The sequence below is a fragment of the Winogradskyella helgolandensis genome (assembly GCF_013404085.1).
GTDB lineage: Bacteria > Bacteroidota > Bacteroidia > Flavobacteriales > Flavobacteriaceae > Winogradskyella > Winogradskyella helgolandensis.
This window is the reverse complement of record NZ_JABFHO010000002.1, coordinates 1-57,409: the sequence shown is the minus strand read 5'-3', so window position 1 is coordinate 57,409 and position 57,409 is coordinate 1. Positions and strand designations below refer to the sequence as shown.

Sequence of the window (57,409 nt, the reverse complement as noted above, 5' to 3'; positions counted from 1 at the left end):
AGAAGACAGATATGAGTATAAAATGGCAATTTGCAGAACATACAGAACTTAATGATATTGTTGGTTTTAAAGACAATGACATTGAGAAATTTGGTATAAATCCAGCTAAATCTATCGTAAGAGAAGCTATTCAAAATTCTTGTGATGCTTTAGATATAGACAATGAACAAACTCAAGTGGAAGTCGTTATTAAAACTGGTTCTATTAAAAAGTCTGGGTTGCCAAATTTTAGTGCAATAGAAGATCATATAAAAGCTTGTGTAAATTTTGAGAATGACGAAGCAGAAAATGAGGAAATACAGCGTCATATAGAAGCTTTTTCTAAAGATTCATATTCCTATTTAGAAATTTCCGATTACAATACAACAGGTATGGGGTCAAAACCCTTTCAAAGTTTAACACAAGGTATATTTAAATCTACAAAAGCTACATCAGGTTCTCAAGGTAGTAAAGGCGTAGGTAAAGCAGCTTATTATGCAAGTTCTTATTTACGCACTATGTTGGTTTCTACAAAAAATGAAGAAGGCAACAGATATCGTGGTGCAGCAAAACTTTCAAATCACGTTAGTCCTTTTGATGTTGGCACGCAATATAATTACAAAGGGTTTTATGGAGATCTTTCTGTAAAACAAAACTCAGAAATTCCATCACTATTTCAACGCGATAAAAAAGGAACTTCAGTTTTTGTCATAGGGTTTTGGGATATTGCAGATTTTAGAGGAGAAGTAATTCGTGAGGTTTTACGAAATTATTGGTTTGCTATTGCAGAAGAACAATTAATTGTAAGAGTAGAGGATGAAACTATAAATGCAGAGAGGATTGAAGGTTATATTAATTTTTATTTTCGAGATTATAGAGATTATAAATCAGGTAATAAACAAAACCCAAGATCATTTTTTGAAGTTTATAAAAATGGAACAACTTATACAAAACACATTGCAAATATTGGTAATTGTAAATTGTGGTTACATAAAAATGAAGCGTACAATTTAGGAGCAGTTGCAAGATTTAGGCAAACAAAAATGTTGATTTTTAAAGAAAATGATCTAGATGCTGGTTTTGCAGGTATTTTTTTATGTGATAATACAGAGGGAAATGCATTTTTAAAAAACATAGAAAATGATGCACACGATACATGGAACCCTAACTTAAATCACAGCGTTACAGAACAAGCAAAAATAACTTTAGGTGAGATTAAAGAGTTCATTAGAGAAAAATATATACTGTATTCTGGTTTAGGGAATCAAAGCTCTTTTAATATCGATGCGCTAGATAATCTTTTTAGTTTTTCTGGAGGAAATATAGTTAGTAAGCAAAAGAAGGATGGTGATAGAATAAAGCCAGAACCTTCAGAAGATACAAAAGATCGTTTAATTGGAAAGCATTCTTTTAAGGCAATTTATAGTAATGGTAAATATGTTTATCGGCTTAAATTCAATTCAAAAAAAGCAGCAAATAATCAAAGATTTAAAATTAGTATTGGAACTGATTCAAGTAAGGATGTTATTAATATTATCAATGCTTCCAATGGTAGTATTGAAGGTAATACTTTAGAATTAGATGTAAAGAAAGGAGAAAACATTGTGAATACTATTGAGTTAGATTGCCCTTACTTAGTCGCTCCTTCAATTACAACTTTAAACAAATAAGCTTATGAAGCAAACTACAAATTTCCCATATGATGTAGATGTAACTACGATTAACCTTGTGGATTTACCTCATGAGATAGATTACTTTAAGTACGAAGTGAATTTGCCAGATTACTATATTATGGATGATAAATTTACTGATGTAAATGATAATATTGATATTATTGCTGAAATCAACTGTTCAGCAACAATGTATAGAAAAGTATTTGCAACAAGTGACGATTTAAAACTCATTATTACTATCCCAAGAGATAAAGTAAGCTTAAATTTTACAGTTGATGTGTTATTAGTTTCTAACAAAGAATTTGAATGGGATTCACAAATTTTGCAAAAAGGGATGCCAATTGCACATTTTGGCTCTTTTAAAAAAGACATTGATAATAGGAGTACAGGATTGATTTCATTTGAAACTTCAGAGAGTAATGAATTATTTATATCAACTTCAGATCACACAATAAAAATAAAAATTCCGAAGAAGCAATATGAGTTTTTGTTAAAGAAACAAAACTCATTATTAATTAAAAAGGTGCTTACCTCTCAATTTGCACAAATTGCTTTGCTAGAAGCTTGCAAGGAGTTAAAGGGAAACTCAAAAAGAGATAATTTAATATGGTACAAGGAGTTGTTGAATCGATGGAGAAAATTCTCAGGTAGTGATGAGGATTACCCTCAGGAAACGGATCATTTACGATTTGTACAAGATTTGTTAGAAAAGCCAAGTATTAAGTTAATAGATTATTTAATAGCTGAAGAAAAACAAAACCAAGATGAGTAAGATATTTACAACAGAAAGTCTTTCATTATTAAGAGATGAATTTAAGAACTACGAAGCGCTAGATGACTTTTTAGCTAAATATAAAAACGAGACCTTCGATTTTCGTTTAGTAGACTTAGAGGATGATTCTAGTTATCCTGTTTTAAATGAGGAAGCAGTAGATCAATTTTATAGGTCATATAAAAACAATCCTAAAGATGAATTTTCGTTAGCAAAAATTTTATATGAAGCACTTCCCATAAATTCAAACCAAGCATCTAATAATTTGTATTGGTTATACCTTAATCTCGATTCTTTTTTTAGCTACATAAAAGAGCGTTGGATTCAGAAATTGGATGATGATGAGACTGAAGATGATCAGGGTTTGAAAAATGATATAGAAAGGTTTTTCTTGTCCCTTGAGCCATCTCAGAATAGCTTAATGAAGTCGCCAATTGCAGGTTTATGGTGGGCAATTCAATTAACAGTAGATGAAACCCTTGCTGATAAATATTACTACAGCAAAATTTTTCTTTCAGAAAGAAACTTAAGGGATAAAAACATTGGGTCATATCAGTTGATCAGAGATAGAAAAGTACTACAAGCGGCTTTAGATTTTTACCATAAATATAAAGATGCAGAACTAGATGGTAGAAGAATTGGTTCAGAAGCAATTGCACAGCAAATGATAAAAACTTTAAACCAAATAGGCGGTTTAACAGTATTGAGTTATTTAGAAAAGGATGAAGTGTTTGAAAAATTGGAAGCATATAAAGACACTGTTTTTCAAAGAGCAAGAAAAGTTCAATTAGGTAAAAAAGTATCAAGAAAACGTATAGAAGAAATAAAAAAGAAACAAGAAGGTTTCTTTGCAGGCGAAGAGAGTATTCCAAAAGATCCACAAAAAGAGCCTAAAAACCGAATTAAGGGTAGGGCTGAAAATAAAAAACAGACAAAAGAAAAAGCTTTAAAATATTTTAATTTAAGAACTAATGGAGAATATAATTTAACAGGCAATGCTGTTAAAGGTTTTGATTATCAAATGGGAATCGGTAAAAGTTGTAAAAACGGTTACTTACTTATTTGTTATAATGAATCAGGCTATATCAATAGAATAAAGGTTTCAGAATTATTTAAAAAGAAACGTAAACTTTACCAAAATGGCATTTATGGAGGTAATACTATAAATCGAATTTTATTAACTGAGGAGAAAGCTATAATTGGTATTATTTACCATAGTAATGGTTCTAAATACTTCAAGGCATTTCTTACAGATCAATTAAAAAGTAATAATGGTAATGTTGGGCTTCAAGGGTATAAAACAATGAGTGATGAATATGACACTTTAGAATACTTAATGTTACCTATAGAATTAGAAACTAAACTTACTAGACTTATTTTTAAGTCATTTAATGCTACGGGTAAGTCTTTTGATAATTCTACTTACAAAAAAGAGTTTGCAATAATTAATGATTATAGTGACAATGTTGAGTATAATCTTTTTTAATAGTGAATTAGTATGTCGGAGGAAAGAGAATTTATAGTTGGTGGCACTTATAATTGGTATGATCAAAATGTTGCGGCTGGTATTGATTTAATAGAAGCTTTTATAGAGCAGTGTGAAATATCAAATAGCTTTGCTATTACTGAATATCACAAATATAAACAGGTAGAAATAGAAGAATATGAACACGGTGCGAGTATTTCTACTCATTTTAGACTAATTGATGGTGATACGTTTAATGCAGAAGAAATTATGACTAATGTTTTTCCTAATATGAATAGGCACTCAACTTTGGTATTAATTATGAGCATGTTTGAAAAAACACTAAAAAATCTATGTGATAGAGTAAATACCTTATTTGAATTAAACAAACCATTTAAAAAAGTAAAACCAAGTTTACTATTAAGCATTAAATATTATTTAACTAATGAAGCAAATCTAGAATCAAATGAAATTTTAGAAAAGCAGTGGAGCGACTTAATGTGTTTGCAATCTATAAGAAATAATATTACTCATAATTTCGGATACCTTGAAGAAGGTAATAAATATGTAACGCGATACATTGATAATAATAAGAACTTAAGTTTGGCAGAGGACAATGAATTTCTTTTGAATCATGAGTTTTTAAAGGATTTAATTCCAAATTTTAGATCGTTTTGTTTGGAATTACAACAAGTGATAAGAGACAAGTCTAAGCGTAATTAATACCAAAACTATGGAAACACATTTTGAAATACTTATTGATGCTTCTGGTAGTATGGGTTTTATGAAAGGAAGCAAAGAACATGAAGATGAATATTTATTGCCAGATCAAAAAAGCACACGTACAGATTTAGTAAAAAAAATATTAATTGAATCGCTTCTCAATAATTTGTCTTTTGTTGAAATATTAGAAATTTCTTCATTCCGAAATAGCTATAATTTCGACGCAAAGGGAAATAGAAAAAAAAGTTATAAATGGGAAGTAAATAAAGAAGGTGTTAAAGAATATGTATGGTATTATCCTATGCCACACAAGTTACACCCAGTTTACAAAGATGGTTACAATAAAGAATCAATTATTACTGCAGTTAATTCAATTAAAAACCCTGAAATTGGAGGTACACCACTATGGTGGGCTTTATCTGTAACTATACATAAACCAGTTAATAAACTGAATATTTTGATTTTAAGTGATGGTGATGCTAATGATAAAGAAAATTTTGACGAAGAAATTTTAAGCCTAATAAAAGAGAAAAAGAAGGACTGTACAATTCATTTTATCGGTATAGCTCAAGACGATGTGGCTTTAAAGAAATCTAAAAATTTAGCAGAAAAAACAGGTGGTATTTATACCAATTTAAAGGCTTTAAATTATGATAAGGATGCATTAAATGTGCTGTTGTCTAAATTAAATACCACAATAGTAGCTAAGGCTTTAGATGATAATATAAAAGAAACCCAATCTATTGCAGCAATCAGCATAATTGAAAAACCTAAAATAGAAGGGAGAGAAAAAATTGTTGAAGACAAAAAGGTACTAGCAGAAGAAAAAGCAGCAGCCGCAGAAACTGACTCAACTGTTTTAGAAAAGCAAGTGCATAAAAACACAACATCTTTAGAATATATATCTAGTCAATTAAACAATATTTTGAGCCTTTTACACTCTAATGATCAAATTGAGGATGATGTTGTAGTAGTAGAAAACAAAATACATAATGAACGCATTGGTCGTTCAGCTGAAGAGTATTTATATGAAAAATTGCAAGAGCTTTTTAAGCGTGATTCTATTAAAGTGACTTGGTTAAACGAAAATGGAGAGCAAGGTAAGCCTTATGATTTTTTAGTGGAAAATGATAAAGACACATTTTATTATGAGTGCAAAGGATCAGCTTCTGATTTAAATGAATTTCAATTGACCAAAAATGAGTGGGATTTCTATTTAGAGAACAAAGGAAAATATAGGTTGTGTTATGTGAAAAATGTAGATTCTATTCCGCAATATGGGCGTTTTATGGATTTACTGAAAGATATGGAATCTCGTCAACTAATTCCATGTGCCAAACAAAACAAAGCTTATAAAGCTAATAGAGTTGTGTTTACAATTAATAATTCAAAGATAGCATGGATTTAATTTTAGGTAATTACCACGATAACATTAAATGCGAAAGTTTTTTAGACCCAGAAACAGGTCGTATTAGAGTAAGACCATTATCAAATCAAGGATTACCTACTAATATTGTAATCGAGTGCAGTAGTAAAGAACGCAAAGCACATCCAATCGGTACAAAGTTTAGAACAGAAAATGTGAAAGTATGTAAAAAGCCAACAGGTAGAACATACTTATATGCTAAAGATAAAATGATATATAAATTATAGAAGATGCCATTAGATTGCGTGTTTAATAATATTTTAAGATTTTAATAATAGTATGAGATTAGCAGCAGTTTTTATTGAAGATCAGGATTCAGATAATGGTGATTTAACTATTAATTTAGGGGGTTTTAATTATTATGATATTAAAGTTGGAAATGGTAGATGTAGAATTAATGCAGCAAAGAATGAAATCTTTGTAGATAATCTGTTTGATTTAAGTAATACAGTAACTAATATTTCTGCTATTGTTGGCAATAATGGAAGTGGAAAAACTTCATTAATATATAAAGTAATTGATCTATTAAATGGAAATTATACCACAGGTTTTACAATTTGGGAGGATAGAGATAGAAATGTATATATCAATAATTATAGATGGACAATTCCTATTTCTCACATCGGTTTTACACCTAAACCTCTTAAAAAAGAAATAGGGACTATATATTATTCACCATACTTAGATCATAAAATAAGAGCTTCGGGAATAGATATTAGTGCAGATCGTTACCTGCGTGAAGATTTAGTAAACATAGACTCAACTTATGATGCTAATACTAAAGTTGTAATCTCTGAAAGATTAAAGCGTGCAGATTATAAAAGATTTATAAAGTTTCAGAAATCTAAATTTGCAAAGAAAGTAATTGCTCAATATGGATTATTAAATGACAATTTATATAAGGTTGTATTTATTAGACATAAAATAAAGACTTCAGAAAGAGGTATAGACTTTGACGAGACACCTGATGATTTTAGAGACTTTTTATTTCGTTTGTTTAGTCAGATTCAGTCTGAATATGATTCAATCAATAGATCCGTTGCTACAGATGTTGAACGCTATGAACTTCATAAAAATTTATTCAAGAATATAATTTTGATGGATCTTTTTTGTTTGTTGATAAGACTGATGGAGAAAAGTAATTTCTATTTACAAGAAGGACATTTTGATAATCGGGAAGAGGCAAAAGAAATTATCAACTCTAATTTGTCAGCAACTGTAAAGTTTGAGTATTGGTTAAGAAATTACCATTATTCAAAAGGAGGAAAGCATCCTCTGCCAGATAAAGAGGTTTTAGCTATTTTATACTATTTAAACAATTATATTGACAATTTAGAATATGGCGAAGATGTAATACTACATTTAAATTGGGGTAAAAATTTCATTTTATTTGAGGAAAGCAACTTGAATGAATTATTAGACTTAAACGAGAGTCTATTAGCTGCTTTGCCAAAATATTATTTGGCAACTGAAAATGGTGATAAAAATATTTTTGATTCCGTAAGTGAATTACAGCATTTTGTTAGTCCAGAGTTTGCAGAACGCAGATTAAGCTCAGGGGAAACAGCTATGTTGAACTTGTATAGTAGACTCTACGATTTTTTTTCAAGGCATATACTAGATATTCAAACCATAAAAAAAGAAGATTATTATTTGTTATTTTTAGATGAGGCTGATTTAGGGTACCATCCGTCATGGAAGAGGTCGTTTGTTAATACAGTTATTGAGTTTTCTATAGATTTCTTTAAGGAATTAGGTGCTAAAGTGCAAATAGTATTTACGACACATGATCCTCTTTCATTAAGTGATATTCCTAATACCAATGTGATTTACTTGCATTCAGAAGTAAATAATAGAATATTAGGACTAGATAACCAATTAAGGCCAAGTGCTACATTTGCTGCAAACGTTAATGATCTATTAGGACACTCTTTTTTCCTTGACAATCTTCTCATTGGCGATTTTGCAAATTCTAAAATTAAATGGGTGATAAAATGGATTAATAGTAACAGAGACAAGAATGGTGATTATAATATAGACGAATTTACAGATGTAAAAAAAATTATTAAATTAATCGAAGAGCCTGTGTTAAGAAATAAATTGGTTGAAATGCTAAGTGATATTGAAGTGGATGAAGTATTTATAAATGATATGATCGAAAAACAAACAAATTATTTAAGAGATATCTTGAGAAGAAATCATAAAAAATGATATTTCTAGATCCATATAATCCTAAAATAGTTTCAGCAAAGAATAGCCATGCTGATAAGATATTGCCAATTGTATTAGAAAGGGTTGATGACTTGCCTAATGGTGAGTTGAAAGACTTTTTAAATGAATTTAGAATTAGAAGAATTTTAACCGATTTGCCAGATAGATTAGATGGACATCATCAGGATTGGTTAAGGACTATTAGCACTTTAAATATTGCTGAATGGGAGGATTATTTAAGAATTAAAAAAAAATGGGCTAGAAACAGGTTAAATCCTGAAAAACGGTTGCTCGCAAAGTATATTACTGTAGTAAATGAAATAAACTCTATTTTTAAGTATACTGGTGCATTCGCTAATAAAAAAACCTTGTATTCAACATATGATTTGGCTGAAAATTTAAATGTTAATACATGCGTTTATTGCAATAGGGTTTATACTAAGACAGTAATAAAACCTAAAAAAGTAACCAGACCAGAATTTGATCATTGGTTTCCAAAGGAAACTTATCCATTATTAGCATTATCATTTTATAATCTCATACCAAGTTGCCATATATGCAATAGTAGTACAAAGACAACCACGATAATGAATACAAGGGATTATCTTCATCCATATTTACCAGAGAATACAGATATTAGTTTTAGTTATTGGATAGAGAGTATAAACAAATACTGTTTCCATATTAAGAGGCCTTTTCCTTCTAAAGAGCATAATACAATAATCGCATTTAAACTAGAAGAGATTTATGAAACTCATACTGATGAAATTCATGACTTGGTGCGCCTCAGAAAACTCTACTCTGTCGATTACTTGCTAAAACTTAAAGGTTTACTATCAACAGTCGATAATAATGTCTCAATGGAAGAATTATATAGACTTGCATTCGGCACTCATGTTGAAGAAAAAAACTTTATTAAAAGACCTCTAAGTAAAATGAAGCGAGATATTTTGAAGGAACTAGGTATAATAAGTTAAATTTTGGTGTAAAATTTATACTAATTGGATTGTTTGATTTTTCTTAAATTTAAAAGATGGAAGAAGAGCCTAAGAATTATGCTAATCACGTAATTGTGATATTAATTATTCTTGCAATGATTTCATTTCTTCAGTTAGTTTTTAAAATGACTTAGTGTATTGTTTTACATGAATACTATATTTTGTTTAAAATTTATTTAAATAGTACATTATGATTGTGATTTTAGGATTATTAGTGTTTGCAGGTATTGTTGCATTGGTAATGAAGTTAAATTCAAATGAATCTCGAGGTTTAGGAAGAGAAAAAAAAACATCGATAGATAATAGATATTATGAAAGAGTTCATAATGAATCCCAAAGGAATGAAAAAACACACAATTCTGTTGTTTTAAGAGCTTCAAAAAACAGTTTAAATATTCAAAATTATAAAAGCAATAATGATAAGTATAAGTTTGATAATTGGAAGGGAGAAACCTTAAATTATCTGGAAAGAAGTTTATCAGTATCAGATTTATTAATTAAAAAAGAACCAAATAATATCAATTATGGTGATTTGCTTTTGTCTTTTGAATGGCGATATAAAAGACTTAGAATATTATTAAGAGACTGTTATAAATGTAGAGATTGTGGGTGTCGAGGTAGTTATAATCATGTGCATCACAACTATTACGTTAAAGATAAACTTCCATGGAATCTCAATGATGAAGCACTTGTAACCTTGTGCGCTGAATGTCATTCAAAAAGACATTTAAATAAAACTATACCAGTCTATGGAGATGAGTATAATAAAAATGAAGTGTCGAGTGCAAATCCAATCTGCAATAGATGTGGTGGTATGGGGTATATCCCTCAATATTGGTATTATGATAATGGAATTTGTTTTAAGTGTAATGGAAATTTAATTTCAGAAACTGTTTTCCAAAAAGTTTTAGAGTCAAGATATAAAACGTTGGATAAATATGATAAAAATAACAACTTAGTCAGAGACAGAGCAAGGTCTTTCATTATGAAATTGACTGATGATGAGTTAAAGTATAAGTTGCCAAATGTTCAAAAATATATTATGCAACCACCAACACAAACTTTTATAGATAATGATTTACCGTTTTAATAATTTTGGTGGAAATAACATCAAAATAAATTGTCTTATTAACACGTGTAAGATGTATTGCTAATAAAACGAGTGAGTTAAATTCTGTTGGTGAGATTTATATATAATATTATTTTTAGTCGATCTAAATTTTGTTGACAACTAAAATTTTGAGGTAAATTATATGTTTTAAGAAGACGTAAACATATCTGGCTTAACGAACAATTCTACCAATTATATACATTTTTAATTTAAAGACATTTATAATAATTGTAGCTCTGTATGAACTGAAGAGTTCTTTTTTGAAACATTATCTAATAATGATAATTTAAAAGTATTTAGACTTTATCCAAACCCAAGTAATGGAAGAATAAATATTGTTGCAATAAACTATGAAGGCTCTTTAAAAATTTATAATAATCTATTTCAATTAATAATGTCTTATGAGGATATACCAAGTGAGGTTGACATTAATCATTTAGAAGGCGGTTTATATCTGTTTGAGATTTAAAGTGAAGAAAAAATTTTTCAAAGGAATGTTATTATGAATTAGTTGTTATATTTGAAAATTAACTATTAATCAGAGTACACAATACAGTACACGATTTTATAGCGGAAAGGTTAAAAAAGGTTGCTTTTTGGTAAAAATATCAAACTCATAACCCGAAGGTCACTGGTTCGAGTCCAGTTCCCGCTACTAAGTGTAAATCACTCTAAAATCAACGGTTTAGTTCACTCTAAACCGTTTTTTTATGCAAAGTATTTATGAATTGGTTACCTTAGACTGTCAAAATGAACACGATTTGGAACACAAAACAAAATTTTCTACACCAAAAATCTTTGATGCTAAAGGTGACCTGAGTAAGCGTTGGTACATTTACTTCTCTTATCGCAATCCTCGAACGGGTAAGCTCAAGAGAATGAAAAATATTTACGGAAAAGCTCACCGCTTTAAAACTAAAGAGTCACGTTATTCCGTTTTGAACCTTTACAAAAGGAGATTGCTCAAACTTTTAAAAGAGGGATATAATCCATTTGAAGATAATACAAAGTTTCATAGTGAGAAACTTAAGGTGATTTCTCAAAAAGCAACCATTCTGCAACCAAAACAGAATATGAATCAAACAGTTTTAGATTCTCAGCAACCGAAATTTGATGCGGTTGATATTTACCAACCAAATTCTCAACCAAAAACGGTTTTGGTTGAAGGTTTAAAAAAGAAAACTGTAGTAGACGAATTGGCAACAGCTAAAGGACATACAATAGATGAAGCCCTTGATAGAGCTCTACTGTTGAAGATAAATATTGTTAGTAAAACCACTTTAAATGATTATAAAAGTAGAATCAACCAATTAAAGAAATGGTTGAAGGCTAACAATAAAGATATAATTTATTGCAACCAAATAAGTAAGAAAATGGTTGTTGAATTTTTAAATTATATACAATTAAAAACATCAGCAAGAAATCGTAATAATTATAGAACAGTTTTTAGTAGCATATTTCAAATTCTTGAGGATAATGAAATCATTGAGAAGAATTTTATCTCTCAAATTAAATCTATTAAAACGCAACCGAAACGAAATAAAACCTATTCTATTAAAGAACAGGAAGCAATATTTGAATATTTAGAGGTTAATGATCAATTATTGCTACTTTATATAAAATTTGTTTCTTATAATCTTTTGAGACCAATAGAGGTATGTCGATTAAGAGTAAAGGATATAAATTTAGAAGAAAAAAAACTTCAAGTTCAAGCCAAAAACAAGATTTTAAAGACAAAAATTATTCCTGATAAACTATTTAAAGAATTACCAGATTTATCAAAAATGGATGGTGAATTATTACTGTTTACACCAGATAAATTATGTGGTCATTGGGATACAGAACTGATTAATCGAAGGAATTACTTTAGTAATCGTTTTAAAACGATTGTTAAAGACCATTTTGGATATAATGAAAATTATGGACTGTATAGTTTTAGGCATACATTTATCACTAAACTATACAGAGGCATGGTGAAGAATTCATCACCATATAATGCAAAGAGCGAGCTTATGGAGATAACAGGACATACAACCATGACTGCGTTAGAAAAGTATCTAAGAGATATCGATGCGCAATTGCCTGAGGATTATTCTAATTTATTATAAATATGGCGCTACATAAAGATATGCAGAAACTCATTTTGACGATTAGGGAACCAATAATTTTCTTTCTCCCAAGAAATATTTTAGAAGAAGTTATGAATAAGGATTTTGGTGAATTAGAAGCCTTAGGTTTGCTTAATACATTATTTATAACTAATGCAGCTGGTGAGACAAAACCTTTCTTTAATAACACAGAACTTCTTCAAATTTTGAATAAAGAGAAACTTCTTAAATCTAATATTTTTGAACTATTAGATCTAAGAACTAAATTAGATAAGTCTGCTTTTAATTACTTAATAGATGATTATTTTAAAGAGTTGAGTACTTGGATAAATACGACGGAAATTGTTGAAAGAGAAGCTAAAATTCATGTGATTAATTATAATGCTGAAGTACAAGTTTATCTAAAACTCCAGAATCAAGTATTATTAAATCATCAAGCAGAGTTAAAAAGTCATTTTGGTGATGGGAAATCATGGTTTGAGGTTGAACGTGTATTTAAGAATAGTCTTTATGATATCAATAAAGATGATAATAAAGAAGAAATATCAGAACTTAAACCATCTATTGTTCGAAAAGGTAAAGCAGATATTCTTAAAACCAAAAAAAAGAAATCAAGATTATTAGTCATTAAGGAAGCCGAAGTAGATCAATATCTTTTAGAAACAGTTTTCAATGTGAATTTAGCGAAAATTAAAAACTCAAAATAGAGTATATGATGTGATTTAGCGTTAAACAAACGTTTGTTTGACGCATAATAACAAAAAAAGCACTTTGTATATGAAGATTATTATAAAGAATAAATGCTATAAATTACTGGAACATGGCGTAATATTAAAATTTTTATCTTATTGAAGATAGAATTAAAAAAATATGTAAAAATACTAACTGCACTACTGCTATCGTGTTTTTCCGTGCTTAGTTAGGTGTTTCAATATCTAACATTTATAAAACATAAAACAGCAATTTTTTTATACGATGTTGTGCGCTGGATTTTTTCTATTTAATTGCGTTTCTACTATTTTTTCCAATTCTAATTTTTTAAAATCGAACCAATCTTGCCTAAAACCCGAGGTATCAATTGAATTTTTAAAGTTCTTAAATGGATTTTTATTTTCTAAAATCGTTTTCAATTTCGTTTTAAATACAACGTCATCAATTTGCTCTATAAATTGTTCCATTATTTTAAAAGACTCAAAACTTTCTAAAACCTCAATTTTTATTAAATGCGTTTTGTTTTTCTGAACTGCTTTTAAGTCCGCTTTAAAACATTCTCGAAATTCATCTTCATCCGGGAAGTTTGAAAAATTAGGAATAGCTATTATTTCGTCAGTTTTAGAGTTGTAGTAACAATTATTTCCGCAATCTAATTCTTGTGCAATTTCTTTAATTATTTTCGACTTGGAATTTTCCATTTCAAATTAGAGGGTTTTCCGTTAGAGTTAAAATTAGTATTTATTTTTAATTGAATTATTTTATGTCCGTATTTGAATATTTATTGATGTGTTTTTGGGCTTGCGCACAGCAGTTAAGTTATTGTTATGTAGCGAATAACAGTTCTATTTTTCATGGTTGATAGACTAAAGATAGTAAAAGGTCAGGAATTTCCCAGCAAAAAATCTAACGTAAAGAACTATATGTGATACTCGCTCGATTTTTTTGCATTTAAGATTTTGATATTCAGCCTGATGTAAACATTTATTTTTATATGTTCAGTTTTTCTGATTTATCTGTCTTAAAAATCAAAAAAAAAATCTCCAAAAAATAAACTAGGAGAAAATGCACGAATGAATTGCGGCTAACGTGTTTGTGTATGGTTAGTTGCGTGGTTAAGCAACTAAGTTAGTAAACATTTACGTACCCGTGAAAATTCCGCAGGAATTTTCGCAAGTAGGCTAGGACATAGCAATTAATTATACACGGTGTTGCCAGTAGTTTTTATTCCACTATAAATTCTCTTTCAAACCAAGATTCTACTTCTCCATATCTTCCGTAGAATTTTAAAAGACCATCTATTTTATATGTTCCACTTTGTAATGAATCAAATTCAATATCAGCAAAAGAATAGTTGTCTTTTAATTTGAAATAAACCTTTTTTTCCTGTCCATTGAACTTAATACTGTTTATTACAACGTGTCTATTTTCAGTTATTGATTGTCCAAACTTCGAGGTCAAAGTAAGTTTAATTCCGTTTTCAGTTTTACTTGTAATAATGCTATCAACTGCTCTTTCAAATTTAGGTTCTGTAGAAGTAAAACCATTTGCATATTCAAAAGCATTAATCGTTGCAATTACAAGTCTGTTCTTTAAATAATTTAGAACCAACTCATTTGAATTTGTTTTTGGTTGTTCAAATTCTTGAAATGAATAATCTTCTATATGTTTTACGATTTTTTTAAGTTCACGCAAGATGTGGTTTGATTCTGCGATTGTCTTTTCCAAATCAAATTCTTTATTTAAAATCGCATTGTCTATTTTGAAAATCAATTTATCAAGTTGTGAATCCAACTGATTTAGTTCCTCAATCTTTAGCGAAGGTTTTTCTTGAATTAAGGTATAATAATCTGCTCTGTTCGAGTCTAAAATTCTATTGCTGAATTCATAATTCGTTTTTAAAAATGAGTTCATTTCATTCAATTCTTCTTGTTGATTATTACAAGAGAAAAGAGTGGAAATGGCAATAAAATAAACTAAAAAGTGGTTTTTCATTTAATCAATAAATATCAATGTTTTCGGTTTGGTCAAATTACTGGCAACGGTCGTGTATATGGCTCGTAGCGTGTAAAATAGTGATAACTATTCGGTTGAGCACAAGCCAGATTTTTAAATTTTACTATTTATCTTTTTTATTGGAAATCGTCAAATTTAAAAATTTGGCGACTTTCCAAATACGCCTTAATTTCGATTAAGCAACTTATTAGCTATGAGCTATATACGTTGTTGCCCACAGTATTTTTTCAGTATATTGGTGCGTCAAATTTCACAATTATTGTATCATTCTCAATCTCAAAATCTACCCAATGGTCAAGTGAACCTCCATTTGTATAATATCCGCCACCACTAATTTCCTTTTTTCCATTCGCACGATTAAAAGTAAGTGAATATGCTCCATCAGCCTTATTCTTCTTCATTGATAAAAATTCAGTCGCACTTTTATTTGGTTCTATTCGGTCAATTTTTATTATTTCAATTCTTTCAGTCGTTGTGAATTCAACATTCGTTATCGGTTCGTTTGTGTTGTTTTTTATTTTTACTTCAATTCCGTCATCTTTAAACATAAAGCACGAACTTAAAGTTAAGCATAATATTAAATATAAAATCCTTTTCACGTTTTCTTAATCTGTTTTTATAAATTCCAAAACTTCATCCATTGTATCGCTCTTTGCGTGAACTTTTACTCGATTTCCATTCGTTTCCACAATTTCGCAATAAATTTTCTTTCCAATTACGCTACTCACGTCTTTTGGATGATTTAAAATCTCTTTGTAAGTCATTGTATATTCACAATCCGAAGTCCATTCAATTGCGGTTTTCACTACAATTTTGTCATTTGGATTTGTCTCGATTTGCATATTTTCAGTCCGCACAATTTTCTCAGGCATTCCTTCTTTAGCATAGCGAAATTCGCCAGTTTTAAATTCGGCACAATTATTTTCTTGTGCGCAACTGCTCAATGTTAAGAGTAGAATTATTAATGTGAAAATGGTTTTTTTCATATTGTGGGCAACGTGATTGTGTATGGTTAGTTGCGTGGTTTAGCGACTAAGTTAGCAAACTTTTACGAACCCGTGAAAATTCCGCAGGAATTTTCGCAAGTAGGGAAGAACCCAGCAATTAATTATACACGGTGTTGTGTGTAGGCTTTTTTTTATTCCACTCAATTATTTTCAGTTTCAGCTATCAGTTTTGTTATTTTCGGTTGTAAAATCCAAACTCCAATTATTAAAAATAAAGTTAATATTAAATTCACTAAATAGTCAGAAAACTTCACTGCTCTTTTCAGTTCAATTATTGCAAGTGTTTTGCAAGAAAAAACTATTGTTTGAAAGAATGCAAAAAACATATAGAGTGTAATCGGCATTAGTAAAATCGTTTGAGTATTAAATTCCGGTTGAGTATTTTCAACAGTTTGTTCAGGCGAAAGTAAAAATGAGACGATTAATAAAATCGGAAATAAAATTATGTTAATTTTAAATAGTTTCGTGTCCAAAGTCGGAAGTTTTAGATATTCCAATTTTTCTTGTCCATAAATTCCAATAGCATAAGTCCAAATAAGAAAAGTAATTAGACCTATAAATCTGATAATTTCCTGCAAAGGACTTGGTGATGACCAAGCAGCAGTCAGAACTATCAGAATAAATAGTTGCCAATGTTTAAATTTCAAGATTTTTTTCATTCGTTAGTTCTGATTTTTAGCTTACACACAACGTTTTTGTGTATGGTTAGTTGCGTGGTTAAGCAACTAAATTAGTGAACTTTTACGAACCCGTGAATATTCCGCAGGAATATTCGCAAGTAGGGAAGAACAAAGCAATTAATTATACACGGTGTTGTACACAGGTTTTTATTCAGTTACTTTTCTGAAGTAGGTTTTATATTTTTTTCTAGTCCAAAACTGTTTTAGTCTTCTTAAGTCTAGATTTCCGTTACTTTTTACGCGATAAAGTTTTTCTTTTTTCCAGAATAATTTTTTCGGTGGTTTTGTTCTATTTTGTCCGCCACTTGTTATTTGCGAAAGTATATGTTCATTAAATTCAATCCGGTTTGATTTTTGGTCAGATGATAAAACTAATGAGTCTTTGATTATTTTATTAGCAGAATTTCTAATTTGCAAAGTGTCCATTATAAGTTTAGGGTTCAGGTATATTGTGTCATTTCTAAATCTCCATTTTCCTATTGTCCAACTTGATGAAAGGTCAAAACTGTACTTATGTATAAAGGTTGAATCAGCTTTTAATTCGATTCTGTCAGTAAATCGGTCACGATAAATCCCAACAATTTCATTCTGTTCAGACTTTATAATACTTTTATTGCTAGAACAAGAAAGAGCAAGTATTAAAACAAATAAAGCAATCAGTTTTTTTTCAGAAGATTTCATATTCCGTATTTGGTTTTAACGAAACTAAATTTAATTCCGAAAGAATAAAAGTCAGATTTAGTAAATGAGCTATTTCATTGAGTGAAGTACTGTTTTTCTTGATTTGGTCAACTTGTGTACAACGTGTTTGTGTATGGTTAGTTGCGTGGTTAAGCAACTAATTTAGCAAATAAATCACAGATAGAATATTCCGCAGGAATGTTCGTAAGTCGGCAGTGACCTAGCAATTAATTATACACGGTGTTGTAACCAGTTTTTTTATTTTAATTCAGCCAATTTTTTTATTGATGTCTTGTTTGCATAATAAATCTCATTGTTTATTACCCAAGGTCCAGCAGTTTTAATATTCCTAAAGTACTTTTTTTTATCATTTGGTAAGGAATAAATTACTAAAGATGAGTTATTGGATGCAATTAGTTTATCGTCATTAATGAAAAGTAACTCAAAATAATTATCTGGTAATGTATATCTTTCTTTTATTACTAAACTTTTAGTATCCAATTCGAAAACTTGGTTCTTGAAATTAAAGAAAACAATATTCTCTTTATTAGGAACAATTCTGGAAGAGTGGTCAATGTTTTGTTCCAATTGCCAATTTAGTTTCAAATCATCTTTACTTATAGAGAAAATTTCTCGTTCCATAATTGATTGACCAGCTCCAAAGATTAAATTATTTTGAACAAGCACTAAATTTGTTACCACAGTTTTCGGTAAATCTATTTCACTTATTCTTGATTTGTTATTTAAGTTGAAAGAAAATAAAGTGGTTTTAATATCTGGTTTGAAATTCCCTGCAACAAAAAGCGTATCATTATTTATTAAAATTTTTGGATTACCTAAAATTGTTGATGAGGAAGGTAATAAAGACCATAATATTTGCCCTGTAGATTTAGAAAAAGAATAAGAACCATACAAAGAAGATGCTATTATTTCGTTATTGTGTGAAAGCAAATCATAGGTTCTACCTGTGAAATTTTCTTTTATTATAAAATTGACTTCTCCATTTATTTTGTCAATGGAAACTACTGTATTTGGTGTTGTATAATATATACTATTTCCTGAATCTAGAACTTTAATCGACAGATTGTAAAGTTTTTTATGTTCCCAAATTTTTTCTTTAGTAATGGAATTTTCTTTTATGATATAACCATCGTAATTTTCGTAGAATTGAAATGAATTTTCTATAGATATTAATTCAGAAATACTACTACTAAAAACGCCAGAACCTTTATTTTTACAAGCGTAGACTAAACAAAAAAGTATTAAAAGTACCTTATAATGTGATTTAATCATCCGTTAATGAGATTACTGGTTTTTAGCTTTCTAGTTTTTTGTTTTTATAATGCTTTTCTTTATTTCTAATCGTTCAGGATAATCTCCATTGAAATATGAAACAAACTTTTCAGTTAAGATTGCTTTGTTTCCAGCTTTAGGAATTGAGTCTAAATATTTGAAATAAATTGTGTCATTTTTTAATTCCACATTTCCAGCGTAAATATCTCCAACACGTTCAAGTCCACGAGATTCAAATTCAAACGTTTTGTCCTTATAAATTCTTAAATAAACCCAGCCCAAAGGTGCTTCTCGGTCAGCTAATAGAATTGTTTCTCTTTCTTTTTCTTTTTCCTGATTGCAAGAAGTCAGAGTTAATAGAATTGTTAATATTATAATTAGGTATTTCATTCCCAAATTGGTTACAACGTGTTTGTGTATGATTAGTTGCGTGGTTAAGCAACTAATTTAGCAAACTTTTACGAACCAGTGAATATTCCGAAGGAATATTCGCAAGTAGGCTCAATGAAGCAATTAATTATACACGGTGTTGTACCTAGTTTTTTTATAATTCCAAATGAATGTGGCACTTATAATTGTATTTTTTTTTCGATTGAATTCAAATTGATTTTAATAGTAGAATATTCGCCTTCAAAATCCGAATTACATTTTCTATAATATTCAATTGTTTTTATTAAGGTACTGATATTCAGTTCGTGATTTTTTTCTTTAGCCTTAGATATGTTTTCTGGCTTTATAATCTGCTGAAAATTTTTACGAAACCAATTGTCAATCTGCTTTGGTGAAGAGAGAACTTGTTTATATTCCACAAGGATTTTAGTCATATTTTCAATCCGAATGTATTCGTAATATTGCTCTTTTTTAGTAATAATTACTTTATTCCAATTTCCAGAAAAACAACCTCCAGTTTTGTAATCAATCCAGAGAGTATCATTTACGGACAAATTCTTTAATTCATTCAATTCATATTGTTGAGAATTTGCGGAATTGAAAAACCCAATAAAAATTGCAATAATTGTTAATATTCTCATTTTCTCAAATTAGGTACAACGTGTTCGTGTATGGTTAGTTGCGTGGTTAAACATCTAATTTAGCAAATAAATCACAGATAGAACGTTCCGAAGGAATGTTCGTAAGTCGGCAGTGACCAAGCAATTAATTATACACGGTGTTGTACACAGTTTTTATTTATTCTTTTAATGGAATTCCATATGCTCCGCTTTTCGAAATTCCTCTAGAATAGGACATTTTAGTTTCCAAATCCATTTTTAAATATTCAGTTCCTTTCATAAAAATTCGGACAATGTTGTCTTTCCAGTCAATTTTTATATCGCTTTCAACAAGGTCATTTATAATAGAATACTCATTTTTATATTCACTTAATAATGGTGGTGCATAACCTTGATCGTGATTTATATAAGCCTCAATTTCATTACTATCATCAATTAAAGTTCCACGAGAACATATAAATCCGTCAAATTCTATTTCATCTCTATTGTCAGTTATATCAATTACATATGCCCAAACTGAATGTATATCTCCTTGCACTAGAATACATTTATTCATTTCATAATCATACTTGGATTCTAATAATACTTCCATGTGGGTTTTAATTCAAGAGTTTTATGGGATTATTATTTCAAGAACTTTTGCTTCACCAACTTTCCTAGGTCCGTTGTGAATCCACCAAATTCTTCCCTTGGTAAGTATTTCTTCTAATTTTTGGTGTCTAATGAATGTCACTTTTACGACTTCGGTTTCTCCAGGATTTATTCGGTCTTTTTCAAAGTCAATTTGTCCAATATAAAATGTATCAATGTCATTTGAATTAGGTAAATATTCTATTACGTGATTCGGTCTATAACCTGTTCCGACTCCATGCTCTTTTCCGCCATTTTCGGTTGAGTATAAATGCAATTCTGCTAGTATTTCTATATTTATAAATTCTCTGTTCAAATTGTTTTCTCAAATTGTGTACAACGGACTTGTGTATGAAACGTAGCGTATAAAAAGACGCTTACTTTTCGGATTAATACAGAGCCGAATTTTTATGTTTTGTTTTTAATTTTTCTATTCTAAAAGCCAAATTTAAAAATTTGGCGGACATTATAAATATACACTAACCTTCCGGTTTAGGACTTACTAGCTATGTTTTATACACCGTGTTATCTACCGGTTTTTTATTCCGATTTATTATTAGACCATCATCAAGTGCTTCTGGTAATTCCACTAAATAATCATTCAGCCTTAATATTTCAATCACCTTTTTCATATTATTTGATTCATTGTTTAAAACAGTACTCATTTCTTTTAAAGATTCTGTTGTTTGAATAAACTTCATTAAATAATATGTGTCTAATTCTCCATATTCAAGACCATTGATAATTTGCACATCTAAGAATTGATCAGTAATTGAATTAGTAAATGAGCATCCTTTTCCGTGAAAATGATATTTCCACTCATCATTTATATTTCCTCTTTGTTTATCACTTCTATTTCTCTTTAAATCGTGTAATTCACTTGAATTGTTTAGATTAATGTTAAAAGTATCAGCCATAAGGTTCATAAGGTAATGAGCTGTCTTGTCAAATAGTTCAATGCACTTATAAAACCCATTTAAATTTTCCATTACTATTTTAGAAGAAATGCTGGGAACTATATAAAGTTTATTCATCCACTTAATTTCACTGACAAGATAATCAGGTAATTCTTTTTGAAGATTAACAACATAATCTCTACTAAATTCCTGTTCAGTTAAGGCAAATAATAAAGTCTCATTTTCATCTAAAAGACTCTTCACTTTTTTGGTTTCCAGAGGTTCTTTAATGTCTATAGTCATTTTTTTGCGCTTGTAGATAACGTTGTTGTATATGGTTTGTTGCGTGTTTTAAGCAACTAATTTAGTAAATAATTACCGACCAAGAAAGTCCGCGAGGACTTTCGTAAGTAGGCGAGAAGCCAGCAATAAATTATATACGGTGTTGGCAGTAGTATTTTTAAAATTCAATTAAATTAAGCTCTTCAAGTCTAATTGCCATTGCCATTGTCGAAACATTAAACAATTTTGCAATTGAAATAAAACTTTGGTTGTCAAAACGTTCAGATGATGCTAGTTTTATTGCTAGACCACGTAAATTTCTACATTCAGTTCTCAATTTACTCGGTGAGTCCTTTATAAGATTAAAGGATGATTGTTCATCGATAATAAATTTTTCAGTTGAGAACATTTCATAAAATTCCTTTTTCACTAGTTTTGATGGCATTAAAAAATAAGTTGCGAATTTATCTGCTTGCCGTTCAGTAAAATTGCGCTTAACGTTTTTCGATATTCCATTTATTGGTCTGTCTCTGTGTAGGACTGTTTGTTTGTGAAGAAGAGCGTGCCCTAGCTCGTGAGCTGCAGTAAAATTTTGTGTATTCTTGTCAAAATTATTTGATATTAGTACAAATTTTTCGTTTTGATTGATAACACCAGCTGTTTCAAAACTCCCATTGTCGTCGTCAATAATCTCTAATTTTTCAACAGAAACATAATTATAAGCTAAGGCTTTTTTTAACGCTAAATTTGGCTTAAGAACTTTTACAGGGTGATTTGGGATATTGTTTGACCAAATAACACCTTTATGCGTCCATAATAGATTTTGTAGTTTTGATGCGGCACTTTCAATATCTTCATCGGTTAATTTTGTTCTTGATTTCAGATTGTTTAATAATTGGTCAACCTCTCTATAAAGATTAGATATAGCAAATACTTCATCTTCTAGCAACTCTATTTTAGAACTAGCAATCTCATTTAATTTATTGAATTTTGATTTTAAATCTTTAGTCTCAATAAGAATCTTAGATGTCCAAGGATATTCATCGCTACCAAACGATAATAGGTTTAATTGTATTATAGATAAACATCCAGCAATACCTGCAACAGCTCCACTAAGAGCTACTTGTGAATCTCCTCTAGCTCCTTGAAAAGCATTATCGAAGACATAGTCAGATATTTCCGCAAGTTCAATACAAAGTTTTGTAATCTCAATAGGAATTTCAATTGATAATTTAAGTTCAGCTAATGCTTTTATTCCTAAAGTATTACTCTTAATTATATCTTCTTCTTCATCTCTTTCAGTTCTTGCAATAATTGCCTTATCGAATTGAATTGCATCTTCTTGAAATAATCGCGTTAACTCAGGAAATATATTCTTTTGGATTTTAGCATCCATTTCCAATAGAGTTGGAAGAACTTTTTTATACCTCTCTTGACGTTTCGGAACATTAGTAAGACTAATAACTGTGGTTAAAAGTTTTGAGGAAATCATTCCTTGTAAAGCTGCCGCACTCCCAGAACCTGGTTTATGCTTCCCTGCTCCAAACTTTTCTAAAAGCTCATCTGTTGTTATTTCAAGTAAATTTATATTCATTAAGCATTGATATTATTTCATTTTCAAAAATACAGAATTAATTAGTATTAGGAACATAGTTAGCTGGTTTGCAGTGTTTTTTATATTACTGCCAACGGTTTTGTGTATGGTTAGTTGCGTGTTTCAGCAACTAATTTAGTAAACAAAAACGAACGCGAGAAAATTCCGAAGGAATTTTCCAAATAGGCAACGACCAAAGCAATTAATTATACACGTTGTTGTGCAACGTTTTTTATTCCGTTGGGTTGAAGTTTTTTGTTTCTCTAATTTCTTTAGAATCTATATTGTAAATTCCGTATTCAAGTTTATTCGGTTCCTCTGGATTATCAATAGTCAAAAGCAATTCTTTGTTGTTATTTATCCATTGATAATTTTTTACTTTTTTATCTATGACCTTATTAAGGTTCTGTCCATTTAAGTCCGATAAATAAACATAATGTTGGTCGAATCGGTCAATTATTCCGTCGTCATTTGTATCCGAATTAGCTATGAAATAAGATATATGAGTTATTCCTTTTAGTATTTTAGAATCTTCAGTTTTTCGGTTAGGAATGAACATACTTTTTATAGATGCATTTTCGGGCAAGAGTTTTCCCGAGTTCTGGAAATTTTCATCCAAAAAGATAATATTCATAGTATTCATTCTTACCATATTTTCTGAATCTTCGATGTTTATATCAAGATATCCATAATCGTCTTCAAATTCCTTTTCAATTGCGATGTAATAAAAATCAGAATTGGGTAATTTGATTGGTGAGGAATATTTAATTTCGAAAGGTATTTCACTTGGTTTTTCTGACTCAAAGAACGAATCGTCAATTATTTGATTTTGACGTTGCTCATACTTTTCAATCACTAATAATCCGAAAATGTAAAGAATGAATATCGGTATTAAAATTCCGTTTATGATAATTAAAATTCGAATAAATTTATTTTTCATAGGCTTTGTTCAAATGTTGCACAACGGTTTTGTATATGGTTTGTTGCGTGTTTAAACACCTAATTTAGCAAATAAAAACCGAATAGAAAATCCGCGAGGATTTTCGTAAGTAGGCTAGAACTAGCAATAAATTATATACGGTGTTGTGCTTTCGTTATTTTTCTTGTTTTAAATAAGCATCAATAGCCGTAATTGTCTTTAGTCCCTCTTTATGTAGTAACAGTCGAACTCTATGATTTAGTAAAATGTTAGCTTTCGTCAAGCCAAAATTATCGGAAATTATTTTTTTTTGGTCTTCATCTAGGTTTATCACGGAATTATAAAATTTATAAAATGATTTTTCATTCGAGTTTTCTTTCCACCTTTCCGGCATCCCAATGTCTGATCCAGAACCTGTTTCGAAAAAAGGATAAATATTATCATTATATTTTAAGATTGAATTATTGTGTACACTCTCTTCTTTTATGACTTCATCAAATAATCTGTAGTAATATTGAATACTATTTCTTAAAGAATCTGAAGTAATGAGTCCTGTTTTGCCAGACGATTTCATGTCATCAAAAACTATATTTTTACCTTCAAACCAATGGATTCCAAAAGCATTACCTGACTTTGTGACTAATACAATAGGGTCTGTGGCTATTGAATCTGACTGCAAATAACGTCCCAAAAAAGTATAAGCATCTAATTGAATAGTATCCCCTTGAAAAAGCCTTTCTAATTCTGCTAAGTCCTGTTTAATATCTAATTGTATTCTAGCAAGGTATTTCTTTTCATCACCTTTGTCTTTTTTTATATCATTAAGATTATTTAATTGCAAGGCAATAAGAATACCAATTACAACAAGAATAACTTCTCCAATAGCATAAATAAAATAATTACTGAGTTTATTTTCAGTTAATAGTTTTTGTCTAATTTTTCTAAAGAATTTTATCATTGGTTAGCGGTTTCTGATAATGAAGCACAACGTTGTTGTGTATGGTTAGTTGCGTGGTTAAGCAACTAATTTAGTAAACAAATACGAACCCGAAAAAATTCCGAAGGAATTTTCCAAATAAGTACTTGCCAAAGCAATTAATTATACACGGTGTTAGCCACAGTATTTATTCTTTTTTGATTAAAATTATTGTATCTCTTTCAGGCAAATTTCTTTCTAAAAATTGATATCCTTCAAATTTAATTCTCAATTCCGTTTTTCCGTTTATTGTATATATTGAATTATCATTAAATTCGATTTCATTGTTTAAATCTATTTCTTTAATTTTCCTTTCAAGTATTAAAAATTGCTTTTCCGTAATCTCATAAGGACAACACATTCCCAAAAAACCTTGATTTTCTTGATAAATCACAAAATCATTTTTCTCAATTTCGATATCATTCGGTTGAATGGGATAAAGAACTATTGAGGCTATAATTCCGAAAAATATTCCACCAAACAACCAGAATAAAAAAATCAGAATAGGCGTAATTACATAAAAACTAAAGTAAAACCCAACTTTCTTAAATGGCTTGAAATTCCAGAAAAAGAGAATAATTCCACTTGCATAAACTAATAAGGTTATAAAATAAGCAAGTCTATAATTCAGACTTATTTCAATCGTGCTTTTCAGAGTGAAATTCAGTAAAGCAAAACCCAAAAGGTAGAAATGAATCTTTGTAATTATATCTCTGATTTGGGTTTTCGTCATATTGTGGCTAACGTGTTTGTGTATGGTTAGTTGCGTGGTTAAGCAACTAATTTAGCAAACTTTTACGAACCTGTGAATATTCCGCAGGAATATTCGCAAGTAAGCTCAATGAAGCAATTAATTATACACGGTGTTGTGTACAGTTTTTTTATTTTCATTCTGTTTTAATATGTAAATCAGATAAGTAATTACAAAAATCAAAAGGGGAATTTGAAAAGCTAAATAATTAAATTTCTCGATTGGTATTTCAGTAATTCGTCTTGCGATTGGTGTAAGCATAAGAACAAAACTTAATATTTTTACAAGTCTGGACTTACTATGTTTGGTAAAATTCAGAATTACTCCTATTAGTCCAAAAATGGCAAATATTTGGTCACTATTCCCAAACTCAAAACTTGTAAATATCAGCCAAAAAATAAATGGAAGTCCAATCATTTGTCCCATAAGAAATATGAGAGAATATGATGTCAGAGAAATTATTTTCAGAGTTTTCCCCATTTAGTGTTTTTATTGTAATTCTTCGTAAACAATGTCAAAGTCCAAATCATTCGGAATATTCAGCTCTTTTCTTTTATTCTCAAATTGTTCCAAAGTCAAATTCGGACTTTGTTCAGGACTTTTTTTGTCCACTTCTATAATATAATAATAGGTCACGCTTTTATCAATTCCGCTTTCAAGATTTTTCGGGTGACTTTTTGCAATAATAAAATCTCCATTTTCTCCTAATGCAAAAACTGTTTCAGGAACAATTAGTCGATTAGAATATTTTTCAGCGTTAAACCAAATACTCATTTCGTCAAGTGTATTATTTGCGAATAACCAATAGTCGTCCGTAATTTCTTTTTCTACTAATCCAGCTCCGAAATAGCAAGATTGTAAAATCAGTAAAAATGCTATTCCTAATATTTTTTTCAAATTATTCAATGTATTTTCGGCTGTTTCTTAAATTGTACACAACGTTGTTGTATATGGTTTGTTGCGTGTTTCAAGCAACTAATTTAGTAAATAATTACCGACAAAGAAAGTCCGAGAGGACTTTCGTAAGTAAGCTAGAAGCCAGCAATAAATTATATACGGTGTTACCAATAGTTTTTTATTTTAATTTAGAAAATATAAGTGAATTCGTTTTATTTAAAAAAAATATATTGCAAAAACGTTATATATTGCAAAAATGTTATATATTTGCATTAACAAAAAATGATTGATATATGAAGTATGGATAGTAAATCTTTGATAAAGATGCTAAAAAAAGATGGTTGGGAATTGAATAGAACAAGAGGTTCTCACCACGTTTTTACACATCTAACAAAAAATGGAATAGTAGTTGTTCCTCATCCTAAAAAGGATATTCCGAAAGGAACAATAAGTTCAATTTTAAAACAAGCAGGGCTGAAGTAAAGTAAGCCCTACTTGTATCAAAGAATTTTAAATATTCATAATTTCAGGTTTTCCAAAAGAAAATCAAAATGTGTGTTCTTATACACACAAACCGTACACAAACACGTTGACAGTAATTAAAAAAGAAGAAATGGGAATCAAGGTCAAAGTAGAAAGAACTACTGATGGGATTTATTGGGGTACAACTCAAAATATTCCAGGTGTAGTAACTGCTGATGGTAAAGATTTAATCACATTGAAAGAAAATTTACAAGAGGCATTAGAATTATATCTTGAAACAGCTCAAGATATTGATGATAAAAAAATCTTGAAATTGATGTCTGAAGGTATCAATTTAGAATATCAACTTGAATTGTCAGAATTATTCAATAAACTTAAAGTTATTAATAAATCTGCATTTGCTAATAGAATTGGAATCAGTCCAAGTTTGCTAAGACAATATTCTACAAAAAAGGATATTTATATTTCAGAAGAAAGAGCAAAAAAGATTGAAAAAGAATTACATTCATTAGGTCAAGAACTACAATCAATTAGGTTGTAAACTTTATATATCATTCATTTTTGTAAAGGTTATCTTAAATAGGTAACCTTTTTTTATGTTCGTAGCTCAAATTATTGGTAACGGTTTTGTGTATGGTTAGTTGCGTGGTTGAGCAACTAATTTAGCAAACTTTTACGGACCAGAGAAAATTCCGCAGGAATTTTCGTGAGTAAGCCTAAAAAAGCAATTAATTATACACGGTGTTGTAAGCAGTTTTTATTCTTCAAATCGGTACATTATGTCAGTTCGTAAAATATATTTTTCTCCCAAAGTCAGTTTAGTTCCTTCGTGTTCTAAATCGTGAAAGAAAACGAGACAACTCCCTTTTTTCGGTTGTATTTTTAAATTCCCAAAAGTCGTTTCTCCGCCAACAAAATTGTCATTCAGATAAATCATAAACGTGTAGTAACTCGATTCAAATTCATTCCGTATGTAACTTTGGTCACGATGCTTTTTAAATTCCTGATTAGGTTCGTATTTATAAAATCGGAACATTTCATTTAGTCCAATTGCAGTACTTTTCCCCAGTTTTGGATTCACGAACTCTTTTATGTCATTCCAGATATTTTCCGCAAGTTCAAAGTCAGTAAATAGTATTCGTTGATTGTTCCTTACGCTTTCAACTACTTTTTGTCCGCTTTCGGTCTGAACCATTGCTGGTTCATATCCAATACTTTCGCTTTTTGAAATGAATTTATCACACTTCTTTGGTGTCCAAAAATTTTCAATTTCTGTTATATGTTCTGTGTGGTTAATTATGTTCATTTCTCAAATTGCTTACAACGTTGTTGTATATGGTTTGTTGCGTGTTTCAAGCAACTAATTTAGTAAATAATTACCGACCAAGAAAGTCCGCGAGGACTTTCACAAGTAGGCAATAAGCCAGCAATAAATTATATACGGTGTTACCTGTAGGCTTATTTCAACTTTCTACTTGTTATTTTTTCAATTATATATTTTGATATTTTTGCTAAAATTAAAACGAATGCTGAAAATCCTAAAAACCAAGCAGTATTATAAATTCCATATTTAAAATCCTTGATTGGAATAAGTCCAGAAAAATGATAACCAAAAATGATAATTACTAAAAAAATTCGAATGAGTCTTTTATTTAAACTCGGTTTTGTCAGCATTTCAAAGATTCCGATTGATAAAACAAACAGAAAAAGTGTGTCATAATGAATAACTAAATTTATGAGTCCATCAAGTTCAGGATTAGCTTTTCTCCATTCTTGAAGTCCATAATAATCTTTTAATGATAAAATCAATTGAATGAAAATAATAATTATTGAAAAAACAGGTTTGTAAATTTTCATATTATTCCTTTTTGCTCATTTTCGTTATTAAAGCTCAATTTGATTCCAATAATAACCATTTGAATAATTCCGATTATCCAATAGGTTGGAAACCTTAAAAAAGTATAAACAACTTCAAAACTGTCCATCCATTCTCCGACAATTTGAAGTTCAATTATCATAGAAATAAATGGAAGGAAAAAACCAAATAAAAGTCCTCCTAAAAGACAACCTTTATTTATCTTAAAATTCGTTTTCCAATATTTGATGTTTAGGTAAATTAAAACTCCAATAATTAAATAGTCAAAATATCCAATTAGCATTTTGTATTCTGATTTTTGTAAATATTCATAATTTTAATTCCTAAATTTTGAAGTTAGCAAAATGTTCGTTTTAGCTTACAGGTAACGTGTTTGTGTATGGTTAGTTGCGTGGTTTAGCAACTAAGTTAGCAAACTTTTACGAACCCGTGAAAATTCCGCAGGAATTTTCGCAAGTAGGCTAGAATGAAGCAATTAATTATACACGGTGTTGGGCATAGTTATTTTTTTACACTTCTCAATTCTTTCATTGTTTTTAGCCCTTTTTCAGTTAGATTCCAAAATAATCCATTTCCACCACTAATTTTTTTGCTATATTTTACATTAATAAGATTTAATGAGCTCAAATGAACTTTCATAGTGTTATAATCATCTTCTTTTATTGTGGCATAAACAGTTGATTTTTCAAATTTTTCTAAAATTCTTATTGCAAGATATTTTTTTACATTTGAATCAATAGGATGTTCCATTAGATAAGGTGAAATGATATAAAAAATTTCGCCCCAAGTCATTTTAAATTCTTGACTTGCAGAACCTGAACCTGCTTTAAATGAAAACGTATCTTCTAAGCCTGCTAATTCTTCTTCTGAAATAGAAATATGGTTGTTGTCAGTTTTTTCCGCTTGTTCGATATCCTCTTTTAGTTTATTATTTTCTTTTCTCAATTCATTAATCTCAGATAAGATTTCGTTGTTTCCAACTGTGTTAGACCTTACCCAGCCAATCGCAGGATATGTTTTAATTGTTTTTGATAAGCTTAAAGCAACTAAACCAGGTAAGTCTTCTGCTTTATTCCAAAATTTCACAAGCCTACCTGTGGAAGCTTTTTCTCTAAAGTCTTCGAGTTTTTGTCTTAATTCAGGTTTAATATCAGATTTCTCTACAGGTATTTGTTCTGGATTTTGATGTAATAGTGCAATAATTTTAATGTTTTTTTCTAGTGCATAATCAAATTCTTTTTCAGTATAACTCAAACCATCGTCTGAAAGCGAACCATATCTGCCACCAATGATTAGAATATAATAATCACAATCATCAATTACCCTCTTTATAAAGTTAAACTGTTCTTCATCTAATGCAGGGAAAATTTCCATACCAGCAGGAATACAGTCCATTTCCATTACTGTTTGAATTACTTTTGAACGTTCATCTTTTAAATCGGTATAAGTTGAACTTATAAAGACTTGATATCTTTTATCCATATTTCTAATGTTCTTGAGTGTTCTTTAATTGTGCCCAACGGTCTTGTGTATGGTTAGTTGCGTGGTTTGGTAGCTAATTTAGCAAACTTTTACGGACCCGTGAATATTCCGCAGGAATATTCGCAAGTAGAGAAGAACCTAGCAATTAATTATACACGGTGTTACCTACAGTTATTTATTTCCAAATTTTACTAATTCAGGTTTTATTATTATTAATTCACTTTTTCTTGGAAATTTTCCGTGTTCAAAAGTCAGTTCGACACTATTCTCTTTCTTTTCGAGCATTTTTATGTCAACTTCATAAAAGTCCGAAATCACGAACGTTTTATTTTCATAACCCAATTCAGTCGGTTGGATTAAAATATGAATATCTGTTTTAGAATTTTCGGTTTCCAGAGGCAAACTTTGTCCATTATAAAATGTCATTACTCGCACAAAAAAGTCATTTCCATATTCCGATTTGACTTGGTCAAAATCACGCAAGATTGATTCAAATTCCGATTCAGACGTTTGAGTGATTTCAGATGTGTGTTTATAAACGAAAAAATTGTCTGATATATCTAAAGTGTCTTTAAAATCCTTTTTGTCAATTGATTTCCGTTCTCCGCTTTTTAATTTTTCCGAAACATTTATTTCAGAGTTAGAAGTTTCCACGAAGCGATAATAATCCGAAGTTTGTTTGTTTTCAGTCGGCTTATTAACTTTTTCTAAATTCTCAATTTGACTTTGTAATTCCGAAATCCGATTTTCTTTTTCGGTTAGCTTTTTTGTTAATTTTTCCAATTCCGATGAAGTTTGTTTTGAATCGCAACTTGCAATTAAAATCAATGTTAAAATCAGTAACGGAATGTTTTTCATAATTGTAGGTAACGTGTTTGTATATGGTTTGTTGCGTGGTTTAAGCAACTAATTTAGTAAATAATTACGGACAAAGAAAGTCCGCGAGGACTTTCGTAAGTAGGCGAGAAGCCAGCAATAAATTATATACGGTGTTGCCAGCAGTATTTTATTTTCTTTCAATTTTCACTAGTCCTTGTCTAGTTGCTAAATATAAATTCCCACTATTATCAAAAGTCATTGTCGAAATGTAAGAAGTAGGAATGTCTGAATTTTCATTATGGTAATTCTCCCAACCTCCTTTTAAGTCATATCTCACTAATCCAGCTCTGTCAGTTGAAATCCAAAGTATCTTTTCATTTTTGTCGTAAAGAATACAATTCGTATGGTTAAAAGGCATTCCAGAATTTTCAGTTGTAAATTGTTTGAAATTTCCATTTGAATCACGTATTGCAATTCCTTCGTCATTATTAACTTGCTTTTTATTTTTTCTGTCAAATTCGTAAAGTGTAAAATATAGGTTTCCGTTTTCGTCTTCGTCCATTGATGTAATGCACTTTCCTTTCAGAACTGTAGAGGACTTTTCAAAATTAGTAACCTGATTGTTTTCATCAATCATTGCTGTTCCGTCATACGTGCCAATCCAAAGTCTATTTTTAGAATCTCTTTTAGCAAACGAAACTCTATCGCCTGGTAAATCTTTAAATAAGTTTTTATCAATTTTAGTCCACTTACCATCTTTGAGTATTGTTATTCCATTTTTTGAGCAGAAAAAAAGTTCTCCAGTTTTTGTGTTGTTAACTATATCGTATGCTGAATTTATTCCAATTTCTGTTGAATCATATTTTACCCATTTATCGTTGTCAAAACTATAAATGTTATTTTTTGCATAAATCCATTTAACATTATTGTTATCTGTAGCCAATTCGTAATAAGCAAAGTATTTTCCTTTATCAGAAATATTTTGTTCAGTATTTTTAAATTTTATTCCGTCAAAAGTTACTAAACCTTGGCTGACAGTTAGCCAAATTAAACCATTTTTGTCAATTGAAATATGGTCATTCCAATTGTTTGTTAAATTTGAGTTTTTAGAATTCCAAACTGTCATTTTATAATTTTCTAAATTTTCATTTTTGTATTCGTAATTTTCATTATAGATTTCTGGACTATTTGGTTTGTCAAATGATTTTTTGAACGCTTCCTTATCAACACGTTCAATTTTACCTGAAATTTTATTGTCATTTACTGTGAAAATTAGGTTGATAGAGGATTTTTCTTCTTTTTTACCTTTCGTTATTGCAGAAGTCCATTTTTTGAATTTATTGAGTTCTTTAACTATTTTTTGCGATATAGCACTTTTTGATTGGTCTGTATGACTTAAAACACAAGCTTTTCCTTTAGAGTTTACGAGAACTTGAAATTTCACAGAACCTTTAATTCCTTGTAAATTTAAATCTTTGTTTAATTTGTCTTGAAGTTTTAGGAACTCTACTTCATCATACCCAGCTTTGGTATCTCCACAATCAAGACAAAATTTTTCAGTCTTACAGTTGTCTAATTTAACAGGGAATAGGTTTTGTGCATTCAATGAGAATGTCAAGATGGTTAATAGTGCAAAAAATGGTATTTTCATTTATTTCGTTCGTTGTTTGGATGCTATTTTCATATTGCTGGCAACGGTTTTGTGTATGGTTAGTTGCGTGGTTGAGCAACTAATTTAGCAAACTTTTACGGACCAGAGAAAATTCCGCAGGAATTTTCGTGAGTAAGCCTAAAAAAGCAATTAATTATACACGGTGTTGCCACCAGTTATTTTATTCCGATAATTTTTTCAATCGGTTCGTTAATATAATCAAATTCAAGTTTTTTAATTCTATGTATTGGACTATCAAATCCAACAATATTATTTCCGCTAAAGGACCTTAAATCCAAAACTCGAAATTTCTTTTTGTATTTAGTCAGCGTTTGTTTTTCCAAATCCACAATTCCGATTCTTTGGAATGTTCCACCAAAAAATGACCTGTCCCAAATCGGTATTGCAACTTTTTGTCCATTTCGAGTCCAAATTGCTGGTCCACCACAATTTTCGGGAATCAGAATTTCTTTATTGTCATTAAGCTTGACTTTACATTTTCCACTCATTGGTGCACCCATTCCAACTTCGTTAAGATTGGAATATTCCAATGAAGCTTTATTTTCGTTTTCTTGTCCGTTTGAGTTTTCATTCGGAAAATCCCAAGCATTTGGATATTTTAGAGAATCCATTGAGAATCCAACTATTCTGCCAATTGAAAGTTCGTCAAATTTTAATGCTTGAAGTATTGTTCGAGCTTTGTATTTGTCCGATTTTTTGGCTTTGTCAAATTCGTCCATTAATCCACTTACATAAAGGCGTTCGTTTCCTGTCATTCCTTCAATTCCGACAACGCTATTTGCTTTTTCGTAGATTTTTTCTTTGGTCATTTCTCTAATTGGTGGCAACGGTTTTGTGTATGGTTAGTTGCGTGGTTTAGCAACTAAGTTAGCAAACTTTTACGAACCCGAGAAAATTCCGCAGGAATATTCGCAAGTAGGCTAGAACCTAGCAATTAATTATACACGGTGTTAGCCACAGTTTTTACATATCCACCCATAATTTCACATTATCAGAAGGGCGTCTTTTCTTTTTTCTTTTGACATATTCCCTTATTTTTTCCGCATCGTCTGCGTTCGTTTGTAGTCGCAAATATTCTTCATAACACTCGAACATTCTGTTGGTTTCATTATATGTTAATCCTTCTGTACTTAATAGAACAGAATAACTTTTGCCAATAAACCAATTCGCTGAAAAATATTGTCCGCTATTTTCATCAAGTAAAGTCAAAGCTTTTTCAAATCTTTCGATTGCATTTCTTTCTTGTCCTCCTTTGAAATTACCAATTCCACTATACCAGATTGCCGCAACATTGGTTGAATCAACTTTTAGAACTTTTTCAAGTGTTTGTTCGGCAGTTTTAAATTCTTTTTGTTGAATTAGAGTTAGTCCGAGTTGACATTGATAAATTAAGTTGTCAGGTTCTGCTTTAATTCCTGCTTCGAATGTTTCTTTTGCTTTTTCAAATTCTCCGTTATTCAGATAGGAATTTCCTTCACCTAAATAGTCCACTTGAGCATAAGAGCAAAAAGTAAAAGTCAAAATAAATAACGTTGATATTAATATTCTCATTTCGTTTTTTTAATTGTGGCTAACGTGATTGTGTATGGTTAGTTGCGTGGTTCAGCAACTAAGTTAATAAACATTTACGAACCCGTGAATATTCCGCAGGAATATTCGCAAGTAGAGAAGAATACAGCAATTAATTATACACGGTGTTGTGTGTAGTACTTTATTTCAGAAATCTAATTCTTTCTCCAGTATCAGGATCCGACATAAAATACCATAATTGATAATTCTCCTTTAACTTATAAATTTCTAAATTCTTTGAGGTTTTTATATCGTTAAAATTCAGTTTAATTTTTTTCGTATCATATTGCTCAATAATTTCCCACGTTCCAGATGAAGTTCCGTTATTAATTTCTCGGTCAAATAGATTTTGAGAATTATTCATTTCGAAAAGATTATCAGGCTTAAATGTCAAAACAATACTATCAGTTTTAATTTCAGAAAGGTACTCGTATGAAAATTTGTCCATTTTCCAAGTTCCTATAATATCATTTGAATTTACTTCAACATTTTTTCTCTCAATATTTACATCTATTGGTCCCATAAAATGGCAAGATGTAAATCCAAGAACTAAAATTAATAAAATCCAATAATGTCTTTTCATTTCAATTTTTGAGTTTGGTTGGGTATTACACACAACGTGTTTGTGTATGGTTAGTTGCGTGGTTTAGCAACTAAATTAGTAAACTTTTACGAACCCGTGAATATTCCGCAGGAATATTCGCAAGTAGTGAAGAAAACAGCAATTAATTATACACGGTGTTGGCATTTCGTTGTTTTTTCAGAGTTCAAATTATTCAGCTTAATTCCGTTTTCCGATTTTCCAGCGTTTGAGTTAATTCGGTCAGCGTTTTATTTCGTAAACTTTTTCAATTCCGACTGAGTAAGCAATTCCTCAACTTGCTAAATTCCGCATTCAGTTCGGTTTTTACTTGTTCAATTCCGAATTCGAGTTACTTTTTATTTTTAAAGCTTTCATAGAATTCATTCATCAATTCAGCTAAATTCATTAATAGAGATATGAGAGGTTTCGTTAAAAATTTTAGTATAGGTTTTAATATATAATCAAACATATTTATAATTAATAAAGCTCTTTTTTTTGTTTCAGAGTGCGTTCCGCAATGAATGCCAACGTTTTTGTATATGGTTTGTTGCGTGGTTTAGCACGTAATTTAGCAAATAAAAACCGAATAGAAAATCCGCGAGGATTTTCGTAAGTAGGCTAGAACTAGCAATAAATTATATACGGTGTTGTGCAACGTTTTTATTCAATCGTGTAACAATCATCAGTTACTTTATAAAATCCATTACTTTTAATTTCAGTTATTCCGTTTTTGTCAGTTGTAATTACTTTTTCTTCGCTTTTATTTGGGCAGTAATGAAACTTAGTTGTTTTGAATTTATAACCATTGTTCAATTTGCTATAAGAACTTGGATGACTATAATCATAATAAAATCCATTGAGGTAAAGAATTAAAATTGCTTCGTGAATATTATCAATTTCCCCTATAAATTCAATCAAACTTTTTTCATTACGTATTTCTTTAAACTTTTCGTTTTCTTGGACAATAATATAGCAACTCGACGAAGAGGAAAATGTATGACTCTGTTTTGTTGTCAGAGTTAAATATCCACTTTTAGAATCTTTTGGAATAGTAAATCTTTTTCCTGTAATATAAATAATGCTATCATATGATGTAACTATTTGCCAGTTTTTATAGTCGTTTTTTGGTTTAATTTTTTTTATCAATTCAATTTCAGTAGTCATAGTAGAGTCAAATTTCAATTCTTGAGCATCTAAAGAATGAACTAAAACAGCTAAAAGTATGAAAGTTAAAAATTTGCTCATAGTTTATTTTAAATGTTGCACAACGTTGTTGTGTATGGTTAGTTGCGTGGTTAAGCAACTAAGTTAATAAACATTTACGAACCCGTGAAAATTCCGCAGGAATTTTCGCAAGTAGGGAAGAACCAAGCAATTAATTATACACGGTGTTACCCAACGTTTTTTATCATTTCGTTTATTCTATTTTCCGCTTCTGGTTTTAAAATTCCATCGTAATAATCTCGAACAAATGGATGGTCAAAATCTTCGTGAGGAAAAATTTCAGGTCTGTCATTTCCACTTTTTGTCATTACATCACAAGGAATTGAAGATGTATCTCCATATTCAGGAATGTTGCTACATAACCAACCAAAATATCCAGTTTCGTGATTCGGATTATTGTAATTTTCTTTATAGTCTAAATAACTTTTTTCGCTTAATGAAACCCAAAGTCCATATTCCAGAGTTTCACAAGCGTCTTTTACTTTTTGAGAAAGCGTAACTCTTATAAAACGGTCAATTTGGTTTTCATAATGAATTTCGCAAAAATCCGACTCTAATTTCCCAAGTTCTGTTTTTTCTTTATCAGACAGAAAGTCGTAATTCGCAGGTGATTTAAAAGTCAGAGTAGGCCATTCCGAATGGACTTTTCCACATTCAGAACATTTAAATTCCTCTGTTTTGTTTTTCTTTCTTTTCCAGAACATTTAATATTGTTTAAGCATCAAATTCCACGTAATGTATTAATCGGTTACATTTTTTTTCAATAGTAGGATATTGTGATGATATATCTTCCATAAATTCTTTACTTAGGAAAGATTCCATAAAATATTCAAAACCAGGACATTTTTTTTCGGTTACTTCATAAGTTTTCCATTCTAACTCTTCTTCAGTTAAATTCAGGATTGTAATTTCTGATTCGGGAAGAAACTGACCATCATTTTTTTTTACGTAAAGAACAGATTCTTCGTCAATTTTCTCTGTATTTTGTAAGAATTCTATTAGTTTCATTAAATGTTGGGTAACGTTGTTGTGTATGATTAGTTGCGTGGTTAAGCGACTAAGTTAGCAAACATTTACGAACCCGTGAATATTCCGCAGGAATATTCGCAAGTAGGGAAGAACAAAGCAATTAATTATACACGGTGTTGTGTGTAGTGTTTATTTCAGTTCCCATTTTTCTAATATTTCGTTTACTTTCTCTTTTTCAAATCCGTACATAGATTGATTAACATCAAAGTCAATTAATAAATCTTCTCCATTTTTAATATGTGCAAGATGACCATAAATTTCTCCATTATTTTTCCAATGAACAGTCGTTTCTAATTCTTCATATTCAGCCAAATTTGAATTCGGATTTATGTAAGTGTCATATTCAAAATCAATTTCGTTTTGCCAAATCCAAAAGCTTTTAGTGAAGTAAATTTTTTTGCTTTTATGATAAGGTTTAGTTTGGTCAAATTCTTTTTTTGTCCAATATTGGCAATACCACTTATTCTCTAAAAAACGATAATCAGTAGTGTCAGGAATTTCGGATGGAAAACAATTCATTCCACGAACTGGAACTTGTAAAACTATACTGTCCAAAGTCCAATTATCGGTTATTGGTTTTAGTCCGAGTTCAATTCGGTCATTATTTAGTTCAATTCCATATTTTTCAGATATAGAATTTGAAATAGGTAAAGCTATTAGTGAATAGATTATCACAGCTCCTAAAATCAGATAAATTGTATTTCGAATTTTTCTTTTCAGAGTTCAGTTTTTACATTACACACAACGTGTTTGTATATGGTTTGTTGCGTGGTTTAGCACGTAATTTAGCAAATAAAAACCGAATAGAAAATCCGCGAGGATTTTCGTAAGTAGGCTAGAACTAGCAATAAATTATATACGGTGTTGGCAGTAGTTATTTTTTCAGATGTTTAATCTATTTTTGTTATTCTTTTCGGGAAGTTTTCAGAGTTCTTAAATAGAATTGCATATCTAAATGTAAATTAGCTATTAATTCTGTTAATTCTACAATAGTATTATATCGACATTTTGAAATCGTTCGATTATAAGAACTCATAATAATTTCACTATCTTCCATTAATGCTGAGAATTTTGTCAAACGACTTATAATTTCATTCTTTTGGTCTTTAAATTCTTCAGGGAATTCAAGTCCAAATGTCATATGAAGTTCAACCGAATTTACGATAAGTCGTTCTTTAATATTACCTTTTCCTGTAGTTAATCCGTAAATTAATGATGAAAATTTTTCCATTAAATAGTTATAATCTCTCACAATGGTTTCAATTTATTTCTTTAATAAATATTCTTTTATTTTGATTGTATTTCCTCCTTTTTTATTCTTTTTCATAAACTTTAAATTCACCTTATAAATTTCAAATGGATTTTTTAAACTTTCAAAGTTTTACTTTTCTTCATTTTTATTCAATTTTTTAGTTATAGAATATTTTAAAAATGTCAAGATTCCGAATATTGAAAAAAAGATTAAACTAATTTTTCCATAATCTTTTAAGTCTCGATTTGAAATACTTTTCCAACCAGGATTTGAATATCTATGAATTAAATATATGATAACAATTATTGTTAAAAATCCCCAAAATCCTGTAAAAATATATCTCAATACATTTATCAGTTTTCTTAAAATAATTAAAACTCTTTCATTCATAAATTTACTTTTATAAGTCTTAATTCAGTTTTGGTTTTGAGTGAGTTTTTAATTACTGCCAACGTGATTGTGTATGGTTAGTTGCGTGGTTAAGCAACTAAATTAGCAAACTTTTACGAACCCGTGAATATTCCGCAGGAATATTCGCAAGTAAGCTCAATGAAGCAATTAATTATACACGGTGTTGTGCAACGTTTTTTTCTTTCAGTTTATAATTCCGATTTCCGAAAACATTTTTTTTAATTCATTAAATTCCGTTTCAGATTTTAATTCTGTTAAGTCACGTTTCTTTCCGTTTTTTAATTTCAAAGAGAATTGTTTTTTTCCGAATATCGATTTTTCATTTAATCGTACAATTTTTTCAATTGGAATTTTCTCAGAAGTATCTTTTTTAAAGATAAAAATGCACAAAATAATCAATGAGCTAATTCCAACTATAAAGAATATAATTTCTACGAAACCGATTCCAGTCTTATTTGTATCTATTAGTTGGAAAACCGAACTTATCAAATTTAAAATCAATACAATTTTTATTAAAAGATAATGATTTCTCAATTCATCTTTAATTTCAAGTGATTTATCTAATTCATTATATTTTATTTTCATTTTCGGTGTTTTTATTAAATGTTGCACAACGTGTTTGTGTATGGTTAGTTGCGTGGTTAAGCGACTAAGTTAGCAAACATTTACGAACCCGTGAATATTCCGCAGGAATATTCGCAAGTAGGGAAGAAAACAGCAATTAATTATACACGGTGTTAGCACAAGTACTTATTCTTTCCCCTCATCATAAACTGATTTGATTATTTCCATGGCTTCTTTTTTCGCCTGTTCATCATCTTCAAACACTTTCTCGAAAAAATAGAAAAACACTTTATTATATTTCGGTATTTCAAGATGAATGAACTGTCCTGATTTATGAAAATAATTAAATGTTTTAACCTTAGTCGTTCCAACTATTAGAGAATTAGCTCTTTTAGTTTTGTCCTTTGTTGAAATTCTCTTCAAGGATAACCTTGCTTTTGATTGAATTGTCCGAATTGAGAAATCTCTCATTTCTGCTATTGATAAGTCCGCTAAAAAAGGAACATATCCAGCTTCTTTATGAGCTCTAAATTTAGTTGTTAAATCCATTAGCTGAAATTTAAAATCTATGGTTTCGAGCCACCTTATAATATTGTCCCAGTTTTCAGAACTATAATATTTAGTTTTTAGGTCTACTTCTGAAATTGTTCTTTGTATATAAAGTTCTAACGTATTTAGTAAATCTGTATTACAAGTGGAACACATAGGCAATGTTGTTCCGATATACTTCTGTGACAACTGATTAACATCAGTTGTGAAAGTTCGTGTTGGGTCATTTTCAAACACCCATTTCGGAAGTACGTGTTCCTTTGTAATATTAGATTCAGAACCACATAAAAGACAAGAAATTATTCTTTTTTTGTCGATGTGACCAGTCAAGTAGTCATCAAATAATTTGTTCATTACATATTTACCTTTCTTTCGAGCGATTAATCGTAATTGCAATAATGTTTCATCGAAAGACATAGTTTAATAAAATGCTTGAAGTTTGTTTTGTATTTGTGCTAACGTGTTTGTGTATGATTTCGTTGCGTGTTTAAGCACTAAAGTTAGCAAATAAATCACAGATAGAAAGTCCGCGAGGACTTTCGTAAGCAAGCTATAACTAGCAATGAATTATACACGGTGTTATGTGCCGTTTTTATTCCAATATTTTATTTATAATTATCTGAATATCATTTGTTTCTCCGACAGTTACAGAGGAAGCAATCCATTCTGCTTGTGTCATTTCCTCAAATACAGTAAAATTGTTTTTTGCTTTAAAATTTACTGATGACGGTTCTAGAATATGTGTTTTAATTTCTTCTTTAATATCTGAATAATCGGTTATTTGGAATTGTTCGGGAATTACATAATCATTTCCAAGAACTCTTTGTATTGCATCTCTTGAGTAATAATTCTCAATTTCTCTTTTTCTCAAAATCATTACTTCTCCACCTAATTCCTCTACTTTTTCTATGAGTTGAGCCTTATTAGCCAACTTTGCATCATAATCGACTGCTCCTCTGTCTGAATCTAGAACAACTATAAATCGTCTATTGATTTTTCTGCATAGATGAGCATTCACGAAAAAATCTACTTGGTCTCCACCACAAGGCACAAATAAAATGTCGTTTGGTATTTCTCCGTTTATTTTTTCAAACGCAACTTTCCAGAATTTCACGTCTCCGCTACCTTCTACAAAAACTGCTTTTCTATAATTATCATTCAGTAAATTATAATTTGGCTTTATTCCTAATTCTTGAATTACAACATCTAATATTTCGTCTTCATTTTCATAGTTGTAATATGTAGATAATTCATTTTCTTTTTTTACAACTACAATATTTGAATCTCTTGTAGAGCCTGCAAATACGGGTGAATGTGTTGTTAAAAAAAACTGGCTATCATCTGCCAATTCAATTATTGAGGTCAGCAAATCTTGTTGTAATTCAGGATGCAAAAAAGTTTCAGGTTCTTCTATTCCAAAAATTTGATGTTGTTTTGTTGTTTTTTGAGCCAAGTACTCAAAATATGCAACCATTAATAGTCTTTTAAATCCTGTACCTTTATTAGATATTGGAATGTCATAATTATCAGAACTAAATTTTAAAGACAAATCAAATTTCACAAGGTTTCCCCAATTGCAAACAGGTGAGGTGTTTATACGTTCAAGTTCGGGAACATTTTTTTGCATTAGAGTTGTAATTGCAGAAAATTCAGTTTCTAAATCTGTTTGTACATTATTTTCTATTTGGTCAGTTAGAGCAGAATTGTTTCTTAAAGATTCGGTTGCGATTGGTTTAAATTGACTTTGAAAAGATGTAGAACTTACGTTAAGGTCTTGTTCTGCATCAAATAGAGAATAAACAGGAAGTTCAATGAAACTGTATTGTTTCTTTAAGTTTTTTAAAAAATCAGATGCATCGTGTTCTTTTTCTACTCTTCCTAAATCAGCAGTATTATCGTTAATTAACTCAATTTTGGATAAGTTTGTAACTCCACGTCCAGAACGAGAATAATCTAACTCTAAAGAAGCACAATACGCATTTATTTCAGATTCTTTAATTCCCCAACAATTCGAATAGTCTGCACTATTCAAATCATTACAGACATAAGTTAATGATTTCACTACTTTTCCAGAAGTATTAAATTCAAATGTTTTCTTTAATTGAATTTTACTATTTGAATCTAATGCTAGTGAGTTTATTACTTCGTTAGGTGTAAACCTTAAAGTTATCTCGGTTTTTTCTCCATCTGGAATTCCTTTAAAAACATCATTTGTGTCAAATTTGTCATTAAAGAAAGTGTTAAGTGCTTTCAAAATATTTGATTTTCCAGAATCATTTTTTCCTACAAATGAATTTATTTCTCCAACTTTTAATCTTTGCAGTTCAGCAATTCCTCTAAAGTTTTTAATTGTAATATCAAATATTTTCATTTAGTTCAGATTTTTTTTCAAATGGCACATAACGTTTATGTATAAGGAAAGTTGCGTGTTTGTTTGCGAGGATTTTCCGAAGGAAAATCAGAAGCTAGCAAACGAGCAACTAACTTTGGTTTAGCTAAAACTAGCAATTTTTTTTATACGGTGTTGTGTGTAGTTTTTTATTCAAATTCAAGATTTATATTTAATTCAACAATTTTTTTATCAAAATCGTTTTCAGTCATTGGTCCAAAGATTTTGTCGCTTTTCTTTTCAATAATGTAATATTCAATAATACCTGAATTTTCGTCTCGACTTATCAATGGGTCTCTTTTGATGATAATGTACTTTGAATTAAAATCAACCTCTAAAACATCGCCTCGAATTTTAATGTCATTAAAGACATACTCTTGATTGGACTTATAAACAATAGCTTCGCTATCGGGATATCCAACGTCAATTGATTCATACTTCGGAAGATAGTAGTAGTCGTTTCCTAATTTTCTGTCGCTACAAGAAATACAAGTAAACAATAAAATTAATATATGTAGGTAAGCTTTCTTCATTTCGTTAATTACACACAACGTGTTTGTGTATGGTTAGTTGCGTGGTTGGGTAGCTAATTTAGCAAACTTTTACGGACCAGAGAAAATTCCGCAGGAATTTTCGCAAGTAGTGAAGAACCAAGCAATTAATTATACACGGTGTTAGCGGTAGTGCTTTATATTTTATTTTTTTTCTCCGTCAAAATAGACATAATCGAAAATCACACTATCTCCACGATTTGCCCATTTATCAAATATACTGGTATTAATTTCTGAAAAATCGGTTTTAATTTTACCTAAATTTAAATCATTCTTTTCATTTAGCCAACTTGGACTTTTTGTACCCAAAAATCTTTCTCTAATAGAACAATAATAAAATAATCTTGGGTCATCAAAATTCTTAAATCTGCTTATTAATTTTAAGGATGCAGTATGTTCTGGGTAATTATCATAAAGCAAGCCTAGCGCATTTATTCCTGTTCTTGAACAATCTTTTCCTCTAATAACAAGTTTTGAAATGTGGTCAGCATTTATTTTATTTCCATTTTCTCTCAAAAATGAGAATAGCATTTGCGAAACTTTATTGCCTTCATTTGTAGCCCAAATTCCTGTACCCAATTCAATTACTCTATTTAAGAGTAAATCAATGTAATCTGGGTCATTTGGATTGGCTGATTTCAATTCTTCTAAATACCCAAATAATAACTCCGAAAGTTTATCATCATACATTCTTAATGATAAACTTGCCAAGTCCTTAACGGCAATATATAATTGTGTTTTGTTTTCCCAAGATGCAATTGAAATCAAATCTCTTTTTAATGCTCGTTTAAAATCATTTTCAGTATTTATTTGTACTGACATACTTTTATTTTGGCTTTCATCGTATATATTAGTACTGTTTCCACTATCAATAAGCCATTTTTGTATCCATACATACCAAGAATTTGACGTACTTGTTTCCACAATAATTAAAATTATTGGTATTCTACATTCATAGACATATCGTAGAAAGGATTTAGAAAAAGATTCGGTTAAAATTCCGCTATGAATTTCAATTTTCTTGTGCGACTTAATTTGAGCCTTTATAAATTTACCTTCAACTTCATCGTCAGTTGGTGAAAATTCTAACTCTATATCAATTCCAAAGTCTTCAGTAAGGTTGCGAGCAATCCAAACTTCAGATAACTTAATTTGAGTTTCGGCAATGCTGTGTCCTGCTGAACCTATTTTTTGTGAATTTGTGTTTTTTGGCATATCTTTAATTCAGAAGTAGGATTTTTTTCGCATTACCGCTAACGTGATTGTGTATGGTTAGTTGCGTGTTTAAGCAACTAATTTAGTAAACAAAAACGAACGCGAGAAAATTCCGAAGGAATTTTCCAAATAATCACTTGCCAAAGCAATTAATTATACACGGTGTTGCCAGTAGTAGTTTCTGTTATTCGTCCGTTTTATTTTTTATTCAGTTCCAAATTTGCACGTTTTGTTTTAATTCCAACGTTGTTGTTTTTTAGTTCGCAATTTTACTCGAATTGTTCGGTTTAAATTGTTCGTTCAGATTAGAAATCCGACGTTGTAAATAAATCTGAAGTTGCGTTTTGAATTTTACTCTTAAAAACAAAAAAATAATCTCCGAAATTAATTCCAGCGTTTTTTATTCAGTCGTTTTTGTTTTTCAAATAGCAATTTTTTTGCGGGCTGTTCGGTTTAATTTCTCCGTTTAGTTTAAAATTCCAGCGTTGTGCTTTTCAGTCCGATTTATTTTAATCGCTTGATTTTCTATATTTTTCTTTTTTAGAATGCTGTTATAATATCACTTAACACACTATATAAGAAATAAATCCCAATTATTATTGAACTTATTCCAGCACCTAACATTTGGAAATCATAATAGGATTTAAGTTTATATTTATTAACAGCTTTTCTTGTAGACCAAGTTCCAAAAAGGATTAATGGAATACATAATATAAGTTCCATAATAAAATCATTCTTCATTGTAAGATTTTTTTATCGATGCTGTGGCTATTACTGGCAACGGTTACGTATAAGAATAGTGCGGTGTTTGTTTGCGAGGATTTTCCGCAGGAAAATCATAAGCAAGCAAACAAGCATTTACTCTTGATCGGTACTAAACTACGCATTATTTTTATACATTGTTGGCATGCGTGGTTTTATTTTCTCACGTAAATTTAAGTTTTTAAACCACAAAATTTTTCGCAACAAAGATCAGTCCGAAGCAACAGTTTCGAATTGCTTGGTAAAAGTCAGATTTTTTTTAAAACAAGAGTAAAGTCAGTTGCACGTAAACTTTGCAAATTGCTTGTCAGAAGTCAGTTTTAATTTTTTATTTTTTTTAGTTCGCAAGAGTGAAATCAGTCGCACGTAACAGTTACGTTTTTATTTGTCAAAAGTCACTTGAGTAAGATTTTAAAGAATTGTTTTTAAACCTCTTTTGAGCAGTTTTATAATTTTTTTAGAGCAGAGTGAGCCATGAATGCCAACGTGTTTGTGTATGATTTCGTTGCGTGTTTAAGCACTAAAGTTAGCAAATAAATCACAGATAGAAAGTCCGCGAGGACTTTCGTAAGTAGGCTATAACTAGCAATTAATTATACACGGTGTTGGCAACAGGCTTTTTGTTCCGGTTTAATATTAATTCATTATTTATTCCATTTGGTAACTCTATTAGATAATCAAAACTCCATAATGTTTCAATTACTTTTCTCATATTTTCAGTCTTATTGTCTAAAATTTGACTTGCTTTTTTTAGTGATTCCGTTGTTTGAATAAATTTCATCAAATAATAAGTGTCCAATTCTCCAAACTCAATTCCGTTGTTAATTTGAATATCTAAAAACTGCTCCGTATTTGTGTTTGTAAATGAGCAACTTTTTCCGTGAAAATGATATTTCCATTCATTATTTATTTCTCCTCTTTGATTTTCGCTTCTTTTGGTTTTTAATTCGTAAACCTCATTAGAGTTATTCAGATTAATGTCGAACGTTTCAGCCAATAGGTTCATTAGAGAATGAGCTGTTTTATCAAACAATTCAATACAATTATGAAATTCAAGTATATTTTCTAAAACTACTTTTGTTGATATACTTGGAACAATATTCAGTTTATTCAGCCATTCCATTCGAGTCACGACATAATTAGGCAATTCTTTTTGTAATTCTAATACATAACTTCTGGTTAATTTCTCATCAGTCACAACAAACAATAAAGTCTCGTTTTCATTTAAAAGTTCTCGGACTTTTCCAATTTCAAGAGTTTTTTTGATGTTTATCGTCATTTTTTCAGCTTGTTGCCAACGGTTTTGTGTATGGTTAGTTGCGTGGTTAAGCAACTAAGTTAGTAAACTTTAACGAACCCGTGAAAATTCCGCAGGAATTTTCGCAAGTAGGCAAGAACCTAGCAATTAATTATACACGGTGTTGTAAAACGTTTTTTTTCTTAGTTTATTTTTTTTTTAAACTCAATTTTTTAATTCCATTTCCGCAACGTTTGTGATTTAATTTTTTCACAGATTTAAAATCCTGTTTTTTCGTTATTCTACTTTGATAAACTTTCCAGAATTTGAAATTACGTGTAAATTCACACGCATAGTAAATTCAAAAGTGTCTTTTTTGCAATCAGTTATTTCGTAATAAGATTTTCCTTGAGAAATCAAAGCTTTTTGAATTTCTGTCAGCGAGTCAGTTTTCTTTTCCAATGAATTAAGTCGAAAACTATTTGCTCCAATTTTTTCTAATTCGTATTTACGTTTTATATCAGAGTTTATTTTAGTTACATTTTTTCCATTTAGTTCAAATTCCCATTTTGGATATTGAGAAAATTCTTTGTCATAAACCACTTTATATTTTCCATTTTTTAATTCGCACGAGTAATTAGTTTCGTTAAAAGCTAAATCCTCACGCGTTTCTCCGAAGAAATTAGCAACAACAAATCCGAACCCAATAAAAGCAAACCAGCCTATTGTTAGAATTATGAACGATATTTTCAAAATTTTCTTCAAATGTTTTACAACGTTGTTGTATATGGTTTGTTGCGTGTTTCAAGCAACTAATTTAGTAAATAATTACCGATCAAGAAAGTCCGCGAGGACTTTCGCAAGTAGGCAAAAAGCCAGCAATAAATTATATACGGTGTTAGCACCAGTATTTATTTGTTCAGTTCTATTAACTTCCATTCTCCATTTGGTTCTTTTGTCAGATAAACACTAACATTCAAATCTCTTTTATATCCGAGAACTTTTATTTCCAACTGTGCTTGTCCGTTTCCATTTGAAATATTTACATTTCCAGTCGGCATCATTCCATAACCTGTTATTCCTCCAGTTTCCAATATAATTTCCTCATTTTGTTCAATTTTAGAGACTGCAACTTTATAAGCGTCTGAATTTTTCATTGCAGAACCAGCAAATAAGAATGTAAATGTGAAAAAGGCAATTCCAGTTCCAATTAACGCTAAAATTCTCGGAAGTTTTTCCGGTTTGTTTGGATTCTTAACTACAATTGCTTTTGTAGTTTTATCTCCAAGTCTTTTTTTCTCTTGACTTGAAGCAAGAACTATAAATTCTACTGGCCAAATTATTAAAAATAGATTTCGGATTAACAATTTTCCAAAAGAAGGAACTTCATTAGAATTATTTTCATTTCGAACCATAATTCCCATAACCCACTTTCCAGGACTAATTCCTTTTATAGAATCTTTTGCAAAGTATATTAGAAATCCAATCAACATTGTCGGCAACATTTTACTTGTCAGATTATTGAAATTATTTTCATCCATAAAATCTGTTCCAAGTGACAAGAATACAATTCCTACTATCAGAAAAGTAAATGTAAAATGGTCAATTAAAAATGCTGCTATTCGTCTTTTTCTACTCGATAAAATATACTCTTTTTCTAAATTTTCGTTCATTAATTGATGGTTGGTTTATATTGGTGCTAACGTTGATGTGTATGGTTAGTTGCGTGGTAAAGCAACTAATTTAGCAAACTTTTACGAACCCGTGAAAATTCCGCAGGAATTTTCGCAAGTAAGCACTTAAAAAGCAATTAATTATACACGGTGTTGGTTGCAGTTTTTTTATTCCATTTAGTCTTTCTTCCGTCAGAATCCGTCCGACTGCTTTTTATGACTGACTACGACCATTTGAAATGCACTCATTTAGCAAATCTGAGATAAGTCCTAAATAGTAGATTACTATAGTTTCTTATTTATATAATTCCATGTCGTTAATGTCAATCAGTAATAAGGTTTTATCTGATTTGACAAAATCAAAATAATAAACGTCTTCGATACATTTTACTTCGTTAGGTAAGCAGAAATTCATTTTTACTCTAACGACTTGTCGTTTGTTTTTTTGAATTGTCCGACTGTCAGTCATTACAAAGTTATATTCTGTGTCAATATTGCCTGTTGATGGTTTGAGGTTATAGCAATAATCAATTATTTTCCTAAACTGATTAAAATACAACGTGTTTGTTTCCTGCTCTTCAATAACACTTAAGTCCAAATGATCCTTAAATATTCTTTCTTTATCGTTACCAGAGTAAGCTATTAATTCTGAAAAAACTTTTCTGTTATCGGTTTGTACTAAGTGTAGTAGGTCGATAACCTGAATTTCTGCGATATCATTTAGAGTGAAATCTGTTGAATCCTCCATCATAACGTTATCGGAAAAATATATTTTTTGGAACAAACTTTCTATCATTGCTGTTTTATCAATTAGTGTAAGTGATAGAATTATAATTAACAGCATTATTGTCGAAGAGACGTTTCTTTTAGATAACTGATTTCTTTTAATGATAAGGAATATGATTGTACCTAAAAAGCTTAACCAAAATAAAAGCTTGACACCTCCACCAATAATTCCAAAATCAAAGGCTTCGACATTATATTCTATTATAAAATAGAAACCGAATAGGTCAAATCCAAGACTCAAAAGAGTCAAAAGAATCAGAGTCCAGAGGAAGAAGCTTAATTTCATTATGATTCAAGGTCAATTTTAATTGCAACCAACGTTGTTGTGTATGGTTAGTTGCGTGTTTAAGCAACTAATTTAGTAAACAAAAACGAACGCGAGAAAATTCCGAAGGAATTTTCCAAATAATCACTTGCCAAAGCAATTAATTATACACGGTGTTGTGGTGCGTTTTTTTTCGTCCAGATTGATGTTAATATTAAGATTATAGTGGTAATAATAAAAATAATTAAAGGTATTTGAAAAGCGAGATATTTAAACTTTTCAAACGGTATTTCTGTTAATCTTCTAATAATTGGAATAAGCATTAAAGAAAAACTCATTATTTTTATAATTGTCCTCTTATAATATTTAGTAAAGTTCAGAATTAGACCAATAAGTCCTAAAATAGCAAATATTTGGTCATTATTTCCAAATTCAAAACTTGTCCATATAAGCCAAAAGATAAAAGGGATACCTATCATTTGTCCCATTAATATAATTAACGAATATGATGATAGAGATATTATTTTTAAAATCTTTTCTTTCTTCATTATTAATATTCAATTTCTTTCCATTCTCCTTTTCGGAAATACATATTATGAAATTTCTGTGAATTAAATACCATAAAAAAGTCCCAAGATTCACGATATATTGTTGGATTACTATTCAATACGTGATGAGTTGGTAAGTCCATTTTTATTTTCAGTCTTGCAGATTGGTATGGTGCTACTGTTGATATTGCTCCTTTATAGGTTTCTTTAATTAATTTTCCGTTCGTAACGTAAAAGTAAATCGAATCATTTTCTTTAATTTCAAATCGGAAGTTGTTGTATTGCCAATCCGCTTGTTTTCCAGAAAAATAATCTCGGTCAATTATATATTCGCCATAAAAATCTGATTTTTCCAGTACTTTTTTCTGATTTAATGTTCCAATAATCCAGAGTAATAGGATTGAACAAAAACCAATTGCATAAAGAGTTAGAATTATTTTTCCGCTAGATTCTGTTTTTCTTTTTAAGCCATAAATAAAAACACCAATTATTATTGGCGAAATTAGAAGTAGGAAAAGTAGTTTTAAGCCTAAAAACATTTAGTAATCTCGATTTTTTTTCAAATGCACCACAACGTGTTTGTGTATGATTAGTTGCGTGTTTGAGCAACTAATTTAGCAAATAAAAACCGAATAGAATATTCCGCAGGAATATTCGTAAGTAGGCTAGAAACAAGCAATTAATTATACACGGTGTTACCACACGTTTTTCATTTCAGGTTGATATTTATATGGGTTTTCAAATTCAGTTTTTCCATCGTGATATATTAAAAATTCCACATCATTTTCTTTAAATTCTAAAGTTTCAATTTTATCGATTCCAGTCATGTAAAAGTTATTTCCGACATAATGCTGTTTGTCTAAAATTCCAAATTCGGATTTTGTAATTACTAAACTTTCTCCACAAGCGAAAAATCCGCCAACTCGTACTTCTACGTTATGATTAGCATTAATTTCAGATTTTGAAAAAGGTGGCTGAAATGGCAAAGTGATTAAATAAAAAAACACAAATCCCATTTCCCAAAACATACTTAATATTCCGAAAATGAAAATTGGTATTGTCAAAATTCTGCTCAATATTTTGGTCAAACTGTTTTTAGTCAATCCGAAAAGTAGAATTGTAGACAGCAAGAATGTCAGTCCAATTATTGAGGTTGTGTATTTTCCTTTTGGTCGGAAGTCAAAAACCAGAAGTACAATACAGATTAAAATTCCGATTAAAGAGTAAAATGAGATTTTTCTAATAACTTTTTCCAGTTTTGGAAAGTCATATTTTTTCAAAATCAGCACTAAACTAATTCCTGAAAATATTGTTATTAAAACTATAAATGTCGTCATTTCGCAAATGTGTGGTAACGTTTATGTATAAGGATAGTTGCGGGTTTGTATGCGAGGATTTTCCGAAGGAAAATCAGACGTTACAAACACGCAACGACTTTTGGATTAAGCACTAAACCGCAATTATTTTTATACGGTGTTATGCCCTGCTTTTATTTTTCCGCTGGTTCTAATTCTTTTTCTTCTTTGTTTTTTTCTTGTATTTCTTCAAGTGTAAATTCTTCTTTAAACAAATCTAAATATGCAGATTTAAATTCTTCTGTTAATCTAAATTTTTCGAATAAAGGCCAGTTTTCATAAGCTTTTTTATTTACAACTTCATCATTGTTACCAATTTTCATCATTAGTTCCTTAGCTTCGATAAAATTATCTTCCAAGATTAACTTAGCCAATTTAAATTCATTTCCAATTGACCAATCCTCACTTTTAATAACTTGCTTACATTCTTTTTCTTTGTTTAACATTTTGTATGCTATAGCCTTATTGACAACAACAAACTTTCTGAACTGTTCGCTCGAAAACTTTTTAATAACATCAGTAAAAAAGTTTGCAAACTCAATAGCTAATTCATATTTATTGTCTATTAGTAAGTCATAAATAATTTGGTTTAAATGTTCGTCTGCATCTTTTCTTTCTTGTGGAACAAATTTCCTCCATAAAACGTGTGTCAATTTCACACTCATTTCATACAAAATGCTGTAAGCTTTTTGACAATATTCTGGATTTGCAATTAACTCTTGATTGACAGAATCACATTCAGTTTTAAACTTCCATTTCTTAGATATTTGTAGATATTGTTTTGTTGAAGATCCATTTGTATGAACAAATAAATTTCGTCTTTGGGTTAATTCTATAAAACTACTGAGTACCGGAAGATTTGTTGTTAAGGTGAATTTGTTATCTGAAACAATAGATATTTTTTTCTCTAAAATTAATAGTTGTTCATAATGACCTTCCCTTAATAAAGTATCAACCTCTTTGTCAATTATATGGTTTTTTAATTCGTCAATTGTTTCATAAGTAAATAAATCTTCTGCATTAATTTCTTTCTCGCTAGACCTTATGATATTTGGATTAATTTCATACAAAGCTCTCATTAAGTCACCTAAAAAAGCATCATATTGACTAATAATAGATACTATAAAATTTCGCGGTATAATTTTTTTTGCAATCTCAGACCTATTAAGGTGTTTGTGTATTTTAGGGAATTCCTCAATATTGTCCGAACTAACTTTATAGCTTGTATATTTTTCTCCTTCTTCGTTTTCTCCTTCTTCTTGAGTTGATATTTTTTCAAGTTTTTCAATTAACTGTTTATGCTTGAAATCAAGTAAAAATAACTGAATGGGTAGAGTATCGTTAAGAGCAGAAAGTTCTTCTAAAAATCTATCTAAATTGTATTCGAATAATTCGGATTGAGTTGCTTCTCTTATTTCTTCTTTATCTTCTGACATTCTTTTGTTTTAAGTTGGGCATAACGTTTATGTATAAGAATAGTTGCGGGTTTGTATGCGAGGATTTTCCGAAGGAAAATAGACGTTACAAACACGCAACGACCTTTGATTAAGCACTAAACCGCAATTATTTTTATACGGTGTTGGCGTGTCGTTTTTTATTTTCGTAATTCTTTGTCAGTCATTTCAGGATTATATCTTTTTCCATCTTTGTCAAAGCTCCAAACATTCGAAACTTCACGTAATTCTGGTAATTCCGTTTCTTCTGATTTAACTTTTTGCTTAATAACTCTTCGAAATTTTCTGTTTGCGTCTTGCTTGTTTTCCTTTTCAGACGTTGCAGTTGTAATTCCGTGTATTTTAGTTTTCTTTTTTGAGCGACTCATAATATTTTTACTTTTTCATTTGCTCATTTAGTTTTATAAACTTGAACTCGTGTTTATCTACTATTTTTAGAAATCCTTCTAAATTTCCAATGCAATTCTCAATATCGTTTTCATTTTCAGTATCCCATTGAACGAGTAAATCTCCAGACAAATACTTTCCGTTGTTGTCCGTTTTTGGAATTTCAATAATTAATCCAAATTCATTATGATATTCAACAATATCTCCAATTTTCATCTTATTCAAATATTTCTATCGAGTTTTCTCAAATGCACGCCAACGTGTTTGTATATGGTTTGTTGCGTGGTTTAGCACGTAATTTAGCAAATAAAAACCGAATAGAAAATCCGCGAGGATTTTCGTAAGTAGGCTAGAACTAGCAATAAATTATATACGGTGTTGGCAGTAGTTATTTTTTCAGATGTTTAATCTATTTTTGTTATTCTTTTCGGGAAGTTTTCAGAGTTCTTAAATAGAATTGCATATCTAAATGTAAATTAGCTATTAATTCTGTTAATTCTACAATAGTATTATATCGACATTTTGAAATCGTTCGATTATAAGAACTCATAATAATTTCACTATCTTCCATTAATGCTGAGAATTTTGTCAAACGACTTATAATTTCATTCTTTTGGTCTTTAAATTCTTCAGGGAATTCAAGTCCAAATGTCATATGAAGTTCAACCGAATTTACGATAAGTCGTTCTTTAATATTACCTTTTCCTGTAGTTAATCCGTAAATTAATGATGAAAATTTTTCCATTAAATAGTTATAATCTCTCACAATGGTTTCAATTTATTTCTTTAATAAATATTCTTTTATTTTGATTGTATTTCCTCCTTTTTTATTCTTTTTCATAAACTTTAAATTCACCTTATAAATTTCAAATGGATTTTTTAAACTTTCAAAGTTTTACTTTTCTTCATTTTTATTCAATTTTTTAGTTATAGAATATTTTAAAAATGTCAAGATTCCGAATATTGAAAAAAAGATTAAACTAATTTTTCCATAATCTTTTAAGTCTCGATTTGAAATACTTTTCCAACCAGGATTTGAATATCTATGAATTAAATATATGATAACAATTATTGTTAAAAATCCCCAAAATCCTGTAAAAATATATCTCAATACATTTATCAGTTTTCTTAAAATAATTAAAACTCTTTCATTCATAAATTTACTTTTATAAGTCTTAATTCAGTTTTGGTTTTGAGTGAGTTTTTAATTACTGCCAACGTGTTTGTGTATGGTTAGTTGCGTGGTTGGGTAGCTAATTTAGCAAACTTTTACGGACCAGAGAAAATTCCGCAGGAATTTTCGCAAGTAGTGAAGAACCAAGCAATTAATTATACACGGTGTTAGCGGTAGTGCTTTATATTTTATTTTTTTTCTCCGTCAAAATAGACATAATCGAAAATCACACTATCTCCACGATTTGCCCATTTATCAAATATACTGGTATTAATTTCTGAAAAATCGGTTTTAATTTTACCTAAATTTAAATCATTCTTTTCATTTAGCCAACTTGGACTTTTTGTACCCAAAAATCTTTCTCTAATAGAACAATAATAAAATAATCTTGGGTCATCAAAATTCTTAAATCTGCTTATTAATTTTAAGGATGCAGTATGTTCTGGGTAATTATCATAAAGCAAGCCTAGCGCATTTATTCCTGTTCTTGAACAATCTTTTCCTCTAATAACAAGTTTTGAAATGTGGTCAGCATTTATTTTATTTCCATTTTCTCTCAAAAATGAGAATAGCATTTGCGAAACTTTATTGCCTTCATTTGTAGCCCAAATTCCTGTACCCAATTCAATTACTCTATTTAAGAGTAAATCAATGTAATCTGGGTCATTTGGATTGGCTGATTTCAATTCTTCTAAATACCCAAATAATAACTCCGAAAGTTTATCATCATACATTCTTAATGATAAACTTGCCAAGTCCTTAACGGCAATATATAATTGTGTTTTGTTTTCCCAAGATGCAATTGAAATCAAATCTCTTTTTAATGCTCGTTTAAAATCATTTTCAGTATTTATTTGTACTGACATACTTTTATTTTGGCTTTCATCGTATATATTAGTACTGTTTCCACTATCAATAAGCCATTTTTGTATCCATACATACCAAGAATTTGACGTACTTGTTTCCACAATAATTAAAATTATTGGTATTCTACATTCATAGACATATCGTAGAAAGGATTTAGAAAAAGATTCGGTTAAAATTCCGCTATGAATTTCAATTTTCTTGTGCGACTTAATTTGAGCCTTTATAAATTTACCTTCAACTTCATCGTCAGTTGGTGAAAATTCTAACTCTATATCAATTCCAAAGTCTTCAGTAAGGTTGCGAGCAATCCAAACTTCAGATAACTTAATTTGAGTTTCGGCAATGCTGTGTCCTGCTGAACCTATTTTTTGTGAATTTGTGTTTTTTGGCATATCTTTAATTCAGAAGTAGGATTTTTTTCGCATTACCGCTAACGGTTTTGTGTATGGTTAGTTGCGTGTTTCAGTAACTAATTTAGTAAACAAAAACGAACGCGAGAAAATTCCGAAGGAATTTTCCAAATAAGCAACGACCAAAGCAATTAATTATACACGTTGTTGTGGTGTCGTTTTTTATTCAAACTTATTTTCTCTTTTAAATTTCCCATCTCCTTTGAAGTAAGAAATGAGAATTTCTGTCATATGTTTTTTAGACGATGGTGGTTCATTTATAATGAATTGTTTTCCATTTTCCTCATACATAGAAGAAAGTCCATCTTCGTTCAAGTTTCCTCCAACTTCAATCCAGTTGCTGTCATTAGTCGAAAGTACAACTTGATGAAAATTATTCCAATTCAGTTCATTCATAGTGCTCTTAATCTGTTCAATAGTTGTGCTATTAGAAATTATTTTTTCATCAGCACCATAGTTTGATAAAACCATCAGTTCCATTTTTATTTTACTTTTATCATTTTTGATATTTTTATTACCAGAACAATTGATTAGGTTTAAGCTTAATATTAATTTTAGATTAAATGCTGTTTTCATTCTGTGATTTTATATTTTCTCCCAATTAACTCACATTTTTTAGTAACATTCCAAAAGGCAAAACCAGGTTCGCCTGTCGGTATTTTTCGGGTTATTATCTCTCCGTTTGTCTTTCGAATTCTAAAATCAGCTAAATGTCCATTTTGCTTAACACTTATTCCATCTTCTCTGTTAGTCACAAAGGCTTTAAATCCGTTGTGCCATTCAAATTCAGGATATTCAATGAATTCAGATTTAGAACTATCCAAAAGAACAAATTTGTGAGTTGAGTTTATAATAAATTCAGATTCCGATATTTTTAAAATCAAAACAGGAATTTCGTTTTTTTTCAATTCCATTTTTTTAATAAACTCGCTTTTTTCTGATTCAGGAATTAAATCGAACAGAGTAAATATTTCGGTTCCATTGAAATCAGATTTTTCTTTACCGAAAAACCCAAAAAACCAAAATTCCATTTGATCTTTTACTTTTTCCGACGATTTTTCTATTATCTCATTCATTTTCTTAAATGCACCACAACGTGATTGTGTATGGTTAGTTGCGTGGTTAAGCAACTAAATTAGTAAACTTTCACGAACCCGTGAAAATTCCGCAGGAATTTTCGCAAGTAGGCTAGAACCAAGCAATTAATTATACACGGTGTTAGGGTACGTTTTTTTTATAATTCTCCATTAAATTACTCAATTCAGATGGTTTCTTTTCTAAACTATCAATTGAGACCATAATTTCTTTCTCAAACGGCTTCTTAATAACTAAAAATTCATTTCGCATCCAAGATGCTTCTCCATCTGTACTTGCATATTTAGTCAAAATGTAAGTGAAACAATTAGTCCAACTTATTAAAGCTTTATTTTCAATTCTTATTCCAGTTTTTGAGAGCCTTATTTGTTCAGATTGGTCTGCCATTTTCGCTAACATAAATCCAAATATAGGAATTGAAAAGACTGTAAGAATTCCGAAAATTTTTAAGAATTCTAAATTCAGGATGTTTAGCGTGTCATTTGTGAAATAATGAATAAAATAAGCTCCGAAGAAATCCAAAAGCAAAAGATAAACAAACTTCAAATCGAATTTTTTATTTCTTAAGATTAGTTCATTGGGTAAGTTATTTAGTTCTTTCGTTAAAAAAGTTGGTTTAATTTTCTCAAAGTACCTATCGTCTTTAAGGTTAATTTCAATCAGTTTTTGTTGACTTTTTTTCAGTTTTTCATTGTTTCCAACATAAAGATTGCATGAATTATCAAAATCTGGTTTTTTTTCTGTGATTTTACAAATAGGACCTTTCAGAGATTTTTTGTGATTATCACACCCAAAGCACCAATTATGTAATAAATCTATGTCGTTCATCTCAAATGTACCCTAACGTTGTTGTGTATGGTTAGTTGCGTGGTTAAGCAACTAATTTAGTAAACAAAAACTTGCCAGAGAAAATTCCGAA

Annotated in this window: 67 protein-coding genes and 1 pseudogene (1 of these 68 cut by a window edge); 14 read left to right on the top strand and 54 right to left on the bottom strand. The window is 29.8% G+C overall.

Going from position 1 to position 57,409, the window contains the following annotated elements:
• From HM992_RS18935 to HM992_RS18885, 12 genes and pseudogenes are all read left to right on the top strand, one after another.
• Positions 1-1,649 carry the 3' portion of a hypothetical protein gene (locus tag HM992_RS18935; protein WP_179321182.1) on the top strand. Its footprint begins 55 nt before the window's first position, so only the last 1,649 of its 1,704 coding nucleotides appear in the window; the start codon falls outside the window, past its left edge; its stop codon occupies positions 1,647-1,649.
• A 4-nt stretch (positions 1,650-1,653) separates the two neighbouring features.
• A complete protein-coding gene (locus tag HM992_RS18930) occupies positions 1,654-2,424 on the top strand; it encodes a hypothetical protein (RefSeq protein WP_179321181.1) in 771 nt (256 codons plus the stop codon).
• Positions 2,417-3,910, top strand: coding sequence for a DUF6339 family protein (locus HM992_RS18925; RefSeq protein WP_179321180.1), 1,494 nt, complete (start codon positions 2,417-2,419; stop codon positions 3,908-3,910). The genes HM992_RS18930 and HM992_RS18925 overlap by 8 nt, the downstream gene beginning before the upstream one ends.
• A gap of 12 nt (positions 3,911-3,922) precedes the next feature.
• On the top strand, positions 3,923-4,612 hold the full coding sequence (locus HM992_RS18920; RefSeq protein WP_179321179.1) for a hypothetical protein: 690 nt from the start codon (positions 3,923-3,925) through the stop codon (positions 4,610-4,612).
• A gap of 10 nt (positions 4,613-4,622) precedes the next feature.
• A complete protein-coding gene (locus HM992_RS18915) occupies positions 4,623-6,020 on the top strand; it encodes a protein NO VEIN domain-containing protein (protein WP_179321178.1) in 1,398 nt (465 codons plus the stop codon).
• Positions 6,011-6,265, top strand: coding sequence for a hypothetical protein (locus tag HM992_RS18910; protein ID WP_179321177.1), 255 nt, complete (start codon positions 6,011-6,013; stop codon positions 6,263-6,265). Before HM992_RS18915 ends, HM992_RS18910 begins: the two co-directional genes overlap by 10 nt.
• Before the next feature lie 52 nt (positions 6,266-6,317).
• Positions 6,318-8,249 carry an AAA family ATPase gene (locus HM992_RS18905; RefSeq protein ID WP_179321176.1) on the top strand — a complete coding sequence of 644 codons (1,932 nt, stop codon included), beginning with the start codon at positions 6,318-6,320 and terminating at the stop codon, positions 8,247-8,249.
• Positions 8,246-9,226: a hypothetical protein gene (locus tag HM992_RS18900; protein WP_179321175.1), complete on the top strand. Its 981-nt coding sequence runs from the start codon at positions 8,246-8,248 to the stop codon at positions 9,224-9,226. Before HM992_RS18905 ends, HM992_RS18900 begins: the two co-directional genes overlap by 4 nt.
• Positions 9,227-9,437: 211 nt before the next feature.
• Positions 9,438-10,337 (top strand): HNH endonuclease, encoded by a 900-nt coding sequence (locus tag HM992_RS18895; protein ID WP_179321174.1) that lies wholly within the window; start codon positions 9,438-9,440, stop codon positions 10,335-10,337.
• A 334-nt stretch (positions 10,338-10,671) separates the two neighbouring features.
• A pseudogene (locus tag HM992_RS19965) lies at positions 10,672-10,827 on the top strand (hypothetical protein); the annotation flags it as partial.
• 241 nt (positions 10,828-11,068) lie between these two features.
• The gene (locus tag HM992_RS18890) at positions 11,069-12,466 is read left to right on the top strand and encodes a tyrosine-type recombinase/integrase (protein WP_179321173.1); all 1,398 of its coding nucleotides are present in this window, start codon (positions 11,069-11,071) and stop codon (positions 12,464-12,466) included.
• Between the two features lie 20 nt (positions 12,467-12,486).
• The gene (locus HM992_RS18885; protein WP_229720567.1) at positions 12,487-13,173 is read left to right on the top strand and encodes a hypothetical protein; all 687 of its coding nucleotides are present in this window, start codon (positions 12,487-12,489) and stop codon (positions 13,171-13,173) included.
• A gap of 261 nt (positions 13,174-13,434) precedes the next feature.
• Here the strand turns inward: HM992_RS18885 and HM992_RS18880 are convergent, their stop codons facing one another.
• The 17 genes from HM992_RS18880 to HM992_RS18800 all read right to left on the bottom strand — a co-directional run bounded on the left by HM992_RS18880 (position 13,435) and on the right by HM992_RS18800 (position 26,809).
• A complete protein-coding gene (locus HM992_RS18880) occupies positions 13,435-13,878 on the bottom strand; it encodes a UPF0158 family protein (RefSeq protein WP_179321171.1) in 444 nt (147 codons plus the stop codon).
• 523 nt (positions 13,879-14,401) lie between these two features.
• Positions 14,402-15,172, bottom strand: coding sequence for a hypothetical protein (locus HM992_RS18875; RefSeq protein ID WP_179321170.1), 771 nt, complete (start codon positions 15,170-15,172; stop codon positions 14,402-14,404).
• A 248-nt stretch (positions 15,173-15,420) separates the two neighbouring features.
• Positions 15,421-15,741: a hypothetical protein gene (locus HM992_RS18870; protein WP_103192973.1), complete on the bottom strand. Its 321-nt coding sequence runs from the start codon at positions 15,739-15,741 to the stop codon at positions 15,421-15,423.
• A gap of 57 nt (positions 15,742-15,798) precedes the next feature.
• A complete protein-coding gene (locus HM992_RS18865) occupies positions 15,799-16,179 on the bottom strand; it encodes a hypothetical protein (protein WP_179321169.1) in 381 nt (126 codons plus the stop codon).
• 161 nt (positions 16,180-16,340) lie between these two features.
• Positions 16,341-16,859 carry a hypothetical protein gene (locus HM992_RS18860; RefSeq protein WP_179321168.1) on the bottom strand — a complete coding sequence of 173 codons (519 nt, stop codon included), beginning with the start codon at positions 16,857-16,859 and terminating at the stop codon, positions 16,341-16,343.
• Positions 16,860-17,027: 168 nt separating this feature from the next.
• Positions 17,028-17,561, bottom strand: coding sequence for a hypothetical protein (locus HM992_RS18855; protein ID WP_179321167.1), 534 nt, complete (start codon positions 17,559-17,561; stop codon positions 17,028-17,030).
• A gap of 258 nt (positions 17,562-17,819) precedes the next feature.
• Complete coding sequence (locus tag HM992_RS18850; protein ID WP_179321166.1) at positions 17,820-18,854, bottom strand: PQQ-binding-like beta-propeller repeat protein; 1,035 nt, start codon at positions 18,852-18,854, stop codon at positions 17,820-17,822.
• A gap of 30 nt (positions 18,855-18,884) precedes the next feature.
• A complete protein-coding gene (locus HM992_RS18845; RefSeq protein ID WP_179321165.1) occupies positions 18,885-19,244 on the bottom strand; it encodes a hypothetical protein in 360 nt (119 codons plus the stop codon).
• A 179-nt stretch (positions 19,245-19,423) separates the two neighbouring features.
• Positions 19,424-19,885 (bottom strand): hypothetical protein, encoded by a 462-nt coding sequence (locus HM992_RS18840; protein WP_179321164.1) that lies wholly within the window; start codon positions 19,883-19,885, stop codon positions 19,424-19,426.
• Positions 19,886-20,042: 157 nt separating this feature from the next.
• Positions 20,043-20,402, bottom strand: a complete 360-nt coding sequence (locus tag HM992_RS18835; protein WP_317167557.1) for a hypothetical protein — start codon at positions 20,400-20,402, stop codon at positions 20,043-20,045.
• Positions 20,403-20,477: 75 nt separating this feature from the next.
• A complete protein-coding gene (locus tag HM992_RS18830) occupies positions 20,478-20,810 on the bottom strand; it encodes a hypothetical protein (RefSeq protein WP_179321162.1) in 333 nt (110 codons plus the stop codon).
• A gap of 190 nt (positions 20,811-21,000) precedes the next feature.
• Positions 21,001-21,693 (bottom strand): DUF6896 domain-containing protein, encoded by a 693-nt coding sequence (locus HM992_RS18825; RefSeq protein WP_179321161.1) that lies wholly within the window; start codon positions 21,691-21,693, stop codon positions 21,001-21,003.
• Positions 21,694-21,850: 157 nt separating this feature from the next.
• The gene (locus HM992_RS18820; RefSeq protein ID WP_179321160.1) at positions 21,851-23,266 is read right to left on the bottom strand and encodes a cyclodeaminase/cyclohydrolase family protein; all 1,416 of its coding nucleotides are present in this window, start codon (positions 23,264-23,266) and stop codon (positions 21,851-21,853) included.
• Between the two features lie 232 nt (positions 23,267-23,498).
• A complete protein-coding gene (locus HM992_RS18815; protein WP_179321159.1) occupies positions 23,499-24,206 on the bottom strand; it encodes a protein-tyrosine phosphatase family protein in 708 nt (235 codons plus the stop codon).
• A gap of 154 nt (positions 24,207-24,360) precedes the next feature.
• Positions 24,361-25,143: a DUF6090 family protein gene (locus tag HM992_RS18810; protein ID WP_178985147.1), complete on the bottom strand. Its 783-nt coding sequence runs from the start codon at positions 25,141-25,143 to the stop codon at positions 24,361-24,363.
• 166 nt (positions 25,144-25,309) lie between these two features.
• Positions 25,310-25,894 carry a hypothetical protein gene (locus HM992_RS18805; protein WP_179321158.1) on the bottom strand — a complete coding sequence of 195 codons (585 nt, stop codon included), beginning with the start codon at positions 25,892-25,894 and terminating at the stop codon, positions 25,310-25,312.
• A gap of 507 nt (positions 25,895-26,401) precedes the next feature.
• A complete protein-coding gene (locus HM992_RS18800) occupies positions 26,402-26,809 on the bottom strand; it encodes a DUF3997 domain-containing protein (RefSeq protein ID WP_179321157.1) in 408 nt (135 codons plus the stop codon).
• Between the two features lie 300 nt (positions 26,810-27,109).
• Between HM992_RS18800 and HM992_RS18795 the strand changes: the two genes are divergently transcribed.
• The gene (locus HM992_RS18795) at positions 27,110-27,292 is read left to right on the top strand and encodes a type II toxin-antitoxin system HicA family toxin (protein WP_115840128.1); all 183 of its coding nucleotides are present in this window, start codon (positions 27,110-27,112) and stop codon (positions 27,290-27,292) included.
• Positions 27,293-27,422: 130 nt separating this feature from the next.
• Positions 27,423-27,833 carry a type II toxin-antitoxin system HicB family antitoxin gene (locus HM992_RS18790; protein ID WP_179321156.1) on the top strand — a complete coding sequence of 137 codons (411 nt, stop codon included), beginning with the start codon at positions 27,423-27,425 and terminating at the stop codon, positions 27,831-27,833.
• A 216-nt stretch (positions 27,834-28,049) separates the two neighbouring features.
• Here the strand turns inward: HM992_RS18790 and HM992_RS18785 are convergent, their stop codons facing one another.
• The 37 genes from HM992_RS18785 to HM992_RS18605 all read right to left on the bottom strand — a co-directional run bounded on the left by HM992_RS18785 (position 28,050) and on the right by HM992_RS18605 (position 57,318).
• Positions 28,050-28,598: a 2OG-Fe(II) oxygenase gene (locus tag HM992_RS18785; RefSeq protein ID WP_179321155.1), complete on the bottom strand. Its 549-nt coding sequence runs from the start codon at positions 28,596-28,598 to the stop codon at positions 28,050-28,052.
• 152 nt (positions 28,599-28,750) lie between these two features.
• Entirely contained in the window at positions 28,751-29,149 is a 399-nt protein-coding gene (locus HM992_RS18780; RefSeq protein WP_179321154.1) for a hypothetical protein, read from the bottom strand.
• Positions 29,146-29,451: a hypothetical protein gene (locus HM992_RS18775; protein ID WP_179321153.1), complete on the bottom strand. Its 306-nt coding sequence runs from the start codon at positions 29,449-29,451 to the stop codon at positions 29,146-29,148. The genes HM992_RS18780 and HM992_RS18775 overlap by 4 nt, the downstream gene beginning before the upstream one ends.
• 218 nt (positions 29,452-29,669) lie before the next feature.
• The gene (locus HM992_RS18770) at positions 29,670-30,650 is read right to left on the bottom strand and encodes a DUF4062 domain-containing protein (RefSeq protein ID WP_179321152.1); all 981 of its coding nucleotides are present in this window, start codon (positions 30,648-30,650) and stop codon (positions 29,670-29,672) included.
• Between the two features lie 171 nt (positions 30,651-30,821).
• Positions 30,822-31,508, bottom strand: coding sequence for a hypothetical protein (locus tag HM992_RS18765; RefSeq protein ID WP_179321151.1), 687 nt, complete (start codon positions 31,506-31,508; stop codon positions 30,822-30,824).
• A 148-nt stretch (positions 31,509-31,656) separates the two neighbouring features.
• Positions 31,657-33,120, bottom strand: coding sequence for a ligand-binding sensor domain-containing protein (locus HM992_RS18760; protein ID WP_179321150.1), 1,464 nt, complete (start codon positions 33,118-33,120; stop codon positions 31,657-31,659).
• Positions 33,121-33,296: 176 nt separating this feature from the next.
• Positions 33,297-33,968 carry a hypothetical protein gene (locus tag HM992_RS18755; RefSeq protein WP_229720565.1) on the bottom strand — a complete coding sequence of 224 codons (672 nt, stop codon included), beginning with the start codon at positions 33,966-33,968 and terminating at the stop codon, positions 33,297-33,299.
• Positions 33,969-34,104: 136 nt separating this feature from the next.
• Entirely contained in the window at positions 34,105-34,692 is a 588-nt protein-coding gene (locus tag HM992_RS18750; RefSeq protein ID WP_179321149.1) for a tetratricopeptide repeat protein, read from the bottom strand.
• Positions 34,693-34,852: 160 nt separating this feature from the next.
• Positions 34,853-35,293, bottom strand: coding sequence for a lipocalin family protein (locus HM992_RS18745; protein ID WP_179321148.1), 441 nt, complete (start codon positions 35,291-35,293; stop codon positions 34,853-34,855).
• A 660-nt stretch (positions 35,294-35,953) separates the two neighbouring features.
• Positions 35,954-36,538 carry a hypothetical protein gene (locus HM992_RS18740; protein ID WP_179321147.1) on the bottom strand — a complete coding sequence of 195 codons (585 nt, stop codon included), beginning with the start codon at positions 36,536-36,538 and terminating at the stop codon, positions 35,954-35,956.
• A 146-nt stretch (positions 36,539-36,684) separates the two neighbouring features.
• Positions 36,685-37,221, bottom strand: coding sequence for a DUF2199 domain-containing protein (locus HM992_RS18735; protein ID WP_179321146.1), 537 nt, complete (start codon positions 37,219-37,221; stop codon positions 36,685-36,687).
• 10 nt (positions 37,222-37,231) lie between these two features.
• Complete coding sequence (locus tag HM992_RS18730; RefSeq protein ID WP_179321145.1) at positions 37,232-37,525, bottom strand: hypothetical protein; 294 nt, start codon at positions 37,523-37,525, stop codon at positions 37,232-37,234.
• 150 nt (positions 37,526-37,675) lie between these two features.
• On the bottom strand, positions 37,676-38,221 hold the full coding sequence (locus tag HM992_RS18725; protein ID WP_179321144.1) for a hypothetical protein: 546 nt from the start codon (positions 38,219-38,221) through the stop codon (positions 37,676-37,678).
• A gap of 229 nt (positions 38,222-38,450) precedes the next feature.
• Positions 38,451-38,777 (bottom strand): hypothetical protein, encoded by a 327-nt coding sequence (locus HM992_RS18720; protein ID WP_179321131.1) that lies wholly within the window; start codon positions 38,775-38,777, stop codon positions 38,451-38,453.
• 150 nt (positions 38,778-38,927) lie between these two features.
• Complete coding sequence (locus HM992_RS18715; protein ID WP_179321130.1) at positions 38,928-39,188, bottom strand: hypothetical protein; 261 nt, start codon at positions 39,186-39,188, stop codon at positions 38,928-38,930.
• A 204-nt stretch (positions 39,189-39,392) separates the two neighbouring features.
• Complete coding sequence (locus tag HM992_RS18710; protein WP_179321143.1) at positions 39,393-39,794, bottom strand: hypothetical protein; 402 nt, start codon at positions 39,792-39,794, stop codon at positions 39,393-39,395.
• A gap of 165 nt (positions 39,795-39,959) precedes the next feature.
• Positions 39,960-40,739, bottom strand: a complete 780-nt coding sequence (locus HM992_RS18705) for a hypothetical protein (protein WP_179321142.1) — start codon at positions 40,737-40,739, stop codon at positions 39,960-39,962.
• A gap of 175 nt (positions 40,740-40,914) precedes the next feature.
• Positions 40,915-42,693, bottom strand: a complete 1,779-nt coding sequence (locus HM992_RS18700; protein ID WP_179321141.1) for an ATP-dependent nuclease — start codon at positions 42,691-42,693, stop codon at positions 40,915-40,917.
• Positions 42,694-42,860: 167 nt separating this feature from the next.
• On the bottom strand, positions 42,861-43,244 hold the full coding sequence (locus HM992_RS18695) for a DUF3997 domain-containing protein (protein WP_179321140.1): 384 nt from the start codon (positions 43,242-43,244) through the stop codon (positions 42,861-42,863).
• A gap of 162 nt (positions 43,245-43,406) precedes the next feature.
• The gene (locus tag HM992_RS18690) at positions 43,407-44,477 is read right to left on the bottom strand and encodes a DUF4365 domain-containing protein (protein WP_179321129.1); all 1,071 of its coding nucleotides are present in this window, start codon (positions 44,475-44,477) and stop codon (positions 43,407-43,409) included.
• Between the two features lie 540 nt (positions 44,478-45,017).
• Positions 45,018-45,218: a hypothetical protein gene (locus tag HM992_RS18685; protein ID WP_179321139.1), complete on the bottom strand. Its 201-nt coding sequence runs from the start codon at positions 45,216-45,218 to the stop codon at positions 45,018-45,020.
• A 610-nt stretch (positions 45,219-45,828) separates the two neighbouring features.
• Complete coding sequence (locus HM992_RS18680; protein WP_179321138.1) at positions 45,829-46,518, bottom strand: DUF6896 domain-containing protein; 690 nt, start codon at positions 46,516-46,518, stop codon at positions 45,829-45,831.
• A gap of 255 nt (positions 46,519-46,773) precedes the next feature.
• Entirely contained in the window at positions 46,774-47,229 is a 456-nt protein-coding gene (locus tag HM992_RS18675) for a hypothetical protein (protein ID WP_229720564.1), read from the bottom strand.
• A gap of 158 nt (positions 47,230-47,387) precedes the next feature.
• On the bottom strand, positions 47,388-48,149 hold the full coding sequence (locus HM992_RS18670; protein WP_179321137.1) for an RDD family protein: 762 nt from the start codon (positions 48,147-48,149) through the stop codon (positions 47,388-47,390).
• A 295-nt stretch (positions 48,150-48,444) separates the two neighbouring features.
• The gene (locus HM992_RS18665) at positions 48,445-49,221 is read right to left on the bottom strand and encodes a hypothetical protein (protein ID WP_178985152.1); all 777 of its coding nucleotides are present in this window, start codon (positions 49,219-49,221) and stop codon (positions 48,445-48,447) included.
• A gap of 143 nt (positions 49,222-49,364) precedes the next feature.
• Entirely contained in the window at positions 49,365-49,748 is a 384-nt protein-coding gene (locus HM992_RS18660; RefSeq protein WP_229720563.1) for a hypothetical protein, read from the bottom strand.
• A gap of 2 nt (positions 49,749-49,750) precedes the next feature.
• Complete coding sequence (locus tag HM992_RS18655) at positions 49,751-50,287, bottom strand: hypothetical protein (RefSeq protein WP_179321136.1); 537 nt, start codon at positions 50,285-50,287, stop codon at positions 49,751-49,753.
• 156 nt (positions 50,288-50,443) lie between these two features.
• Positions 50,444-51,085, bottom strand: a complete 642-nt coding sequence (locus HM992_RS18650) for a hypothetical protein (RefSeq protein ID WP_179321135.1) — start codon at positions 51,083-51,085, stop codon at positions 50,444-50,446.
• A 152-nt stretch (positions 51,086-51,237) separates the two neighbouring features.
• The gene (locus tag HM992_RS18645) at positions 51,238-52,539 is read right to left on the bottom strand and encodes a hypothetical protein (protein WP_179321134.1); all 1,302 of its coding nucleotides are present in this window, start codon (positions 52,537-52,539) and stop codon (positions 51,238-51,240) included.
• 158 nt (positions 52,540-52,697) lie between these two features.
• Positions 52,698-52,925, bottom strand: a complete 228-nt coding sequence (locus HM992_RS18640; protein ID WP_179321133.1) for a hypothetical protein — start codon at positions 52,923-52,925, stop codon at positions 52,698-52,700.
• Between the two features lie 7 nt (positions 52,926-52,932).
• Positions 52,933-53,160: a hypothetical protein gene (locus HM992_RS18635; RefSeq protein ID WP_179321132.1), complete on the bottom strand. Its 228-nt coding sequence runs from the start codon at positions 53,158-53,160 to the stop codon at positions 52,933-52,935.
• 202 nt (positions 53,161-53,362) lie between these two features.
• The gene (locus HM992_RS18630; protein ID WP_179321131.1) at positions 53,363-53,689 is read right to left on the bottom strand and encodes a hypothetical protein; all 327 of its coding nucleotides are present in this window, start codon (positions 53,687-53,689) and stop codon (positions 53,363-53,365) included.
• A 150-nt stretch (positions 53,690-53,839) separates the two neighbouring features.
• Complete coding sequence (locus HM992_RS18625) at positions 53,840-54,100, bottom strand: hypothetical protein (protein ID WP_179321130.1); 261 nt, start codon at positions 54,098-54,100, stop codon at positions 53,840-53,842.
• Positions 54,101-54,306: 206 nt separating this feature from the next.
• Positions 54,307-55,377, bottom strand: coding sequence for a DUF4365 domain-containing protein (locus HM992_RS18620; protein WP_179321129.1), 1,071 nt, complete (start codon positions 55,375-55,377; stop codon positions 54,307-54,309).
• Positions 55,378-55,557: 180 nt separating this feature from the next.
• Positions 55,558-55,971, bottom strand: coding sequence for a hypothetical protein (locus HM992_RS18615; RefSeq protein WP_179321128.1), 414 nt, complete (start codon positions 55,969-55,971; stop codon positions 55,558-55,560).
• Positions 55,968-56,471, bottom strand: coding sequence for a hypothetical protein (locus HM992_RS18610; RefSeq protein ID WP_179321127.1), 504 nt, complete (start codon positions 56,469-56,471; stop codon positions 55,968-55,970). Before HM992_RS18610 ends, HM992_RS18615 begins: the two co-directional genes overlap by 4 nt.
• A gap of 142 nt (positions 56,472-56,613) precedes the next feature.
• Complete coding sequence (locus HM992_RS18605) at positions 56,614-57,318, bottom strand: hypothetical protein (RefSeq protein WP_179321126.1); 705 nt, start codon at positions 57,316-57,318, stop codon at positions 56,614-56,616.
• Positions 57,319-57,409: the final 91 nt, after the last annotated feature.

Excerpts from the sequence above, each read along its gene's own strand:
- HM992_RS18930 (WP_179321181.1), top strand. The coding sequence starts at position 1,654 with ATGAAGCAAACTACAAATTTCCCATATGATGTAGATGTAACTACGATT.
- HM992_RS18925 (WP_179321180.1), top strand. The coding sequence starts at position 2,417 with ATGAGTAAGATATTTACAACAGAAAGTCTTTCATTATTAAGAGATGAA.
- HM992_RS18920 (WP_179321179.1), top strand. The coding sequence starts at position 3,923 with ATGTCGGAGGAAAGAGAATTTATAGTTGGTGGCACTTATAATTGGTAT.
- HM992_RS18915 (WP_179321178.1), top strand. The coding sequence starts at position 4,623 with ATGGAAACACATTTTGAAATACTTATTGATGCTTCTGGTAGTATGGGT.
- HM992_RS18910 (WP_179321177.1), top strand. The coding sequence starts at position 6,011 with ATGGATTTAATTTTAGGTAATTACCACGATAACATTAAATGCGAAAGT.
- HM992_RS18905 (WP_179321176.1), top strand. The coding sequence starts at position 6,318 with ATGAGATTAGCAGCAGTTTTTATTGAAGATCAGGATTCAGATAATGGT.
- HM992_RS18900 (WP_179321175.1), top strand. The coding sequence starts at position 8,246 with ATGATATTTCTAGATCCATATAATCCTAAAATAGTTTCAGCAAAGAAT.
- HM992_RS18895 (WP_179321174.1), top strand. The coding sequence starts at position 9,438 with ATGATTGTGATTTTAGGATTATTAGTGTTTGCAGGTATTGTTGCATTG.
- HM992_RS18890 (WP_179321173.1), top strand. The coding sequence starts at position 11,069 with ATGCAAAGTATTTATGAATTGGTTACCTTAGACTGTCAAAATGAACAC.
- HM992_RS18885 (WP_229720567.1), top strand. The coding sequence starts at position 12,487 with ATGCAGAAACTCATTTTGACGATTAGGGAACCAATAATTTTCTTTCTC.
- HM992_RS18880 (WP_179321171.1), bottom strand. The coding sequence starts at position 13,878 with ATGGAAAATTCCAAGTCGAAAATAATTAAAGAAATTGCACAAGAATTA.
- HM992_RS18875 (WP_179321170.1), bottom strand. The coding sequence starts at position 15,172 with ATGAAAAACCACTTTTTAGTTTATTTTATTGCCATTTCCACTCTTTTC.
- HM992_RS18870 (WP_103192973.1), bottom strand. The coding sequence starts at position 15,741 with ATGTTTAAAGATGACGGAATTGAAGTAAAAATAAAAAACAACACAAAC.
- HM992_RS18865 (WP_179321169.1), bottom strand. The coding sequence starts at position 16,179 with ATGAAAAAAACCATTTTCACATTAATAATTCTACTCTTAACATTGAGC.
- HM992_RS18860 (WP_179321168.1), bottom strand. The coding sequence starts at position 16,859 with ATGAAAAAAATCTTGAAATTTAAACATTGGCAACTATTTATTCTGATA.
- HM992_RS18855 (WP_179321167.1), bottom strand. The coding sequence starts at position 17,561 with ATGAAATCTTCTGAAAAAAAACTGATTGCTTTATTTGTTTTAATACTT.
- HM992_RS18850 (WP_179321166.1), bottom strand. The coding sequence starts at position 18,854 with ATGATTAAATCACATTATAAGGTACTTTTAATACTTTTTTGTTTAGTC.
- HM992_RS18845 (WP_179321165.1), bottom strand. The coding sequence starts at position 19,244 with ATGAAATACCTAATTATAATATTAACAATTCTATTAACTCTGACTTCT.
- HM992_RS18840 (WP_179321164.1), bottom strand. The coding sequence starts at position 19,885 with ATGAGAATATTAACAATTATTGCAATTTTTATTGGGTTTTTCAATTCC.
- HM992_RS18825 (WP_179321161.1), bottom strand. The coding sequence starts at position 21,693 with ATGACTATAGACATTAAAGAACCTCTGGAAACCAAAAAAGTGAAGAGT.
- HM992_RS18820 (WP_179321160.1), bottom strand. The coding sequence starts at position 23,266 with ATGAATATAAATTTACTTGAAATAACAACAGATGAGCTTTTAGAAAAG.
- HM992_RS18815 (WP_179321159.1), bottom strand. The coding sequence starts at position 24,206 with ATGAAAAATAAATTTATTCGAATTTTAATTATCATAAACGGAATTTTA.
- HM992_RS18810 (WP_178985147.1), bottom strand. The coding sequence starts at position 25,143 with ATGATAAAATTCTTTAGAAAAATTAGACAAAAACTATTAACTGAAAAT.
- HM992_RS18805 (WP_179321158.1), bottom strand. The coding sequence starts at position 25,894 with ATGACGAAAACCCAAATCAGAGATATAATTACAAAGATTCATTTCTAC.
- HM992_RS18795 (WP_115840128.1), top strand. The coding sequence starts at position 27,110 with ATGGATAGTAAATCTTTGATAAAGATGCTAAAAAAAGATGGTTGGGAA.
- HM992_RS18790 (WP_179321156.1), top strand. The coding sequence starts at position 27,423 with ATGGGAATCAAGGTCAAAGTAGAAAGAACTACTGATGGGATTTATTGG.
- HM992_RS18785 (WP_179321155.1), bottom strand. The coding sequence starts at position 28,598 with ATGAACATAATTAACCACACAGAACATATAACAGAAATTGAAAATTTT.
- HM992_RS18780 (WP_179321154.1), bottom strand. The coding sequence starts at position 29,149 with ATGAAAATTTACAAACCTGTTTTTTCAATAATTATTATTTTCATTCAA.
- HM992_RS18775 (WP_179321153.1), bottom strand. The coding sequence starts at position 29,451 with ATGCTAATTGGATATTTTGACTATTTAATTATTGGAGTTTTAATTTAC.
- HM992_RS18770 (WP_179321152.1), bottom strand. The coding sequence starts at position 30,650 with ATGGATAAAAGATATCAAGTCTTTATAAGTTCAACTTATACCGATTTA.
- HM992_RS18765 (WP_179321151.1), bottom strand. The coding sequence starts at position 31,508 with ATGAAAAACATTCCGTTACTGATTTTAACATTGATTTTAATTGCAAGT.
- HM992_RS18760 (WP_179321150.1), bottom strand. The coding sequence starts at position 33,120 with ATGAAAATACCATTTTTTGCACTATTAACCATCTTGACATTCTCATTG.
- HM992_RS18750 (WP_179321149.1), bottom strand. The coding sequence starts at position 34,692 with ATGAGAATATTAATATCAACGTTATTTATTTTGACTTTTACTTTTTGC.
- HM992_RS18745 (WP_179321148.1), bottom strand. The coding sequence starts at position 35,293 with ATGAAAAGACATTATTGGATTTTATTAATTTTAGTTCTTGGATTTACA.
- HM992_RS18740 (WP_179321147.1), bottom strand. The coding sequence starts at position 36,538 with ATGAGCAAATTTTTAACTTTCATACTTTTAGCTGTTTTAGTTCATTCT.
- HM992_RS18735 (WP_179321146.1), bottom strand. The coding sequence starts at position 37,221 with ATGTTCTGGAAAAGAAAGAAAAACAAAACAGAGGAATTTAAATGTTCT.
- HM992_RS18730 (WP_179321145.1), bottom strand. The coding sequence starts at position 37,525 with ATGAAACTAATAGAATTCTTACAAAATACAGAGAAAATTGACGAAGAA.
- HM992_RS18720 (WP_179321131.1), bottom strand. The coding sequence starts at position 38,777 with ATGGAAAAATTTTCATCATTAATTTACGGATTAACTACAGGAAAAGGT.
- HM992_RS18715 (WP_179321130.1), bottom strand. The coding sequence starts at position 39,188 with ATGAATGAAAGAGTTTTAATTATTTTAAGAAAACTGATAAATGTATTG.
- HM992_RS18710 (WP_179321143.1), bottom strand. The coding sequence starts at position 39,794 with ATGAAAATAAAATATAATGAATTAGATAAATCACTTGAAATTAAAGAT.
- HM992_RS18705 (WP_179321142.1), bottom strand. The coding sequence starts at position 40,739 with ATGTCTTTCGATGAAACATTATTGCAATTACGATTAATCGCTCGAAAG.
- HM992_RS18700 (WP_179321141.1), bottom strand. The coding sequence starts at position 42,693 with ATGAAAATATTTGATATTACAATTAAAAACTTTAGAGGAATTGCTGAA.
- HM992_RS18695 (WP_179321140.1), bottom strand. The coding sequence starts at position 43,244 with ATGAAGAAAGCTTACCTACATATATTAATTTTATTGTTTACTTGTATT.
- HM992_RS18690 (WP_179321129.1), bottom strand. The coding sequence starts at position 44,477 with ATGCCAAAAAACACAAATTCACAAAAAATAGGTTCAGCAGGACACAGC.
- HM992_RS18685 (WP_179321139.1), bottom strand. The coding sequence starts at position 45,218 with ATGAAGAATGATTTTATTATGGAACTTATATTATGTATTCCATTAATC.
- HM992_RS18680 (WP_179321138.1), bottom strand. The coding sequence starts at position 46,518 with ATGACGATAAACATCAAAAAAACTCTTGAAATTGGAAAAGTCCGAGAA.
- HM992_RS18670 (WP_179321137.1), bottom strand. The coding sequence starts at position 48,149 with ATGAACGAAAATTTAGAAAAAGAGTATATTTTATCGAGTAGAAAAAGA.
- HM992_RS18665 (WP_178985152.1), bottom strand. The coding sequence starts at position 49,221 with ATGAAATTAAGCTTCTTCCTCTGGACTCTGATTCTTTTGACTCTTTTG.
- HM992_RS18660 (WP_229720563.1), bottom strand. The coding sequence starts at position 49,748 with ATGAAGAAAGAAAAGATTTTAAAAATAATATCTCTATCATCATATTCG.
- HM992_RS18655 (WP_179321136.1), bottom strand. The coding sequence starts at position 50,287 with ATGTTTTTAGGCTTAAAACTACTTTTCCTACTTCTAATTTCGCCAATA.
- HM992_RS18650 (WP_179321135.1), bottom strand. The coding sequence starts at position 51,085 with ATGACGACATTTATAGTTTTAATAACAATATTTTCAGGAATTAGTTTA.
- HM992_RS18645 (WP_179321134.1), bottom strand. The coding sequence starts at position 52,539 with ATGTCAGAAGATAAAGAAGAAATAAGAGAAGCAACTCAATCCGAATTA.
- HM992_RS18640 (WP_179321133.1), bottom strand. The coding sequence starts at position 52,925 with ATGAGTCGCTCAAAAAAGAAAACTAAAATACACGGAATTACAACTGCA.
- HM992_RS18635 (WP_179321132.1), bottom strand. The coding sequence starts at position 53,160 with ATGAAAATTGGAGATATTGTTGAATATCATAATGAATTTGGATTAATT.
- HM992_RS18630 (WP_179321131.1), bottom strand. The coding sequence starts at position 53,689 with ATGGAAAAATTTTCATCATTAATTTACGGATTAACTACAGGAAAAGGT.
- HM992_RS18625 (WP_179321130.1), bottom strand. The coding sequence starts at position 54,100 with ATGAATGAAAGAGTTTTAATTATTTTAAGAAAACTGATAAATGTATTG.
- HM992_RS18620 (WP_179321129.1), bottom strand. The coding sequence starts at position 55,377 with ATGCCAAAAAACACAAATTCACAAAAAATAGGTTCAGCAGGACACAGC.
- HM992_RS18615 (WP_179321128.1), bottom strand. The coding sequence starts at position 55,971 with ATGAAAACAGCATTTAATCTAAAATTAATATTAAGCTTAAACCTAATC.
- HM992_RS18610 (WP_179321127.1), bottom strand. The coding sequence starts at position 56,471 with ATGAATGAGATAATAGAAAAATCGTCGGAAAAAGTAAAAGATCAAATG.
- HM992_RS18605 (WP_179321126.1), bottom strand. The coding sequence starts at position 57,318 with ATGAACGACATAGATTTATTACATAATTGGTGCTTTGGGTGTGATAAT.